Source organism: Sphingobium sp. RS1, from assembly GCF_056156825.1.
The window spans coordinates 2,783,825-2,839,043 of sequence record NZ_JBLZXE010000002.1 but is presented as its reverse complement, the minus strand read 5'-3'; the positions used below and the strand labels follow the sequence as shown (position 1 = coordinate 2,839,043).

Annotated in this window: 58 protein-coding genes (2 of these 58 cut by a window edge); 22 read left to right on the top strand and 36 right to left on the bottom strand. The window is 64.8% G+C overall.

Features of this window, described 5'->3' with window-relative positions; genetic code table 11:
- The 3 genes in view from ACNHGR_RS15695 to ACNHGR_RS15685 are tightly spaced (each overlapping or abutting the next) and all read left to right on the top strand, a layout consistent with a single transcriptional unit that may run on beyond the window.
- On the top strand, positions 1-21 hold the 3' end of the coding sequence (locus ACNHGR_RS15695; RefSeq protein WP_475287301.1) for a circularly permuted type 2 ATP-grasp protein. 2,451 nt of this gene lie to the left of the window's left edge; 21 of the gene's 2,472 nt are visible here — the last part of the coding sequence; the start codon falls outside the window, past its left edge; the stop codon is at positions 19-21.
- Positions 18-914, top strand: coding sequence for a transglutaminase family protein (locus ACNHGR_RS15690; RefSeq protein WP_475287300.1), 897 nt, complete (start codon positions 18-20; stop codon positions 912-914). The genes ACNHGR_RS15695 and ACNHGR_RS15690 overlap by 4 nt, the downstream gene beginning before the upstream one ends.
- Entirely contained in the window at positions 911-1,087 is a 177-nt protein-coding gene (locus tag ACNHGR_RS15685) for a hypothetical protein (RefSeq protein WP_475287298.1), read from the top strand. The genes ACNHGR_RS15690 and ACNHGR_RS15685 overlap by 4 nt, the downstream gene beginning before the upstream one ends.
- On the opposite strand, the gene ACNHGR_RS15680 is transcribed toward ACNHGR_RS15685, so the two are convergent.
- Together ACNHGR_RS15680 and ACNHGR_RS15675 are read right to left on the bottom strand one after the other, a co-directional pair.
- Positions 1,088-2,458, bottom strand: coding sequence for a cytochrome P450 (locus ACNHGR_RS15680; RefSeq protein WP_475287297.1), 1,371 nt, complete (start codon positions 2,456-2,458; stop codon positions 1,088-1,090). It abuts the gene before it with no gap.
- Positions 2,455-3,588: a hypothetical protein gene (locus ACNHGR_RS15675; RefSeq protein ID WP_184272305.1), complete on the bottom strand. Its 1,134-nt coding sequence runs from the start codon at positions 3,586-3,588 to the stop codon at positions 2,455-2,457. The genes ACNHGR_RS15680 and ACNHGR_RS15675 overlap by 4 nt, the downstream gene beginning before the upstream one ends.
- A gap of 22 nt (positions 3,589-3,610) precedes the next feature.
- Here ACNHGR_RS15675 and ACNHGR_RS15670 point away from each other — a divergent pair, with 22 nt between their 5' ends.
- Positions 3,611-3,904 carry a hypothetical protein gene (locus tag ACNHGR_RS15670; RefSeq protein ID WP_184269145.1) on the top strand — a complete coding sequence of 98 codons (294 nt, stop codon included), beginning with the start codon at positions 3,611-3,613 and terminating at the stop codon, positions 3,902-3,904.
- A 5-nt stretch (positions 3,905-3,909) separates the two neighbouring features.
- Positions 3,910-4,740, top strand: coding sequence for a 3-deoxy-8-phosphooctulonate synthase (kdsA, locus tag ACNHGR_RS15665; protein WP_184269143.1), 831 nt, complete (start codon positions 3,910-3,912; stop codon positions 4,738-4,740).
- Positions 4,741-4,891: 151 nt separating this feature from the next.
- Here the strand turns inward: kdsA and ACNHGR_RS15660 are convergent, their stop codons facing one another.
- The 4 genes from ACNHGR_RS15660 to ACNHGR_RS15645 form a co-directional block, all read right to left on the bottom strand.
- The gene (locus tag ACNHGR_RS15660) at positions 4,892-6,157 is read right to left on the bottom strand and encodes a glutamate-5-semialdehyde dehydrogenase (protein ID WP_475287295.1); all 1,266 of its coding nucleotides are present in this window, start codon (positions 6,155-6,157) and stop codon (positions 4,892-4,894) included.
- A 233-nt stretch (positions 6,158-6,390) separates the two neighbouring features.
- Positions 6,391-7,491, bottom strand: a complete 1,101-nt coding sequence (locus tag ACNHGR_RS15655; protein WP_475287293.1) for a helix-turn-helix transcriptional regulator — start codon at positions 7,489-7,491, stop codon at positions 6,391-6,393.
- Between the two features lie 112 nt (positions 7,492-7,603).
- Entirely contained in the window at positions 7,604-8,248 is a 645-nt protein-coding gene (locus ACNHGR_RS15650) for a methyltransferase domain-containing protein (protein WP_184269137.1), read from the bottom strand.
- A gap of 150 nt (positions 8,249-8,398) precedes the next feature.
- Positions 8,399-10,693, bottom strand: a complete 2,295-nt coding sequence (locus tag ACNHGR_RS15645) for a CDC48 family AAA ATPase (protein ID WP_475287290.1) — start codon at positions 10,691-10,693, stop codon at positions 8,399-8,401.
- 336 nt (positions 10,694-11,029) lie between these two features.
- Between ACNHGR_RS15645 and ACNHGR_RS15640 the strand changes: the two genes are divergently transcribed.
- Together ACNHGR_RS15640 and ACNHGR_RS15635 are read left to right on the top strand one after the other, a co-directional pair.
- Complete coding sequence (locus ACNHGR_RS15640) at positions 11,030-11,911, top strand: LysR substrate-binding domain-containing protein (RefSeq protein WP_184269133.1); 882 nt, start codon at positions 11,030-11,032, stop codon at positions 11,909-11,911.
- Between the two features lie 214 nt (positions 11,912-12,125).
- On the top strand, positions 12,126-13,289 hold the full coding sequence (locus ACNHGR_RS15635; protein WP_184269131.1) for a GGDEF domain-containing protein: 1,164 nt from the start codon (positions 12,126-12,128) through the stop codon (positions 13,287-13,289).
- 97 nt (positions 13,290-13,386) lie between these two features.
- Here the strand turns inward: ACNHGR_RS15635 and ACNHGR_RS15630 are convergent, their stop codons facing one another.
- Complete coding sequence (locus ACNHGR_RS15630) at positions 13,387-14,058, bottom strand: glutathione S-transferase family protein (protein WP_056692359.1); 672 nt, start codon at positions 14,056-14,058, stop codon at positions 13,387-13,389.
- A 184-nt stretch (positions 14,059-14,242) separates the two neighbouring features.
- Here ACNHGR_RS15630 and acs point away from each other — a divergent pair, with 184 nt between their 5' ends.
- Both acs and ACNHGR_RS15620 read left to right on the top strand, forming a co-directional pair.
- The gene (acs, locus tag ACNHGR_RS15625) at positions 14,243-16,186 is read left to right on the top strand and encodes an acetate--CoA ligase (RefSeq protein WP_475287288.1); all 1,944 of its coding nucleotides are present in this window, start codon (positions 14,243-14,245) and stop codon (positions 16,184-16,186) included.
- Positions 16,187-16,289: 103 nt separating this feature from the next.
- Positions 16,290-16,802, top strand: coding sequence for a cytochrome b (locus ACNHGR_RS15620; protein WP_475287286.1), 513 nt, complete (start codon positions 16,290-16,292; stop codon positions 16,800-16,802).
- Between the two features lie 355 nt (positions 16,803-17,157).
- Here ACNHGR_RS15620 and ACNHGR_RS15615 read toward each other — a convergent pair whose 3' ends face one another.
- Both ACNHGR_RS15615 and ACNHGR_RS15610 read right to left on the bottom strand, forming a co-directional pair.
- On the bottom strand, positions 17,158-18,366 hold the full coding sequence (locus tag ACNHGR_RS15615; protein WP_475287284.1) for a UbiH/UbiF/VisC/COQ6 family ubiquinone biosynthesis hydroxylase: 1,209 nt from the start codon (positions 18,364-18,366) through the stop codon (positions 17,158-17,160).
- A 150-nt stretch (positions 18,367-18,516) separates the two neighbouring features.
- Positions 18,517-19,608 carry a branched-chain amino acid aminotransferase gene (locus tag ACNHGR_RS15610; RefSeq protein ID WP_475287282.1) on the bottom strand — a complete coding sequence of 364 codons (1,092 nt, stop codon included), beginning with the start codon at positions 19,606-19,608 and terminating at the stop codon, positions 18,517-18,519.
- Positions 19,609-19,759: 151 nt separating this feature from the next.
- Between ACNHGR_RS15610 and ACNHGR_RS15605 the strand changes: the two genes are divergently transcribed.
- Positions 19,760-20,779: a threonine aldolase family protein gene (locus ACNHGR_RS15605; RefSeq protein WP_475287280.1), complete on the top strand. Its 1,020-nt coding sequence runs from the start codon at positions 19,760-19,762 to the stop codon at positions 20,777-20,779.
- Complete coding sequence (locus tag ACNHGR_RS15600; RefSeq protein ID WP_475287278.1) at positions 20,772-21,683, top strand: DMT family transporter; 912 nt, start codon at positions 20,772-20,774, stop codon at positions 21,681-21,683. The genes ACNHGR_RS15605 and ACNHGR_RS15600 overlap by 8 nt, the downstream gene beginning before the upstream one ends.
- On the opposite strand, the gene ACNHGR_RS15595 is transcribed toward ACNHGR_RS15600, so the two are convergent.
- The 12 genes from ACNHGR_RS15595 to ACNHGR_RS15540 form a co-directional block, all read right to left on the bottom strand.
- Positions 21,680-21,832 carry a hypothetical protein gene (locus ACNHGR_RS15595; protein WP_475287276.1) on the bottom strand — a complete coding sequence of 51 codons (153 nt, stop codon included), beginning with the start codon at positions 21,830-21,832 and terminating at the stop codon, positions 21,680-21,682. The genes ACNHGR_RS15600 and ACNHGR_RS15595 overlap by 4 nt on opposite strands.
- A gap of 77 nt (positions 21,833-21,909) precedes the next feature.
- Positions 21,910-22,704, bottom strand: coding sequence for a Rossmann-fold NAD(P)-binding domain-containing protein (locus ACNHGR_RS15590; protein ID WP_475287274.1), 795 nt, complete (start codon positions 22,702-22,704; stop codon positions 21,910-21,912).
- 81 nt (positions 22,705-22,785) lie between these two features.
- On the bottom strand, positions 22,786-23,148 hold the full coding sequence (locus tag ACNHGR_RS15585) for a HesB/IscA family protein (RefSeq protein WP_475287272.1): 363 nt from the start codon (positions 23,146-23,148) through the stop codon (positions 22,786-22,788).
- Positions 23,148-23,612: an SUF system Fe-S cluster assembly protein gene (locus ACNHGR_RS15580; protein WP_184269113.1), complete on the bottom strand. Its 465-nt coding sequence runs from the start codon at positions 23,610-23,612 to the stop codon at positions 23,148-23,150. Before ACNHGR_RS15580 ends, ACNHGR_RS15585 begins: the two co-directional genes overlap by 1 nt.
- Complete coding sequence (locus ACNHGR_RS15575; protein ID WP_475287270.1) at positions 23,609-24,814, bottom strand: cysteine desulfurase; 1,206 nt, start codon at positions 24,812-24,814, stop codon at positions 23,609-23,611. Before ACNHGR_RS15575 ends, ACNHGR_RS15580 begins: the two co-directional genes overlap by 4 nt.
- A complete protein-coding gene (locus tag ACNHGR_RS15570; protein ID WP_475287268.1) occupies positions 24,811-25,563 on the bottom strand; it encodes a SufD family Fe-S cluster assembly protein in 753 nt (250 codons plus the stop codon). The genes ACNHGR_RS15575 and ACNHGR_RS15570 overlap by 4 nt, the downstream gene beginning before the upstream one ends.
- Positions 25,560-26,306: a Fe-S cluster assembly ATPase SufC gene (gene sufC, locus ACNHGR_RS15565; RefSeq protein ID WP_475287266.1), complete on the bottom strand. Its 747-nt coding sequence runs from the start codon at positions 26,304-26,306 to the stop codon at positions 25,560-25,562. Before sufC ends, ACNHGR_RS15570 begins: the two co-directional genes overlap by 4 nt.
- Before the next feature lie 6 nt (positions 26,307-26,312).
- A complete protein-coding gene (locus tag ACNHGR_RS15560) occupies positions 26,313-26,768 on the bottom strand; it encodes a hypothetical protein (protein ID WP_475287264.1) in 456 nt (151 codons plus the stop codon).
- Complete coding sequence (locus ACNHGR_RS15555) at positions 26,765-27,151, bottom strand: endonuclease domain-containing protein (RefSeq protein WP_475287262.1); 387 nt, start codon at positions 27,149-27,151, stop codon at positions 26,765-26,767. Before ACNHGR_RS15555 ends, ACNHGR_RS15560 begins: the two co-directional genes overlap by 4 nt.
- Before the next feature lie 119 nt (positions 27,152-27,270).
- Positions 27,271-28,755, bottom strand: a complete 1,485-nt coding sequence (gene sufB, locus ACNHGR_RS15550) for a Fe-S cluster assembly protein SufB (RefSeq protein ID WP_475287260.1) — start codon at positions 28,753-28,755, stop codon at positions 27,271-27,273.
- Positions 28,752-29,162 carry an RrF2 family transcriptional regulator gene (locus ACNHGR_RS15545; RefSeq protein ID WP_184269103.1) on the bottom strand — a complete coding sequence of 137 codons (411 nt, stop codon included), beginning with the start codon at positions 29,160-29,162 and terminating at the stop codon, positions 28,752-28,754. The genes sufB and ACNHGR_RS15545 overlap by 4 nt, the downstream gene beginning before the upstream one ends.
- A 114-nt stretch (positions 29,163-29,276) precedes the next feature.
- Positions 29,277-30,218 (bottom strand): helix-turn-helix transcriptional regulator, encoded by a 942-nt coding sequence (locus ACNHGR_RS15540; protein WP_475287258.1) that lies wholly within the window; start codon positions 30,216-30,218, stop codon positions 29,277-29,279.
- Between the two features lie 349 nt (positions 30,219-30,567).
- On the opposite strand from ACNHGR_RS15540, the gene ACNHGR_RS15535 reads away from it, so the two are divergent.
- Positions 30,568-31,620 (top strand): quinone-dependent dihydroorotate dehydrogenase, encoded by a 1,053-nt coding sequence (locus tag ACNHGR_RS15535; protein ID WP_475287256.1) that lies wholly within the window; start codon positions 30,568-30,570, stop codon positions 31,618-31,620.
- Between the two features lie 38 nt (positions 31,621-31,658).
- On the opposite strand, the gene ACNHGR_RS15530 is transcribed toward ACNHGR_RS15535, so the two are convergent.
- Genes ACNHGR_RS15530 through ACNHGR_RS15520 form a run of 3 tightly spaced genes read right to left on the bottom strand, consistent with a single transcriptional unit; the run spans position 31,659 to position 33,499 of the window.
- A complete protein-coding gene (locus ACNHGR_RS15530) occupies positions 31,659-32,219 on the bottom strand; it encodes an LptA/OstA family protein (protein ID WP_184269096.1) in 561 nt (186 codons plus the stop codon).
- Positions 32,219-32,866 carry an LPS export ABC transporter periplasmic protein LptC gene (locus ACNHGR_RS15525; protein ID WP_184269094.1) on the bottom strand — a complete coding sequence of 216 codons (648 nt, stop codon included), beginning with the start codon at positions 32,864-32,866 and terminating at the stop codon, positions 32,219-32,221. Before ACNHGR_RS15525 ends, ACNHGR_RS15530 begins: the two co-directional genes overlap by 1 nt.
- A gap of 15 nt (positions 32,867-32,881) precedes the next feature.
- On the bottom strand, positions 32,882-33,499 hold the full coding sequence (locus ACNHGR_RS15520) for a ribonuclease D (protein WP_184269092.1): 618 nt from the start codon (positions 33,497-33,499) through the stop codon (positions 32,882-32,884).
- Positions 33,500-33,778: 279 nt separating this feature from the next.
- Here ACNHGR_RS15520 and ACNHGR_RS15515 point away from each other — a divergent pair, with 279 nt between their 5' ends.
- Both ACNHGR_RS15515 and ggt read left to right on the top strand, forming a co-directional pair.
- Entirely contained in the window at positions 33,779-34,594 is an 816-nt protein-coding gene (locus ACNHGR_RS15515; RefSeq protein ID WP_475287253.1) for a cold-shock protein, read from the top strand.
- Between the two features lie 164 nt (positions 34,595-34,758).
- A complete protein-coding gene (gene ggt, locus ACNHGR_RS15510; protein WP_475287252.1) occupies positions 34,759-36,471 on the top strand; it encodes a gamma-glutamyltransferase in 1,713 nt (570 codons plus the stop codon).
- A 30-nt stretch (positions 36,472-36,501) separates the two neighbouring features.
- Here the strand turns inward: ggt and ACNHGR_RS15505 are convergent, their stop codons facing one another.
- The 3 genes from ACNHGR_RS15505 to ACNHGR_RS15495 form a co-directional block, all read right to left on the bottom strand.
- Positions 36,502-36,999 carry a hypothetical protein gene (locus tag ACNHGR_RS15505; RefSeq protein WP_184269086.1) on the bottom strand — a complete coding sequence of 166 codons (498 nt, stop codon included), beginning with the start codon at positions 36,997-36,999 and terminating at the stop codon, positions 36,502-36,504.
- Positions 37,000-37,060: 61 nt separating this feature from the next.
- On the bottom strand, positions 37,061-37,486 hold the full coding sequence (locus ACNHGR_RS15500) for a SufE family protein (RefSeq protein ID WP_475287250.1): 426 nt from the start codon (positions 37,484-37,486) through the stop codon (positions 37,061-37,063).
- Between the two features lie 120 nt (positions 37,487-37,606).
- Complete coding sequence (locus ACNHGR_RS15495; RefSeq protein ID WP_475287248.1) at positions 37,607-38,131, bottom strand: hypothetical protein; 525 nt, start codon at positions 38,129-38,131, stop codon at positions 37,607-37,609.
- A 125-nt stretch (positions 38,132-38,256) separates the two neighbouring features.
- Here ACNHGR_RS15495 and ACNHGR_RS15490 point away from each other — a divergent pair, with 125 nt between their 5' ends.
- Complete coding sequence (locus ACNHGR_RS15490; RefSeq protein WP_475287246.1) at positions 38,257-39,147, top strand: aldose 1-epimerase family protein; 891 nt, start codon at positions 38,257-38,259, stop codon at positions 39,145-39,147.
- 108 nt (positions 39,148-39,255) lie between these two features.
- Positions 39,256-40,833, top strand: coding sequence for a peptide chain release factor 3 (locus ACNHGR_RS15485; RefSeq protein WP_184269078.1), 1,578 nt, complete (start codon positions 39,256-39,258; stop codon positions 40,831-40,833).
- A 99-nt stretch (positions 40,834-40,932) separates the two neighbouring features.
- Here the strand turns inward: ACNHGR_RS15485 and ACNHGR_RS15480 are convergent, their stop codons facing one another.
- Positions 40,933-42,195, bottom strand: coding sequence for a spinster family MFS transporter (locus ACNHGR_RS15480; protein ID WP_475287244.1), 1,263 nt, complete (start codon positions 42,193-42,195; stop codon positions 40,933-40,935).
- Positions 42,196-42,289: 94 nt separating this feature from the next.
- Positions 42,290-44,650 carry a TonB-dependent receptor gene (locus ACNHGR_RS15475; RefSeq protein WP_475287242.1) on the bottom strand — a complete coding sequence of 787 codons (2,361 nt, stop codon included), beginning with the start codon at positions 44,648-44,650 and terminating at the stop codon, positions 42,290-42,292.
- Between the two features lie 160 nt (positions 44,651-44,810).
- Here ACNHGR_RS15475 and ACNHGR_RS15470 point away from each other — a divergent pair, with 160 nt between their 5' ends.
- Both ACNHGR_RS15470 and ACNHGR_RS15465 read left to right on the top strand, forming a co-directional pair.
- Positions 44,811-45,425 (top strand): TetR/AcrR family transcriptional regulator, encoded by a 615-nt coding sequence (locus tag ACNHGR_RS15470; RefSeq protein WP_475287240.1) that lies wholly within the window; start codon positions 44,811-44,813, stop codon positions 45,423-45,425.
- A gap of 106 nt (positions 45,426-45,531) precedes the next feature.
- Positions 45,532-45,930, top strand: a complete 399-nt coding sequence (locus ACNHGR_RS15465) for a PilZ domain-containing protein (RefSeq protein ID WP_475287238.1) — start codon at positions 45,532-45,534, stop codon at positions 45,928-45,930.
- A 1-nt stretch (position 45,931) separates the two neighbouring features.
- Here the strand turns inward: ACNHGR_RS15465 and metW are convergent, their stop codons facing one another.
- Together metW and metX are read right to left on the bottom strand one after the other, a co-directional pair.
- Positions 45,932-46,525 carry a methionine biosynthesis protein MetW gene (gene metW, locus ACNHGR_RS15460; RefSeq protein WP_184269068.1) on the bottom strand — a complete coding sequence of 198 codons (594 nt, stop codon included), beginning with the start codon at positions 46,523-46,525 and terminating at the stop codon, positions 45,932-45,934.
- Complete coding sequence (gene metX, locus ACNHGR_RS15455) at positions 46,522-47,658, bottom strand: homoserine O-acetyltransferase MetX (protein WP_184269066.1); 1,137 nt, start codon at positions 47,656-47,658, stop codon at positions 46,522-46,524. The genes metW and metX overlap by 4 nt, the downstream gene beginning before the upstream one ends.
- A 67-nt stretch (positions 47,659-47,725) precedes the next feature.
- Here metX and ACNHGR_RS15450 point away from each other — a divergent pair, with 67 nt between their 5' ends.
- From ACNHGR_RS15450 to ACNHGR_RS15440, 3 genes are all read left to right on the top strand, one after another.
- A complete protein-coding gene (locus tag ACNHGR_RS15450; protein ID WP_475287235.1) occupies positions 47,726-48,685 on the top strand; it encodes a 2-hydroxyacid dehydrogenase in 960 nt (319 codons plus the stop codon).
- Positions 48,686-48,958: 273 nt separating this feature from the next.
- Positions 48,959-50,056 carry a histidinol-phosphate transaminase gene (gene hisC, locus ACNHGR_RS15445; protein WP_475287233.1) on the top strand — a complete coding sequence of 366 codons (1,098 nt, stop codon included), beginning with the start codon at positions 48,959-48,961 and terminating at the stop codon, positions 50,054-50,056.
- A gap of 4 nt (positions 50,057-50,060) precedes the next feature.
- Positions 50,061-50,966 (top strand): prephenate/arogenate dehydrogenase family protein, encoded by a 906-nt coding sequence (locus ACNHGR_RS15440; RefSeq protein WP_184269060.1) that lies wholly within the window; start codon positions 50,061-50,063, stop codon positions 50,964-50,966.
- Between the two features lie 27 nt (positions 50,967-50,993).
- Here the strand turns inward: ACNHGR_RS15440 and ACNHGR_RS15435 are convergent, their stop codons facing one another.
- From ACNHGR_RS15435 to ftsE, 4 genes are read right to left on the bottom strand one after another with little or no spacing between them, the layout of a single operon-like run.
- Complete coding sequence (locus ACNHGR_RS15435; protein ID WP_475287231.1) at positions 50,994-51,677, bottom strand: lysophospholipid acyltransferase family protein; 684 nt, start codon at positions 51,675-51,677, stop codon at positions 50,994-50,996.
- 13 nt (positions 51,678-51,690) lie between these two features.
- Positions 51,691-52,224 carry a YdcF family protein gene (locus ACNHGR_RS15430; protein ID WP_184269056.1) on the bottom strand — a complete coding sequence of 178 codons (534 nt, stop codon included), beginning with the start codon at positions 52,222-52,224 and terminating at the stop codon, positions 51,691-51,693.
- Positions 52,221-53,126: a cell division protein FtsX gene (locus ACNHGR_RS15425; protein ID WP_475287229.1), complete on the bottom strand. Its 906-nt coding sequence runs from the start codon at positions 53,124-53,126 to the stop codon at positions 52,221-52,223. The genes ACNHGR_RS15430 and ACNHGR_RS15425 overlap by 4 nt, the downstream gene beginning before the upstream one ends.
- Entirely contained in the window at positions 53,126-53,848 is a 723-nt protein-coding gene (gene ftsE / locus ACNHGR_RS15420) for a cell division ATP-binding protein FtsE (protein WP_184269052.1), read from the bottom strand. The genes ACNHGR_RS15425 and ftsE overlap by 1 nt, the downstream gene beginning before the upstream one ends.
- A gap of 170 nt (positions 53,849-54,018) precedes the next feature.
- On the opposite strand from ftsE, the gene ACNHGR_RS15415 reads away from it, so the two are divergent.
- On the top strand, positions 54,019-54,864 hold the full coding sequence (locus tag ACNHGR_RS15415; RefSeq protein WP_475287227.1) for a zinc-ribbon domain-containing protein: 846 nt from the start codon (positions 54,019-54,021) through the stop codon (positions 54,862-54,864).
- Positions 54,865-54,873: 9 nt separating this feature from the next.
- On the opposite strand, the gene ACNHGR_RS15410 is transcribed toward ACNHGR_RS15415, so the two are convergent.
- Positions 54,874-55,219, bottom strand: the 3' end of a protein-coding gene (locus tag ACNHGR_RS15410) for a pirin family protein (RefSeq protein ID WP_475287225.1). 560 nt of this gene lie beyond the right edge of the window; the window shows 346 of its 906 coding nt (coding positions 561-906); the start codon falls outside the window, past its right edge; its stop codon occupies positions 54,874-54,876.

Sequence of the window (55,219 nt, the reverse complement as noted above, 5' to 3'; positions counted from 1 at the left end):
GATATGGACATGCTGTCATGATCTACCATGTCCGCCACCGCACCCTATTGCGCTATACCAGCCCCGTGCGGGTCGCCCGTTTCAACCTGCGGCTGCGGCCCGCGCCCTGGATGGGCCAATGGACGTCCGACTATGCATTGAGCGTCGATCCCGCGCCCTCCGTCATCGAATCGCGCCCCGCCGCCTGGCCGGTCCATGTCGCCCGGCTGGTGATCGAAAGCCCGATCCGCCAGCTGACGATCGAAAGCAGCTTTCGCGCCGGGGTGCAGCATGGCGCGCCAATCCTGCCCGATGCGGGCGATCCGACCATTGCCGCCGTCGCGCAGGCCGCGATCCGGGATCGCGACATGGGACCGTCCGCGCCCGCCCATTATCTCTTCGCCTCGCCCCGCGCGCCGCTGCTGGCGGCGATCGGCGACTGGGTCGGCGACGCGCTGGCACCGGACCGACCGATCGTCGCCGCCGCGCTGGACTTGGCGCTACGCATCAAGGCGGAGTTCGCCTATCAGCCCGGCGCCACCACCGCCGCCACGCCCGTTGCCGACGCCTTTGCCGCGCGCCATGGCGTGTGCCAGGATTTCGCGCATGTCATGGTGGTGGCGCTGCGCCTCGCCGGCCTGCCCGCCGCCTATGTCAGCGGCTATCTGCGCACCCTGCCGCCGCCGGGCATGCCCCGGCTGGTCGGCGCGGACGCCATGCACGCCTGGGTCATGCTGTGGTGCGGGCCGACGCGCGGCTGGATCGGCTTCGATCCGACCAATGGCGTCATCACCGGCGATGATCATCTGTTCGTCGCCATGGGCCGCGACTATGCCGATGTCGCCCCGATGGACGGACTGTTCGTCGGCGGCGCGGGGCAGAGCCTGTCGGTGATGGTCGATGTCGCGCCGGAAGAGGAAAAGGCCATCGCATGACCGCCATCATCCTGGTCCTGGCTGGCATTTACTGTCTGGCGCGCGGCGTGCTGGACCTGCGTGCGAAGCGCTGGATGTGGGGCATGCTGGGTCTTGCCAGCGGCATCGCGATCATGGCCGCGCCGGTCCCGACGCAAGTGCAGGTGACCTTGCCTGCCAATGCAGTGCGCTGATCAGACCCGCTCGAACATCAGCATCATGCCCTTGCGCGGGCGCACGGTCAGGCGGCTGATCGGCTCAGCCTTGAAGCCCTTGGCCACCGTCAGCCGATAGCGGCGCAACGTCGCGGCGATCACCGTCATCACCTCCTGCTGGGCAAAGCCCGCGCCGACGCAGACGCGTGGCCCCCGGCTGAAGGGGAACCAGGCCTGTTTCGCCATTTCCGCATTGGCCGGATCGGCAAAGCGATCGGGGTCGAAGGCATGCGGGCAGGCCCAATTATCCTTGTTGCGCTGGGTCAGCCAGGGGGCGACCACCAGCATCGCACCCGGCTCCAGCTGCTTGTCGCGCATCTGCATCGGGCAGGGTACTTCGCGTGGGAAGAAGGCGAGCGGCGGATAGAGGCGCAGCGTTTCCTTGAAGACATTGCGCACCACCGGCATGTCCTTCAGCATCGCGGCAGTGAAGGGGTCTTCGCCCGCAACCTGCGCCACCTCGGCCCGCGCGCGATCCTGAATATGGGCGCATTCGGCGAGCAGATACAGCGCCCAGGTCATCGTGCTGGCCGACGTCTCATGCCCCGCCAGAAAGATGGTCGCGACCTGGTCCATCAATTCCTTCAGCGTGAAATGCGCGCCCGTCTCGGGATGCTTCGCCTCCACCAAAGATTGCAGGATATCCTTATATTGCGCCGGTTCGCCCGCATGAAAGGCGTCGAAACGCGCCGTCACGATCGGACGGAAGACATCGCGGATCGCTGTCGCCGGGCGCTCCGACCATTTTTCGAACCAGCGACTCGGCAAACCATAAAGGCCCAGCATGGACGCGCTGTGGGAATAGCGCTGGAAACGGCCGAACGCCTTGTGGATGATCGCCGACCGCTTGAGATCCAGCGTCTCGGAAAAGAGCGTGCGGAAGATGATGTCGGCCGCCACATGGGTCATCATCGGATCGACGTCGAACGGCTTGTCCGTCCCCGCCGCCTCGATCCGCGCGAGGAAGGCATCGGCTGCCCCGACCATCAGCGGCATCGACTTGGCCAGCGCGGTATGGGCGAAGGCCGGATTGACCATCGCCCGCTGATTTTCCCAATCTTCGCCATTGGCGGAAAAGACGCTGTTGCCGATCAGCGGCCACAGCCCCTTCACCAGTTCATGATGTTTGGGGAATTCGGTGCCGCCCTTCAGAATGCGGTCCACCAGCACCAGTTCGTTGGCGATATACATGGTCTGGCCGCGTCCGCGCACCTCACCCATCTTCATCGTGTAGCTTTTCTCGAACAGCACATGAATCCAGCTGTGCCAGCCGATGAAGAAACGCCGCATCATCGTGCGCTTGTTGCGAGTAGGCTGCGGAAAGGGCGGGGTGAAGAGCGGATCGGTCATGGGATCGTCCTGAAGGCGGCGATGGACTCGTCGAGGCGGCGGCGACCCGCTGTCAGACTGATGAAATCGACCGGCGACAGGCGGTCCCCGACGCGCAGATAATCGAAATGCGCCTCATATTTGTTGGACCAGCCGCCATGGTAATTTTCCGGTTCGTAGAAGAGGTGGAAGCGCGGCGATAGCATGTCGACCCGCGCCGCATGTTGATCGGCGACAAGCAGCAGTGGATTGACGTTGAAATAGGCCGCGCCATCGGGCGGAAAGGACAGGTCGACATAGCGGAAAACCTTGTCGGCCAGCGCACCGAGATCCGCATGATACCAGCGCGCATCGGTGCGCAGCGCCACCACCGGCACCACCTGGCCCAGCCCGACCATGGCGAAATGGGCCGGCAGTGTATTGCCGCGCCGGTCGAACAGGCGACGCATCACCGACATGCCCAGGATCGTGCCGGCGCTGTGGGTGACGAACAGGACTTCGTCCCATGGCTCGTCCAGCTCATCCGCGATCCGCTGTGCAAAGGCATCGAGCCGCTCGTCCAGCGCTTCGCCGGGGCCACCGGCCGCCAGCGTGTGATGATAATAGGTAAAGCGCAGCAGCCAGGGCACGACCAGCTTGTTGAGCCACTTGCCCGACAGCAGCGCGCTCACGCCCATGCCCACCAGCGCCGCCGCCCAGAAGGGCAGCACGATCCACAGCAGCAGCGCCGGGATCAGCGCGAACAGCAGCGGGATCATCACCGCCAGGAAGGGCGGATAGCATATGGTCAGCACCGGGCCGGGCCGCAGCTTCTTCATGCGGCCGAACTGCATGAAGCGGCCATGGCCGACATAGGTGGCGATGGAGCGCCAGGCGAGTTTCAGCGGATTGCGAATCCACACCTTCCCGACCAGATCCTCCCAGCGCAGATATTCATAGTCGGTCCGGGTGCCGGCTGCGTCATTGTCCACGCTCCAGGCCGCCGACACGGTCGATCCGGCCGCGCCGGCGCGCCGCCCGCTCACCACCAGACTATCGCCGGTCAGGGCCGCATGGCGCGCCGCCTGATCGCGATAGAGCTGATGATAGAAACGCACGCCGCGCGGGTCGAACCCGCCCAGATAAAAGACTTTACGCTTGAACTTTTCCACCGCCCCCGCCCTAATCGGATCCATGAGTATATCCGAACGCGACTATTGCTATTTCATCGACCACCGCAAATACAACCGCAATGTCGGTTGCCGCAAACATGACAATATGTACGGCATCAATGGCGGCGGCGGCGAACGGGACCGGTGGCGGGCCGACATGACCTTCTACCGCCATATGAAGGCCAATGGCGATCCGATGGCGCTGCCTGCGCTGCTCGCCTGCCTGACCTTCGGCTGGTTCTGCTGGAACTATCATCCGGGCAAGGGGCTGTGGCGCGGTCAGCTGTTGCGCCGCTTCGCCAAAGCGCCCAAGTGAGCGGCATGACAGACAGCAAGCATGTGAAGGTCGGCCCGATCAGTTTCGGCAACGACCTGCCCTTCGTCCTGATTTCCGGGCCCTGCCAGATCGAAAGTCGCGACCATGCGCTATTCATGGCGGAGGCTCTGGCGAAGGCGGCAGCGGCAGCGGGTGTGCCCTTCATTTTCAAGAGCAGCTTCGACAAGGCGAACCGGACTTCGGTATCGGGCCGGCGCGGCGTCGGCATCGATGCGGGGCTGGCGATCCTGGCCGAGGTAAAGGCGACACTGGGCTGCCCGGTGCTGACTGACATTCACGGCCCCGAACAGGTGGAAGCGGCGGCGCAGGCGGTCGATATCCTCCAGATTCCGGCCTTTCTCTGCCGCCAGACCGACCTGCTGATCGCAGCGGGGCGGACCGGCGCGGTCATCAACGTCAAGAAGGGCCAGTTCCTCGCCCCTTGGGATATGGCGGCGGTGGCGCAGAAGGTCGCCTCTACCGGAAACGAGCGCATATTGCTGACCGAGCGCGGCGCCAGCTTCGGCTATAACACGCTGGTCAGCGACATGCGGGCGCTGCCGACCATGGCGCAGACCGGCTATCCGGTCGTGTTCGATGCCACCCATTCGGTGCAGCAGCCCGGCGGCCTTGGCTCCGCCTCGGGCGGGCAGCGCGAATTTGCCCCCCTGCTCGCCCGCAGCGCGGTGGCGGCCGGGGTCGCGGCAATCTTTGCCGAAGCCCATGACGATCCCGACAATGCCCCGTCCGACGGCCCGGTGATGCTGCCGCTCGACTGGGTCGGGCCGATGCTGGAGAAGCTGGTCGCGATCGACGCGGTGGTGAAGGCCGGATAGGAAAATCCGGGCTTAACTTCGCACTTTTCCCGCACATTGCGACATATCGTTGCTTGGGTCTGATCCTATCGGAAAGTCAGGCCCGCGCATCACAGGTTCGAACATCGCAGAAAAGGCCCGTGTAGGACAGAGTTGTCAGGCCACATCCCTGTCAGGGCCGCGTCTGGCCCCGGCCGCGCACGATCCACTTGTAGGTGGTCAGCCCTTCCAACGCCACCGGGCCGCGCGCATGCAACCGGCCGGTCGAAATACCGATTTCCGCGCCCAGCCCGAACTCGCCGCCATCGGCGAACTGGGTGGAGGCGTTCCACATCACGATCGCGCTGTCGACGGCGTTCAGGAAATGCTCCGCCGTCGCTGCATCCTCGGTGATGATCGCATCGGTATGATGGCTGGCATGGGCGGCGATATGGGCGATCGCATCCGCCACGCCATCGACCAGCCGGACCGAGACGATCGCGTCGAGATATTCGGTATCCCAATCCTCTTCGCTCGCCGCCGTGACGCGCGCGTCCATCGCCTGCACCGCATCGTCGCCGCGCACGGCGCATCCGGCGTCCAGAAGCGCAGCGATCAGCGCCGGTGCCGCCCCATAGGCGCGGTCGATCAACACCGTTTCGGTCGAACCGCATACGCCGGTGCGGCGCATCTTGGCATTGACCACCAGCGCCTGCGCCATGGCAGGGTCCGCCGCGCCATCGACATAGCTGTGGTTGATGCCGTCCAGATGGGCGAGCACGGGCACCCGCGCTTCCTCCTGCACCCGCGCGACCAGGCTCTTGCCGCCGCGCGGCACGATCAGATCGACAAATTCCGACGCCTTGAGCAGCGCACCCACCGCCGCGCGATCGGTGGTGGGCACCAGTTGCACGACTTCGGCGGGCAGGCCGGCGGCGACGATGCCGTCCACGATGGCGGCATGAATCGCGCGATTGCTTTCCTTCGCCTCGCTGCCGCCGCGCAGGATCACGGCATTGCCCGCGCGCAGGCACAGGGCAGCGGCATCGGCCGTCACATTGGGGCGGCTTTCATAGATGATGCCGATCACGCCCAGAGGCACGCGCACCCGGCTGAGCTCCAGCCCGTTGGGCCGCACCGACGTGTCGATCACGCTGCCCAGCGGATTGGCGAGCGCCGCCACCTGATCGACCCCGTCGGCCGTGGCCGCGACGCGATCCTCGTTCAGCTTCAGCCGGTCGAGCATGGCGGGCGACAGGCCGTTAGCCATCGCATTGTCCATGTCGCGGGCATTGGCGGCGATGATCGCCGGCGCCTGATCCCGCAGCGCCTGCGCGGCGCGGCGCAGCGCGTCCGCCTTCTGCGCGTCGCTCGCCTGCGCGATGATCGCAGCGGCGCGGCGCGCACGAGCGCCCATCGTCGCGATCAGCATTTCGGGAGTCTGGGTCAGGTCGTTCATGGACACTCTCGGCCGAATTTGGCCGCGCCTTAGCATGAAAGCACGCCGTAACGAAAGGCGTGGACGCTCTGGAGCGTAACGGAAAGAGAGGAGAGTGCCGACGACCGAACCATGGGTCGCAATATGATCCGGTCGTCGGCAGGCAGAGCAAGTCCGCCCCGCCCCCCGTCTAGCGATTCGGTCGGTGCGCCACATACCCCAACCGGGGTAAGGACCAGAAAAATCCCATGCGATCAGTGGCTGATGAGGCCGACGATCCGGACAAGCTGCGATTCCCGGTTGCAGCCGGTCTTGTCATATATGCTGCGCAGCTGGACCTTGAGCGTTTCGACCGACACGCCCCGCGCCGTCGCGATATCCTTGCGAGACTGCCCCGCCGCCAGCCGGATGGCGATATCCGCCTCCGCCGGGGTCAGGCGGAAGGTGCAGGTCAGCAATTGCACATGGCGGTCGGTCGGCTCTCCCACCCGTGCGACGACGATCGCGCGCGGGGCGAAGGGCAGCGCCCAGGGCCGCACCGGCAGCGGGTGGAATTCCAGCATGATCGCCACGCCGCCGGCCTCGTCCGCCAGCGCCACCGGATCGGCAGTGCGGCCGGGCGGTTCGATGACGCTGCGCATCGCCCGAAGGATGGCGCGCGTCTCGTCCGCGCGGTCGCTCGCCAGCCAGCCGTCGCTGACATGGATGCGGCTGGTGGACAGCAATGTTTCGGCGCGCGGGGTCATCCCCCCGACCCGGCCAGTCGAATCGAGCAGCCAGCAGGCCCGGTCCATCGTCTCGAACGTGCCGGACAGAAGCGCAAAGCCCTGCTGTTCGATCGCCTGCTGCAACCGCACCGCGGACCGGGCATGGCCTGCTACCTGGGCGAAAATGTCGCGCTGTTCCTGGCTGGTCCGGCCATCCTTGCCGTTGCGCAGCAGCGCCAGCCCGACCATCTGGTCGGCATTGCCGATCAACCGGGTCTGGCAACCGTCGAAAATGTCGAAATCCGAACAGAGGTCGAGATAGTCATCCGATCGGAGCGTCGGGCGGGCCATGTCATAATGGGCCTCATGCACTACGGCCGGCCGATCCGGCAACCGGTCGGCGGCGATGCGAAAATTGAGATCGGGCTTGGCCTGGTCGATCGCCGCGCCCTTCGGCACGATGCTGGCGTCGATATCGCTGATCCAGTTGAAGCCCCAGGCGCCCGGCCCGAAGCCGATCATCTGGCCATGCCCCGATCCGGTCGCGCGGGCCATCGCCTGTATCGCCGCGTCCCATTTTTCCGGTTCCAGTGCGGCGGACAGGAACAGGTCCGCCCATTCCGCATCCGCCTTGGCGCGAGTCGCCATGCTTCATTCCCCCATGCCCTCAATTCGCCTGATCCAAAGGCGGGGGGAAGTCAAACGGGCACAGCAGCAGAGCCCTGAATCCAGCCCATATATTGATCTATATCAGGACAAATCAGGCCGCCTGGGCCAGTTCCTCCTCCCGCACCGCGCAAATCATGCGGCAGGGCGGGATGTTGCGCCATTCCAGCGCGTCGCTGACATTGTCGAAGAACGGCGCGAGGTGACGCAGGACATAGCGGGAATATTGGTAGATGAGGAAGGCGCCGCCGGGCCGCAGCGCCTTGCGCGTTTCGGCACAGATCATGTCGGCCACACCATCGGGCAGGGTCGAAAAAGGAATACCCGACAGCACATAGTCCGCCTGATAATAGCCCGCTTCCTTGATGAAGCGGCGCACATCGGCGGCCGAGCCATGGACGACGCGCAGACGCGGATCGTCAATCTCCGCCTCCAGATAGGCGACGAAATCGAGATTGAGGTCGATTGCCAGCAATGTGGCGTCGGCCGGCAACCGGTCGAGGATCGGCCGGGTAAAAGTACCGACGCCCGGCCCATATTCCACGAACAGCCGTGTCCCCTGCCAATCGACCTGATCCAGCATCCGATCCACCAGCGTCGCGGAGGACGGGATGACCGAACCGATCATGCCGGGATGCTTGACGAACTGGCGGAAGAACATGCCCCACTGGCTGAAAAAGCCGGGCTTCCCTGCGCCCGCCTTGGCCTTCTTGGTCTTCTTCAATGGAATGGAGGCCATCAACATCCGCCTGTGTGAATCATCCAGAACGCCTTGCAAATCCCGACCTTGCTGGCAAGCGGCTTTGCAACATGCCTGTCATGAACGCGGGCGGCGGCGGAAGGGTTCATTCTGTCCCCGGCCCACCACCGCCCGCTTCTCACACCGCAATCAATCCGCCCGATCGCGCGACCGCACCATGCCCGGCGCGATGAAGCCGATCGGATCGACCTGCATCGCCCGCTGTTTCAGCTGCGACTGGATCTGCTCATATTCGCGTTCCATCTCCGGCGTGACGGAGGCACGGGTGTCCTCCAGCGCAGCCTCGAAATGCGCCTGCCCGACCTTGTCGACCGACAGCGACTGGCGCAGCGCGAACAGGCCGGCGCGGCGGACCAGATCCTCCAGATCGGCGCCGGTGAACCGCTCGGTCTGCGCCGCCAGCCGGTCCAGATCGACATCGTCGGCCAGCGGCATCTTGCCGGTATGGATGCCCAATATGCGCCGCCGCCCCGCTTCGTCGGGGACCGGCACATAGATGAGCTCATCGAAGCGACCGGGCCGCAACAAGGCCGGGTCGATCAGCGTCGGCCGGTTGGTCGCGCCGATGACGACGACGGATTGCAATTCCTCCAGCCCGTCCATCTCGGCGAGGATGGTGTTCACCACCCGCTCCGTCACCGCCGGTTCGCCAAGGCCACCGCCGCGCGCGGGGACCAGACTGTCCAGTTCGTCGATGAAGATCACGGTCGGCGCCACCTGCCGCGCGCGGGCGAACAGGCGAGCAATCTGCTGCTCGCTCTCGCCATACCATTTGGACAGAAGGTCGCTCGACTTGGTGGCGATGAAATTGGCCTGCGCTTCCCGCGCGACCGCCTTTGCCAGCAGGGTCTTGCCGGTGCCGGGTGGGCCGTAGAGCAGAAAGCCCTTGGCCGGGCGAATGCCGATGCGGCGGAAGGCGTCGGGGTCTTTCAGCGGCAGTTCGACCCCTTCCTTCAGGCGCATCTGCGCATCGTCCAGCCCGCCAATATCGGCCCAGCCGATATTGGGCGCCTGCACCATCACTTCGCGCATGGCCGACGGCTGGACCCGCTTGATCGCGGACAGGAAATCCTCCCGCGTGACGGACAATTCCTCCAGCACGTCGGGCGGGATCGTCCCGTCCTCCAGGTTCAGGCGCGGCATGAAGCGGCGCACCGTCTCGATCGCCGCCTCGCGGGTCAGCGCGGCAAGGTCCGCGCCGACAAAGCCATAGGTCATGCGCGCCAGTTCGGCGAGGTCGACCTTGTCGCCCAGCGGCATGCCGCGGGTGTGGATGCCCAATATCTCGCGCCGCCCGCGCTCGTCGGGCACGCCGACGATAATCTCGCGGTCGAAGCGACCGGGCCGCCGCAGTGCCTCGTCAATCGCTTCGGGCCGGTTGGTGGCGGCGATCACCACCAGATTGGTGCGTGGCTCCAGCCCATCCATCAGCGTCAGCAGTTGCGCGACGAGCCGCTTTTCCGTCTCGCCGGTCACATTGCCGCGCTTGGGCGCGATCGAATCGATCTCGTCGATGAACAGGATCGACGGCGCGGACTTGGCCGCCGCCTCGAATATCTCACGCAGCTGCTTTTCGGACTCGCCATAGGCGGAGCCCATGATCTCCGGCCCGTTGATGAGGAAGAATTCGGCGTCCGATTCATTGGCGACCGCGCGGGCCAGCCTTGTCTTGCCGGTCCCCGGCGGGCCGTGCAGCAGCACGCCCTTGGGCGGATCGACGCCCAGCCGCGTGAACAATTCGGGATAGCGCAGCGGCAATTCCACCATCTCGCGCAACTGGTCGATCGCGTCCGCCATGCCGCCTACATCGTCATAGGTCACGTCGGCGCGGCGCGATTCGCGCGGCTCCTCATATTCGGCGCGCAGCTCGACTTCGGTTTCAGTGTCGATATGGACCATGCCCTTGGGCACGGTAGACACGACGACGAGGCGGATTTCCTGCAAGGCATAGGCCGGCGCTGCGAGCATCTGACGCAATTGCGGCGGCATGTCGTTCGGCGGCACCTGCTGCTGCCCGGCGGTGGCGACGACATCGCCGGCGGTCAGCGGCCGCTGGTAGAAGACCCGCTTCAGTGCATCGGGATTGCCCTGGAGCCGCAAATTATTTTGTGCGGGTGCGAACACGACCCGCTGGGCGGGGCGCGGTTCGACCTTCATGATCTGCACGAAGTCGCCCGATCCCACACCGGCATTGGCACGCTGCAACCCGTCGAGGCGGAGCACGTCGAGCCCTTCATCCTCCTTGTACGGGCGCACCACCCGCGCCGGCGTGGCGCGCTTGCCGACGATCTCTATGACGTCGCCCTCGGCCAGTTCCAATTGCGCCATCACGGTCAGCGGCAAGCGCGCCAGACCGCGCCCGGCATCTTCCGGCCGCGCATTGGCGACCTGAATGCGGCGCCCTTCCTGTTCCTGATCGGCCACGCATCATCCCCGTCTTTGTCGTTCCGTAACGATGTAGGAAACACCGGGGCGGGGAAAAAGGGGCAAGGCTTCGGACAGCGCGACCAAAAAAAAGGGCCGGTCGCAAGACCAGCCCTGAAAGTTTTTAGGAGAGGATGCCTGAAAGGCACTCCCTATGTGCAGTGCGGCATGATTTTTTGCAAGTGCGAAAAGAATCGCCGAGTTGCAAAAATTGCATCTTGCCATCCGGCCTATTTTCCTGCTCTGTAGGGAGAGGATGCTTGGACCCCGGTTCGCGCAGCGCACGACAATAATCAATGACGCGGCGCAGCGCACCGGCATAGACATTGACGAGATATGCGCAGATTGCCGCCCCTTACGGCCCTGGAGGCCTTTGTTCAGGTTGCCCGCCTGGGGTCCGTCAAGGCGGCTGCCGAGGAACTCGCGCTTTCGACTCCGGCGCTCAGCCGCCGCGTTCAGGCGCTGGAGCGCTTCATCGGCCGCCCCCTGTTCGACCGCAAGCATCAGGCGCTGGAGATCAATGCCGAAGGGCAGCGACTGCTAGACGACATCGCCCCCGCGCTCGATTCGCTCAGTCAGGCGCTGGAAAATATCCAGAGCGGGGGCAATCAGTTGCGCCTGCGACTGGCTGTCATGCCGCTGTTCGCGACCCAGCGGCTTTTCCCGCATCTGGGCAATCTGCGCAAACAGCATCCGCAGCTGCATATCGACATCGAAACCACGCCTCACGCCGTTGCGCGGCTGGGCGAAGGGCTGGATGCGGCGATCGTGCTGATGGCCAAGGATATCGATTCGGCCCTCTATGCGCATGAACTGGACCATGAGCAGGTCTATCTGATCGGTCGGCGCGAATTGCTGGAAGGGCCGCATGCCCTTACCTCGCCGGAGGAACTGGCGCAGCAGACCGTGCTGCTTCACCGCGACATGGCGCTGTCCTTCGACGCCTGGAAGGAAGCGGCGGGCCTGCCCGACCTGCAACCGCTGGCGGTGGACAATTATGATTCGGGCCAGCTGATGCTGGAGGCCGCCGCACAGGGGCTGGGCGTCGCGGTGATGCACGCCAGCCACTATGAACAATCGCATGATCCACGGCTGGTGCGGTTGTTCCCGATCCATGTCGATAGCCCCTATCGCTATTTCTTCGTCTGCCGCCCACGCGCGCTCCAGACCCGCGCCGTGCGCATTTTCCGCGACTGGCTGGTCAGCGCGGACATCTGAGAGACTGTTTGAGAATGCGCCATCCGGCGCATTCCGGCACCGGCCCTCTCCCCACCCGGCCACCCATAGAATATTGCCGTTGGGTGGCCGGGTGGGGGAGCGGGCTGGTGCCGTATCAGAAAGCGCTCTTTCGCGATTTCTCAAACAGTCTCTGACTCCGATTATTTCGCTGCCAGCCCCTTAACCTTGTTTCGCGCCGGCCGTTATGAAGGCCATGAACGGGGCACAACCATCTTCCGCGAGCCCACAACATGGGCTGACCGATCGTCTGGCACGTTGGGCCAGGGGGTTTTCCGGCAAATCCGAGGAGGGTGTCGTCGAAGACGAAGAAGAGCAGCGGCCGCGCAGCGGCACCGCCTCCAACCGCGAGATTAATCGCCGCAAACAGCTCTACAGCGACATTGGCGACTTTCTCTTCGCCCATGATCTCGATCTGACGCCGATCAACTTCAGCGTCGCGCTGGACTATCTGACCGGCGCAAATATCGGCGTCGAAAAGGCGATCAAAGCCGTGATGATGGAACGCGGCAAGATCACTAACAGCTGGATCGAAACGATCGCGGCAGAACAGCGCGCCGACGAAGTCACGCCCGAATCGCTGGCCTCCATGCTGGACAAGGTGGAGGAAAACCTCACCCAGTTTACGGGCCTGATGCATGAATCGCGCAACAGCGCCAAGGATTATGGCGCAGCATTGCAGGAACAGGCCAAGGATCTGGGCGAAGGCCGCGACAATGAGCCGGTACTGGCCCGTCTGGTCGGCCTGACCCGGTCGATGGTGGAAAAGACCCGCCAGGTCGAAAGCCAGCTGCGCGAGAACCAGAAACAGACGCAGGCGCTCAAGTCGAGCCTGGAAAATGCCCGCCGCGCCGCCGAACATGACCATCTGACCGGCCTGCCCAATCGCCGCGCCTTCGAAGGCGTGCTGCGCGAGGAAATGGAGCAGGCACAGGGCAATGGCGAAACGCTCTCGGTCGCCTTCTGCGACATCGACCATTTCAAGCATATCAACGACACCCATGGCCATGACACGGGCGACCGGGTACTGAAATTCGTCGCTGGCCTGCTGGCCAAGGCATCCAACGACCGCTGCCATGTGGCGCGGCATGGCGGCGAGGAATTCGTCATGCTGTTCCGCGGCAAGACGGCCGCCGAAGCCTGCGAAGTGGTGGACAGCGTGCGCGAGGATCTGGCCAATCGCAGCCTGGTCAACCGCACCAATGGCGAGCGGATGGACCGGGTCAGCTTTTCCGCCGGCGTCGCCAATGTACTGGCTTATGACGACCCGCGCGGCGCGCTCAAGGCCGCCGACCGCGCTCTCTACCTCGCCAAGGAACATGGCCGCAACCGCGTCTACCTCGCGGCCGAGGTAGATTGAACAACCCTAGTCCGTCATTGCGAGCGCAGCGAAGCAATCCATCTGACGCGACATGGATTGCTTCGCTGCGCTCGCAATGACGAAATTCCGATTTTACTCAGAAATCCGGCTTTTCATAATGGGCCGGCGGGGTGATGACCTCCATCCGCTCCGACAATAAGGGGCGGAAGGAGGGGCGCGATTTGAAGCCGGCATACCAGCGCCGGACCGGTTCATGCCCCTGCCAGTCGATCCCGCCCAGATAGTCGGCCACCGACAGATGCGCCGCCGCCGCGATGTCGGCCAGGCTCAGCGTCCCGCCCGCCATCCAACTGCGATGGTCGAGCAGATAGTCCATATAATCCATATGGACATTGGCGCGCTTCATCGCCTCGCGCAGGATGCGCGCATCGGGCGGCGCGCGCTCGATCAGCCTTTTCTTCATCCGCTCGTGCAGCAGCGGGCCGACCACATCGCCATAGAAATTCTGGTCGAAAAAGGCGGTAAGGCGTCGCACCTCGGCCCGCCCGGCGGCGGTGCCGGAGATCAGCGGCACTTTTTCCACCGTCTCCTCGAAATATTCGCAGATCGCCTGGCTGTCGATCAGCGTCACGCCCTTTTCCGCATCCGCCATCACCGGCGTGGTCCCGGCCGGGTTCAGATCCAGAAACTCGTCGCGCATCGCCCAGGGCGATTCACGCACCAGGTCGTAGCCGATCCCCTTCTCACCCAGGAGAAGCCGGACCTTGCGGGAAAAGGGGCAGAGCGGGAATTGATAGAGCAACCACATAGACGATCCCTGTTAGGCGCGGGCGCGCGCCGGGGAAAGCGGCAAAATGCGGTCAGCATAGCTTCGTGACGCGGTGATATTGTCCAAAGGGATGGCAAGATACGGCATGGTCCGGCCTTTCGGTCGCGTCGGGCGCGCGATAGAAGAGACAGCAATAATGGTTTCGTGATGGAAAGGATGCCCGATGTCTGACGATTTCTTCCCGGTACCGGAGGAATGGGCCAAGGGCGCACTGCTGGACCGGGCCGCCCGCGAAGCCGACTATGCACGGTCGATCGATGACGCCCATGGCTATTGGCTGGAGCGGGCGCAACGGCTGGACTGGATCACCCCGCCGACGAAAAGCAATGAAAGCAGCTTCCACGAAGCTGATTTCGGCGTGCGATGGTTCGCCGACGGCGTGCTGAACGTCAGCATCAATTGCATCGACCGCCATCTGGTCGAGCGGGCGGACCAGACCGCGATCCTGTGGGAACCCGATTCGCCCGAGGAAGAGCCGCGCCGCTACACCTACCGGCAGGTCCATGAGCAGGTCTGCCGCTTCGCCAATGTGCTGAAGGGCGCCGGCGCGAAAAAGGGCGACCGCATCACCGTCTATATGCCGATGATCCCGGAGGCGGCCTTTGCCCTGCTCGCCTGTGCGCGGATCGGCGCAATCCACAGCGTCGTGTTCGGGGGCTTTTCGCCCGAAGCGCTCGCCGGCCGTATCATCGACTGCGATTCGACCCTGGTCATCACCGCCGACGAAGGTCGCCGCGCGGGCAGGAAGGTACCGCTCAAGGCCAATGTCGATGCCGCGCTGAAGGAATGCCCCGGCGTCAGGTCGGTCGTGGTGGTGCAGGCGACAGGCGGCGCGATCGCCATGCAGGACGGGCGCGACATCTGGCTGCATGAAGCGGCCGCGCGCGTCGATGCCGATTGCCCGGCCGAACCGATGCAGGCCGAAGATCCGCTCTTCATCCTTTACACCTCCGGCTCCACCGGCAAGCCCAAGGGCGTGCTGCATACCACCGGCGGCTATCTGCTGTGGGCGGCGCTGACGCACGAACTCTGCTTCGATTATCGCCCCGGCGACATATACTGGTGCGCGGCCGATATCGGCTGGGTCACGGGGCACAGCTATATCGTCTATGGCCCGCTGGCCAACGGCGCGACCACCCTGATGTATGAAGGCGTGCCCAACTACCCGACAGCCAGCCGCATCTGGGAGGTGGTCGACCGGCATCAGGTGCAGACCCTCTTCACCGCCCCCACGGCGCTGCGCGCGCTGATGAAGGAAGGCGATGATTTCGTCACGCGGACCAGCCGCGCCTCGCTCCGCCTGCTCGGCACGGTGGGCGAGCCGATCAATCCGGAAGCCTGGCGCTGGTATCATGGCGTGGTCGGTGAAGGTCGCTGCCCGATCATCGACACCTGGTGGCAGACCGAAACCGGCGGCGCGATGATCGCCCCGACGCCGGGCGCCACCGACCTCAAGCCCGGCTCCGCCACCTTCCCCATGCCCGGCGTCGTGCCGCAGATCGTCGATGGCGAAGGCAAGGTGCTGGACGGCGCGACCGAGGGCAACCTGGTCGTCGCGCAAAGCTGGCCGGGGCAGATGCGCACCGTCTGGGGCGACCATGATCGCTTCTTCCAGACCTATTTCACCACCTTCCCCGGCAAATATACCACCGGCGACGGCGCACGGCGCGATGCCGACGGCTATTACTGGATCACAGGCCGGGTAGACGACGTCATCAACGTGTCGGGTCACCGCATGGGCACGGCCGAGGTCGAAAGCGCGCTGGTGCTGCATGAAAGTGTGGCGGAGGCGGCGGTCGTCGGCTTCCCTCACGACATCAAGGGGCAGGGCATCTATGCCTATGTGACGCTGAACAGCGGCGAGGAAGCTACCGACGAGTTGCGCAAGGCGCTGGTGGCATGGGTCCGCACCGAAATCGGACCGATCGCGACCCCGGACGTCATCCAGTTCGCGCCGGGCCTGCCCAAGACCCGGTCGGGCAAGATCATGCGCCGCATCCTGCGCAAGATTGCGGAGGGCGAAGTCTCCCCGCAGGCGCTCGGCGACACCAGCACGCTGGCCGACCCGTCGGTGGTGGAAAATCTGGTCGCCAATCGTCAGAAGTAGGCAGAGGGGATCGCATTACGGTGCGATCCGTTGGACATAGGGCCATCGCCGTCGGGTAGGACGGCCATGGCTGTTTCAGGGACATATCCGAAAAGGAGACCCCATGGTCCGTTACACGACCGTTGCCCGCGCCCTGCACTGGATCATCGCGATCCTGATCCTGGGGAATCTTGTCTTCGGCTTTGCCCATGATGCCCTGCCAAAGGATTGGGCGGTGATGCCGGTGCACAAATCGATCGGCCTCACTGTGCTGGCGCTGACGCTGCTGCGGATCGTCTGGCGGCTGACCCATCCGGCCCCACAACTGCCCGCCGCCATGCCGGCATGGGAAAAGGGCGCAGCCCATCTTACGCACATCGTCTTCTACGCGCTGATGCTGATCCTGCCGCTGTCGGGCTGGATCATGTCGTCGGCTGGCACACGGCCGCTGAACTGGTTCTTCCTGTTCGACGTGCCGAAATTTGGCGTGGCGAAGGGCGACGCGATCGTCGGCCTGTCGCGCGGCGCGCATGAGTTGCTCCCCTGGCTATGGGTCGCGCTGATCCTGCTGCATGTGGGCGCGGCGCTGCGCCATCATTTCATGCTGAAGGACGATGTGCTGCGGCGGATGCTGTGACCGGCATTGGTGGGAAGCGGACCTATTCTCGCCGCCTGATTGCTTTCCCAACCTGTCTCACTCGCTCGTTGAACTGTGAGATGGCGATCAACTCTTCATAGGCGCCATACTGGTCGCTGATATGCCATCCTAAGGTGTGGCAGGCTCGCTCGATGCCAGATGCAGATGCATCTGCTTGCAGTGACGCGATAAAGCGGCGGAAGTTATTAAACCCACACCAAGTAGCAGAGCTTGGCACTGGTTCTGGCTGGGCGGCAAGCCAGCGCTGAGCGTCGACCAAGATATCATTCAAATGACTCACTGGATAAGTGATACCATCAGCGCTGACTGTCCGCAAAGGGGGGTGTTTGCTGCCCTACACCATCTCACCCGTCAGCAGCCGGGGCAACGCGCCGGACTGACCGCGGGCTTCGGCCATGAAGCGCCCTTTCAGCATGCCGCTGCGCTGCACCGCCGCCAGCCCTGCGCGGCGCACCAGCGACGGGATCTTGCCCGGCACGTCGAACAGGCGCACCAGCCCGTCCATCGCCACGCTGGTCATCATCGAATCGAGGCCACGCCAGCGCTGGTAGCGCGCCAGCAACTGCGCATCGCCCGGATCGAGGCCAAGACGCATCCCTTCCACCAGCACTTCTACCAAAGCGGCGACATCGCGGAAGCCAAGATTCACCCCCTGCCCGGCAATCGGGTGGATGGCGTGCGCGCTGTCGCCCACCAGCGCGAGGCGCGTGTCGGTGATGCGCGCCGCATGATGGAAGCCCAGCGGGTAGGAGGAGCGCGGCCCGGCCAGCCTGATCTCGCCCAGGAACCCGCCGATCCGCTTCTGCGCCTCGGCCAGCCATGCGCGTTCCGACAATTTCATCATCGCTGGCGCCTGCTCGGTCGGCACCGTCCACACCACGGCAGACCGGGTGCCCGGCAGCATCGGCAGCAGCGCGAAGGGGCCGCCGACATAGAAAATCTCATAGGCCGTATTGGCGTGCGGCACCTCATGGTCGATCGCCGTGACCATCGCGGTATGCTTATACTGCCAGCGCGTCGTGTTGATCCCGGCGGCGTCGCGCGTGGGGCTGTTGCGCCCCTCCGCCGCGACCAGCAGCGCGCCATGAAGGCGCACGCCACTCGCCAGCGTCAGCGTGACGCCATCTTCATTGCGATCGACATGGGTGGCGCGATCGGGCTGATAGCGGGTGAGGTTGGCGGCCTCGTCCGCCGTCCTGGCCAGCGCGACGCGCAGGTCGCGATTGGGAACCATCGTCCCCATCACGCCATCATCGGCATCCGGCGCGAAATCCAGCGCGCCCGGCTCCAGCCCGTCGCTGACCCAGATGCGGTCGATCGGGCAGCCCTTGCCTTCCAGATGCTTGCCCACGCCAATGGCGGTCATCATCGCATAGCTGGTGGAGCTGATCGCCGACACCCGCCCGTCAAAGCCGGCGGCGGTCACGCCCGCTGGATCGGCCGGGTCGATCACGGCGGTCTTCACGCCATGACCCGAAAGAGCGATGCCAAGGGTCAGGCCGACAAGCCCGCCACCCAGAATAACGACGTCGAAGCGTTCCATGGGCCTGTGTCTAGGCGCTTGGGATGAGATTGGGAAGTATGGCTAAACCCTAATTCCGTTCGGGCTGAGCCTGTCGAAGCCCCTTTCTTCGACAGGAAGGAGAGGTTCTTCGACAAGCGCAGGACGAACGGATGATAGGAAGGAACTAACTTAAAGCGTGCGGACCCAGTTGGCCGGGTCGGCCACCACGCCGCGCTGGATGCCGGTCAGTTCGCCACGCAGGCTTTCCGTCACCAGACCGCCATCGCCATTGCCCACGGTGAAGTCGCCGTCGCGGCTCTTGACCGTGCCGATTGCGGTGACGACTGCCGCCGTGCCGCAGGCAAAGGCTTCGCGCAGCTTGCCGCTGGCGGCGTCTTCGCGCCACTGGGCGAAGCTGTAGGGCTCCTCGCGCACCTCATGCCCCTTGGCGCGGGCGAGGTCGATGATCGAATTGCGGGTGATGCCGGGCAGGATCGTACCGGTCAGCGGCGGGGTCACGATCGACCCGTCGTCCATCACGAAGAAGACGTTCATGCCGCCCAGTTCCTCGACCCACTTATTTTCGGCGGCGTCGAGGAAGACGACCTGGTCGCAGCCATGGCCGATCGCTTCCTTCTGCGCGACGAGGCTGGCAGCATAGTTGCCGCCGCACTTGGCCGCACCGGTGCCGCCGCGTGCGGCGCGAGTATAATGTTCCGACACCCACAGGGTCACGGCCTTCTTGCCGCCCTTGAAATAGGCGCCGGCGGGCGAGGCGATGACGCAGAAAATATATTCGTTCGACGGGCGCACGCCCAGAAACGCCTCGCTCGCGAACAGGAAGGGGCGCAGATAGAGGCTGCCTTCACCGGTCGGAATCCAGTCGGCATCAATCTTCACCAGTTCCTCGACCGCTTCCAGGAACAGATCCTGCGGGATTGCCGGCATCGCCATGCGCTCGGCCGATTCGGCGAAGCGGCGGGCATTTTCTTCCGGGCGAAACATGGCGACGCTGCCATCTTCCAGCCGATAGGCCTTCATCCCTTCGAAGATTTCCTGCGCATAATGTAGCACGGCGCAAGCCGGATCGAGCATGAAGGGCGCGCGCGGCTCGACCTTGTGGCTGTGCCAGCCCTGCCCTTCGGTATAGCGGATCGTCACCATATGGTCGGTAAAGAGCCGGCCGAAGCCCGGATCCTGGAGCAATACCGCGCGCTCGTCCGCCGACACAGCCTGGCTGTTGCGGGTAACGGTGAAACGCGACGTCTGCTCGGCGGCCATGGTGAGTCTCCTTTTCTGGCTCGGAAGGGCGCCTATGTCACAGAGCGACCGGGGAAACAATGGGTCACATATACTGACCCATTTTACAAAAGGGCCAGCGGACCCGCGCTGGCCTCTTCCCGCGTCGCGGCGGCCCGGCTATCGCTGGGCGATGCATTTCTTCTCCGACAACGCCACCCCGGTCGCCCCGCAGATCATGGCCGCCATCGCCGCTGCCGACCGGGCCGACCATGGCTATGATGGCGATGCGTGGAGCGCGCGGCTGGACGGCGCCTTTTCCGACCTGTTCGATACCCCGGTCAGTGTGCTGTGGGTGTCGACCGGCACGGCGGCCAACTGCATCGCGCTGGCGACGCTCTGCCCGCCCTATGGCGGCATCCTCTGTCATGAGGAGGCGCATATCGTCGCCGACGAATGCGGTGCGCCGGGCTTCTTCACCCATGGCGCGACGCTGATGCCGCTGCCGGGTGAGGGCGCGAAGCTGACGCCCGATCGCGTGACAGAGCGGCTGAAGGCGATCCGCCCCGACGTGCATCAGGTGCCGGCGCGCGCGATCAGCATCACCAACGCCACTGAATATGGGCTGGTCTACACGCCCGATGAAGTCGCCGCGCTGGGCGATCTCGCCAAAGCCAACGGCCTTAGCTTCCACATGGACGGCGCCCGCTTCGCCAATGCGGTCGCGCATCTGGGCTGCGCACCCGCCGACATCACATGGCGCGCGGGCGTGGATGCCCTGTCCTTCGGCTGCGTCAAAAATGGCGGCATGGTGGGGGAAGCGTTGCTCTTCTTCGGCGAGACTGCCCCCGCCCGCGCGGCCGAAGCAAAGCGCTGGCGCAAGCGGTCCGGCCATCTTTTCTCCAAGGGCCGCTATCTCGCCGCGCAGATATTGGCGATGATCTCCGACGGTCTGTGGCTGACCAACGCCCATGCCGCGAACGACGCGGCCAAGGCACTGGCGGAAGGCGCGGCCGGCCGGCTGATGCACCCGGTCGAGGCGAACGAACTGTTCGTGCGCCTGACCGCCGAAGACGCCGCCAGCCTGCGCGCGCAGGGCTTCGACTTCTACGATTGGGGCGAGGGCGCGGCGCGGCTCGTCACCAACTGGGCGCAGGATGCACAGAGCGTCGCTCCGCTGGCGGCGGCACTCAAGGCGCTTTCCCATGGCTGAGGACAGGAAGGGCGGCATCGCGATCCCCTTCATCCTCGTCACCCTGATCTGGAGTTCGACCTGGATCGTCATTCGCGACCAGATCGGGTCGGTGCCGGCCAGTTGGTCGGTCTGCTACCGTTTCGCGCTGGCCGGGGTCGCCATGGCGATCTTTGCGCGCTTCCGGGGCGTGTCGCTCAACATCGGGCGCAGCGGCCTGCTCTATGCCGCGCTGCTCGGCATCGCGCAGTTCGTGCTCAACTTCAATTTCGTCTACCGGGCGGAGCATTATCTGACCTCCGGGGTGGTCGCGGTCGTCTATGCGATGCTGCTGATCCCCAATTCGATCCTAGCCTTCCTCATCTTTCGCCAGCCCGTCAGCCGCGCCTTCATCGGCGGATCGGTGGTGGCGGTGACGGGGATCGTGTTGATGCTGCTGCATGAATATCATGGCGCGCCGTTGGAGTCCGGGGCCGTCCGCCCGGACATGGTGTTGCTGGGCGCGGCCTTTTCCTTCGCCGGGCTGATGAGCGCGTCGGCCGCCAATGTGATGCAGGGCATGGAGATTGCCCGCCGCCTGCCGATGGTGGCGGTGCTGGCCTGGGCGATGCTGATCGGCGCAGGAGTCGATGCGCTCTATGCCTGGGCGACGCTCGGGCCGCCGACCTTCGACACCCGCATCGGCTATATAATGGGCGTGGGCTGGCTGGGCATTGCCGGGTCGGTCGTGACCTTCCCCCTCTATTTCACCCTGATTCAGCGGATGGGCGCCGGCCGCGCAGCCTATACCAGCGTGCTCATCCCGGTGATTGCGATGCTGATCTCGACCATAGTGGAGGGCTATCGCTGGTCGGCGCTGGCCATCATCGGCGCATTGCTGGCGATAGCGGGCATGGCCATGGCCCTGCGATCGAAGGCGGGTTAACGCCCGCCTGGCTGGTAACGCAGCTTGGCGGCATTGACCTTATCCAGCAGGCTGGCGATCGAGGGCGCCGCCGCGACCGATCGACCGGGCACGACCAGATCATGCATCCGGTGGCTAAGTTCCGAAAATCTCTGGTCGATGCGGGTCATGGCGCGGTCCTTATGCGGCGATGTCCCGCTTGTCGACCGCCTCGGTTAACAAGGCGTAAACCACGCGACGGATTGCCCTACAGACAGGCACGCAACCCCTGCACATAGGTGGGATAGAGCGGCGACCAGCCCAGCAACCGCTTGGCCCGGCCATTGGCGACCCGCCGGTTTTCGGCATAAAAAGCCCGCGCCATCGGCGACAGGCCGGCTTCGTCCAGCGTCTGCAAGCACGGCCATGACAGCCCCAGCAGGTCGCAGGCCGCCTCTATCACGTCATTCTGCGCGCAAGGCAGGTCATCAGCCAGATTATAGGCGCCCGCCGGCCCATCGAACGACGCGATCACACCCGCGACGATATCGTCCACATGGATGCGGCTGAAAACCTGATCCGGCAGGGCGATGCGATGCGCCTTCCCCTCCCGCACTCGCTCCAGCGCCGACCGGCCGGGACCGTAGATGCCGGGCAGGCGAAAGCGGCGCATGTCGGGGCGCAGCGCCCCCCATGCCAGATCCGCCACCGCCCGCGCGGTACGGCGCCCCTGCCCGACCGGGCTGGCTTCATCCACCCAGGCCCCGGCCGCATCGCCATAGACGCCGGTGGAGGAGAGATAGCCGGCCCACAGTGCAGGCGCAGCGGCGATCGCATCGCCATAGCGAGCCAGCACCGGATCGGCATCGCCTTCGGGCGGGACGGAGGAGAGGATATGGGTTGCGCCCGCAATGGCGGCGCGGACGGCGCGCTCGTCGTCAAAGGCCAACACCTCGGCATCCGTGCTACGGCGGACGCCGGTGACCTGCCAGCCATCGGCGCGCAGGCGGGTGGCGAGGCGAGAGGCAGTATAGCCCATGCCGAGGATCAGCATGTGAGGCATTACGTCATCTCCGTTCGGTTCGAGCTTGTCGAGAACCCTGCGCGCCGTTCTCGACAAGCTCGAACCGAACGGAAGGAGCGATTAGACCGTAAAGCTCTCGCCGCAGCCGCAACTGCCCTTGGCATTGGGATTGTTGAAGACGAAACCGGCGGTGAAATCATCCTCCACCCAGTTCATCGTCGACCCGATCAGATAGAGCACCGACGCGCCGTCGATATAGAGGACGCCGCCGGGCGTCGCGATCTTCTCGTCGAACTTCGCCTCTTCCGTCACATAATCGACCGAATAGGCCAGGCCCGAACAGCCGCGCTTGGGCGTCGACAGCTTGACGCCGATCGTGCCTTCGGGCGCCTGGCGCATCAGATCGGCGATCCGCTGCTCCGCGCTTGGCGTCAGGAGGACGGCAGCGGGGCGGGCGCGGGCCTTGGTCGTGGTGTCGGTCATTACAACATTCCCAGTTCGAGCTTCGCCTCGTCGCTCATCTTCTGCGGGTCCCATGGCGGGTCCCAGACGAGGTTGACCTGCGCATCGCCCACGCCCGGCACCGCGCCGACGCGCAGTTCGACTTCACCCGGCATGGATTCGGCGACCGGGCAATGCGGCGTGGTCAGCGTCATGGTGACGACGACATGGCCGTCCGTGGTGACATCGACGCCGTAGATCAGGCCGAGGTCATAGATATTGACCGGGATTTCCGGGTCGAAAATCTCCTTCAGGGCCTCGATCACGCCATCATAAATGTCGCCACCCGGTTCGCCGGCCGTAACTTCGGCGGGCTTCTGCGACAGGAACCCGTCCAAATAGTCGCGCTGGCGCGGCGCAGCCTCGGCGGCATCGTCCACACGCACCTTCGGCGGCGCATCCACCGCGTCCACTTCTTCCACCATGATCTTGCGTTCCTCGGTCATCCGAAGATCTTCCTTACCCGTTCAAGTCCCTGGACCAGCGCATCCACATCGCTGTCATCGCTGTAGATGCCGAAGCTGGCCCGTGCTGTCGCCTCGACGCCCAGATGGCGCATCAGCGGCTGTGCGCAATGATGGCCGGCCCGGATCGCGACGCCCGTTTCGTCCAATATGGTGCCGACATCGTGCGGATGCACCCCCTCCACCTCGAAAGAGAGGATGCCGGCCGAATTATCGGGGCCAAAGACGCGCACGCTGTTGATCTGCTCCAGCGCCGCGCGCGCCTTGGCCACCAGCGCGCATTCATGCGCGTGGATCGCATCCAGCCCGATGCCCTGGACATAGTCGATCGCGGCGGACAGGCCGACCACGCCGACGATATGCGGCGTACCAGCCTCGAACCGGGTCGGCGCGGGGGCATAGGTCGTCTTTTCGAACGTCACCTTGTCGATCATCGATCCGCCGCCCTGATAGGGGGGCATGGCGTCCAGCAGTTCCTGGCGGGCCCACAACGCACCGATGCCGGTCGGACCATAGAGCTTATGCGCGGAAAAGACGTAGAAGTCGCAATCCAGCGCCTGAACATCCACCGCCAGACGCGGCACGGCCTGGCAGCCATCAATCAGGATCTTCGCGCCCACGCCATGCGCGATGTCCGCTGCCCGGCGCACGTCGAGCACGCTGCCCAGTACGTTCGACACATGGGCCAGCGCGACCATCCTGTGCGCGGGCGTAATCATCGCCGCCATCGCGTCGAGATCGATCTGGCCATCCGCCGTCAGCGGCACGACGTCGATCGATGCACCGACTTTCTCCGCCACCATCTGCCAGGGCACGATGTTGGAATGATGCTCCAGCATGGATAGCAGGATACGGTCGCCCGCCTTGAGCTGCGTCCCCGCCCAGCATTGCGCGACCAGATTGATGCCCTCGGTCGCACCGCGGACATAGACGATCTCGCTGTCGCTCGCCGCGCCGATGAAGCCAGCGACCTTCCGACGCGCCGCTTCATAGGCGAGGGTCATGTTCGCCGACCGCTCATAGACGCCGCGATGCACCGTCGCATAATCGGGGCCATAGGCGCGCGCGATCGCGTCGATCACGGCATGGGGCTTTTGCGCGGTGGCGGCGCTGTCCAGATAATGCCAGTCGCCGACTCCGGGAAAATCGTCCCGCAGACGCAGGCCCTGCGCGAGGTCGGTCATACCAAAGTCCCCAGCTTGGCGAGCGCGGCCGCTTCAAGGCTGTCCTTGACCGCCTCGTCCGCGACATCGTCGAACACGCCGGCGACAAAGGCTTTCAGCAGCAGCGTCTTGGCGGTTGCCGGGTCCATGCCGCGCGAGGCCATGTAAAACAGCGCTTGGCGGTCCAGTTCGCCGACGGTCGCGCCATGGGCGCATTTCACGTCGTCAGCGAAAATTTCCAGCTCCGGCTTGGCATTGGCCGTGGCCGTGCGATCCAGCAGCATCGCCTTGATCGACTGGAACGCATCGGTGCGCTGCGCATCGCGCGCGACATTGATGCTGCCCAGATAGCTGCCCGTCGCCCGCTGCCCCAGGATCGACCGGATCGTCTGGCCGCTGGTCGAATCCGGCTTTTCATGGGTAACGCTGGTGATGATCTCCAGCGTCTGATCGCCGCCGCCCAATATCGCGCCATTCAGTTCGAAATGGGCGTTGCTGCCGATCGTGACGGTGAAGGTCACGCGGCCCAGCTTGCCGCCGATATTGAGCACATGGAAATCGCACCGCGCCCCGTCCGCGATGGTGATGACATAGTCATGCACCGCCGCTGCGCCGTCGGCTGCATCCTGCAACAGATGATGGCGCACGCTTGTCCCCGCCGCCACGTCGATGCGGGTCGGCGCGGGCACGGGCCATACGGTCACCAGCGCCTCAAGGTCGCTATAGCGCCATTCTTCCGCCTTGCGGGTCGGCAGGGTAAGAGCGTTCACGCCGCCACCACCTCAGCATAGCCTTCGCGCTCCAGTTCCAGCGCCAGTTCGGGACCACCCGACTTGACGATCCGGCCAGCGGCCAGAACATGCACGAAGTCCGGCTTCACATAGTCGAGCAGGCGCTGATAATGGGTGATGAGCAGCACGGCCTTGTCGGGCTTGCGCATGATCGCGTTGATGCCAGCGCCCACGATCTTGAGCGCGTCGATGTCGAGGCCGGAGTCGGTTTCGTCGAGGATCGCCAGCTTGGGGTCGAGAATACCCATCTGCACCATTTCGGCGCGCTTCTTTTCGCCGCCCGAAAAGCCGACATTCACCGGACGCTTGAGCATTTCCATGTCGAGGCCCAGCAGCCCGGCCTTTTCCTTGGCCAGCTTGATGAACTCGCCGCCGTTCAGCTCCTTCTCGCCGCGCGCGCGGCGCTGGCTATTCAGGCTTTCGCGCAGGAATTGCAGGTTGGACACGCCGGGAATCTCGACCGGATACTGGAAACCGAGAAACAGGCCCGCTGCCGCGCGCTCATGCGGCTCCATCTCGAACAGGTCCGCGCCTTCGAAGGTCGCGCTGCCGCCCGTCACTTCATAGTTCGGGCGACCGCCCAGCGTATAGGCCAGCGTCGACTTGCCGGCGCCGTTCGGGCCCATGATCGCGTGGATTTCGCCCGCATTGATCTGGAGCGAGAGTCCTTTCAGGATCGCCTTGCCGTCGATTTCGTTGGTCAGATTGTCGATCGTCAGCATCTGTCTTTAGTCCTTATGCGCGCGCTGGAGCGTCCGCGCGGTCCAGAAGGCCATGTCGCGCACGTCGCCCGGCGCGGGGAACAGCGTGTCGATATGGCGCTTGATCGGCATATAGGGCCACCAGTCGGCCCCCGGCTCGGGCGCGCCCTTTTCCAGCAGCGCGACGACGAATTCGCTGACCGGGCCCATGCGGGCGAGGTTGGGCGCCTTCGCCTTGTGGAACGCCTTGTCGCTACGCAACTTCTCGGTAAAGGCGACGTCGCCCTTCTCCAGCGCGGCCCGGCTCTCCGCCTCATAGGCGTCGAGGTCGCCGAAATCCTTGGCGGCGCGGGCCTGCAACTCGCCCTCTTCCAGCTCATAATCCTCGGTCAGGATACGGATCGCGGCGGTCCATGACTGGCCATTGCCGACATCCTCCGCGAAATCGGCGAGGGCATCCTGGATATCGTCTTCGTCGCTCATTTATTGCTCGTCTTTTCATTGACCTGAAAAAGCCCCTCCCCTTCAGGGGAGGGGTTGGGGAGGGGGCTGGCCCAACGATCCGGCGCCTGATCAAGGGCGCCAAGAATCGCCGCACAAACCCCTTCCATATTCTGCATCACCTCATGATTGGCGATGCGGATGATCTGATACCCTTGCTGTTGCAGCACTTGATCGCGAGCCGCGTCGGAACCTGCAACATGGGTGTCACCATCGACTTCCACGATCAGCGCCTTTTGCGGACACAGAAAGTCGACGATGAAAGGCCCGACCACGGACTGGCGGCGGAATTTAAAGCCGCCGATCTGCGAGCGAGACAATTTCGTCCAAAGGCGCTTTTCCGGCTCGGTCGGTGCACCGCGCATTTCGCGTGCAAAGCCCTTCAACTGGCCAAGACGACCAGCCGATAGCCCCCACCCCCGGCCCCTCCCCTGAAGGGGAGGGGAGTTTAGGCGGCGTGCCTGATCCAGAGGTGTCTGATCGATCAACCGACCGAACCCTCCAGCGAAATGCCCAGCAGCTTCTGCGCTTCCACCGCAAATTCCATCGGCAGCTGTTGCAGCACTTCCTTGGCAAAGCCGTTCACGATCAGCGACACTGCGCTTTCCTGATCCAGCCCGCGCTGCATCGCGTAGAAGAGCTGATCGTCGCTGATCTTGCTGGTGGTCGCTTCATGCTCGATCTGCGCGCTGGGATTGCGCACTTCGATATAGGGCACGGTGTGCGCGCCGCACTGGTCGCCCAGCAACAGGCTGTCGCATTGGGTAAAGTTGCGCACACCCTCCGCGCCCGGCGCCACGCGCACCAGCCCGCGATAGGTGTTGTTCGAACGCCCCGCGCTGATCCCCTTGGACACGATGGTCGATCGCGACCCCTTGCCATTGTGGATCATCTTCGTGCCCGTATCAGCCTGTTGCAGATTGTTGGTCAGCGCCACCGAGTAGAACTCGCCGACGCTATTCTCGCCATTCAGCACGCAGGACGGATATTTCCAGGTAATCGCGGAGCCGGTTTCCACCTGCGTCCACGAAACCTTGCTGTTGCGCCCCTGACACAGCGCCCGCTTGGTCACGAAATTATAGATGCCGCCCTTGCCATTCTCGTCGCCCGGATACCAGTTCTGGACGGTGCTGTACTTGATCTCCGCATCGTCGAGCGCGACCAGTTCCACCACGGCGGCATGGAGCTGATTTTCGTCGCGCATCGGCGCGGTGCAGCCTTCGAGATAGGAGACATAGGCGCCCTCATCCGCGACGATCAGCGTGCGTTCGAACTGGCCGGTATTTTCCGCGTTGATGCGGAAATAGGTCGACAGCTCCATCGGGCAACGCACGCCCTTGGGAATGTAGACGAAGGTGCCGTCGGAGAAGACCGCGCAGTTGAGCGTCGCGAAGTAGTTGTCGTGCATCGGCACGACCTTGCCCAGCCACTTCTTTACGAGGTCGGGATATTCGCGCACCGCCTCGCTGATGGAACGGAAGATGACGCCCGCTTCCTCCAGCTCCTTGCGGAAGGTGGTGGCGACCGAGACGCTGTCGAACACCGCGTCCACCGCGATCTTGCGGCTGCCCTTCACCCCGGCGAGCATCTCCTGCTCGGCGATCGGGATGCCCAGCTTCTGATAGGTGGCGAGGATTTCGGGATCGACCTGATCCAGCGAATCCAGCTCCACCTTCTTCTTGGGCTCGGCGTAATAATAGGCGTCCTGATAGTCGATCGGCGGGACGTTCAGCTTCGCCCAGTCCGGTGCTTCCATCTTCTGCCACATGGCGAACGCCTTCAGCCGCCAGTCGAGCAGCCATTGCGGCTCGTTCTTCTTGGCCGAAATGAAGCGGACCGTATCCTCGTTCAGCCCCTTGGGCGCGAAATCCTGCTCGATGGCCGACGACCAGCCATGTTCATAGGTCGACGCGCGCTGGGCGGCGTCATACGCTTCCTGATTGCGAACTGCGGTCACTTCTTCGGTCATGCCATTTCTCGTGTCAGACTGGCGATCGTCACCCCCGCGAGTGCTTCGCGGATGGCATTGTTCGCCACATTCATATGCGGGCGGATGCGGCAATCGCTTTCCAGATTGCAGTCATGCGCGCCCATTTCCGTGCAGGCGGTCATGGCGATCGGTCCTTCGACCGCCTCTACTACATCGGCCAGCGTGATGGTCGCGGGCGGCCGCGACAGGCGCACGCCCCCACCGGTGCCCCGGCTCGATTCGAGCAGCCCGGCGGCCGACAGGCGGCTCACCAGCTTCTGCGCGGTGGGCAACGGAATGCCGGTTTCGCCCGACAGAGTCGTCGCGTTCATCTTCGCAGCGCCGCAATGGCGCGCGGCGGCGGACATCAGCACGACCGCATAGTCAGCGAAGCTCGACAGTTTCATCCCGCGTGACGCATCCCAAATTGCGAACCATTCTCAAATCAGACCGATTCCGTCCGATTGGGCGCATGTGGTCCGCCGGGCGCGGATAATCAAGGAAATTTTACTTTGGGCCGGTCAACTCAGCCGGTTCAGCACGGCCACATCGCCACCCAGCGAACGCCGCAACAAGGTGAGTTGCGCGACCGCCGATGGCTCGGTCTGCAACTGATGCGGGGTCAGGCCGATGAAATGCTTGATCTCGCGAATGAAGTGCGACTGGTCGTAAAAGCCGCCTTCCTCGCACAATTGTTGCCAGCTTGTGCCGTCCAGCGCGATCCGCGCCGAACAGCGCAGCGCCCGATATTTGCGCGCCAGCAATTTGGGCGGCGCGCCATAATATTTATTGGCCAGCCGGGCGAGCTGGCGCGGCGACAGCTCGGTCGCCTCCGCCAGCGTCTCGATCTTCGGCGACCCTTCATCCACCAGCCAGGCGTCGATCGCCGCCAGCAAGGCCCAGGTCGCCGGGCGCAGCGGCCGGACCAGCTTTCCCAGTTCCGCCCAGCACAGGGCCGCCATTGCATCGGCATCGTCGCCCAGTGCACGCACAGCTTCGAGCAGGCGGTGATAGACGGCGCCCCGCTCCGCCGCCAGATCGCACAGCCGGTCGGCCAAAGCGCTGGCGTCGCCGCCATGCAAGGACATCCAACCCGCCGGCAACAGCGAAATGCCGATCACGCGGGCCGGCCGATCGAGCGCGAAGCGCGTCGCGCCCATGGTCGGCCCCAGCAGGCAGACATCGGGCGTTGCCATGACGGTCCCGTCCTGAAAATGATAATGGCCCCCGCCGTCGAGCATCAGCCGCAATTGCGGGACGTCGGCCCGCGTGGCGTCGGCATAATGGTCGGCGGACACGGTGAAGAAATAGAGCGAGCCGAAATAGGACCGCAGATGCGCGGGCGGCGCGAAATAGCGCAAGCGCACCGGCCCCTGCGCCGCATCGACGGCATAGGATAGCGGCCCCCGGTCGTCCGGCAACGCGATGGCGCGCGCCGCATTTTCGCTACGATGCGACCCCATGTTTTCACCCCTGGCGATCACTATGCGCCAACGCGGCGACGGTGCAAGCATCCGAAAGGAAAAATCGTAAAGTTTTTCGACAGCTAGCAGTCATCGATAAAAAATGACCCGGCAGTTTTCACTGCCGGGTCAGTAAAAGGTCTCATAGGCCATAGGCCTGAGAGCCTTCGGGTCGCAAGCCGGCTTTACGCCCGAATCGCAGCAACTTTATTGGATGAAACGGACATTTTTCGGCTGCAAACGGTCTCAATCATGACGTTTCTTGTCATGAAATAACCAAGGGTCGCCGCTGTTGCTGCATAGCAACAGCCACTCGACGGATGCGCGGTCCGCTGGCATAGGCCGATCCATGTCCTACCGCCTGATCCGCCCGCTGCTCTTCGCTCTGGATGCCGAGCGCGCCCATCATCTCTCGATCGCTGCGCTGCGATGGATGCCGACGCCCGCGCCGCTCACGCCCGACCCGATGCTGGAGTCCGTGGTGGCCGGAATCCGTTTCCCCAATCCGGTCGGACTGGCCGCAGGCTATGACAAGGATGGCCGGGTCGCGCACAAGATGCACGGCCTCGGCTTCGGTTTCGCCGAACTGGGCACGCTGACCCCGCTGGCCCAGCCGGGCAATCCCCAGCCCCGGCTGTTCCGGCTGGTCGAGGATCGCGCCGTCATCAACCGCTTCGGCTTCAACAATGGCGGCCAGGGCGCAGCGGCGGACCGCATCGCCCGCTATCGCCGGCCAAAAGGTGAAGGCCCGGTCATCGGCATCAATATCGGCGCGAACAAGGAGGCTACGGCGACCGGGCGGGGCGTGGCCGATTATGCCACCGGCGTGCGCGTCATGGCGCCGCTGGCCGATTATCTGACCGTCAACATCTCCTCCCCCAACACGCCGGGCCTGCGCGCCTTGCAGGGCCGAGCCGCGCTGGACGACCTGCTCTCCGCCGTGATGGCCGCGCGTGGCGCCGACAGCACGCCCATTTTCCTAAAGGTCGCGCCCGATCTGGAACCCGCCGATGTCGAGGATATCGCCGCCGCCTGTATCGACCATCGCGTCGATGCGCTGATCGTGTCCAACACCACCATCACTCGCCCGGCGCTCAAATCGGCCCATGCGGGCGAGGCCGGCGGCCTGTCCGGCGCGCCGCTGACCGACCTGTCGCTGGAACGGCTGAAGGATTTCCGCCGCCTGCTGGGCACCCGCCTGCCGCTGATCGGCGTCGGCGGCATCGCCAATGCGGATCAGGCCTATGCTCGCATCCGTGCCGGCGCGTCACTGGTCCAGATCTACAGCGCGCTGGTCTATGAAGGCCCCTATCTCGCCCGGCGCATCAATGCCGGGCTGAAGGCGCTGATGCAGCGCGACGGGGTGAAGACGGTGGCGGAAATCGTCGGCGCCGACATCTGAACCGGCGCAAGGCCGCGCCCGGCGATCCGGGCGCGCGCTCAATTCTTGCGTTGCGGCACCGTGAAGGTGCCCGACACGCGGCCGCTCGGGCTGGTCGCGGTGCCGGCGGCGCTGCCGCCCGAGGAACGGCCGTCGACCGTCGATCGCCCGCTGTTGAGGTCCATCACCAGCCGCCCGCCGGTCAGCCGGTTCGATCCCTGCGTCAGCGTGACGTTGCCCAGCATGGTGATGAGCTTGCTGTTAAGGTCGTAGATGGCGACATTGCCGCGCGCGGTCTGATCCGCCTTGGTCACGACGACATTGCCCGATGCATCGATCCGGTTGATCTGGATGCCATCGGTGCCCGTGCCGCCGCCCGGCTGGTTGTTATAGGCCACGGTCATGCGTGCCGCGGTCAGCGTCATGCCAGCCTGCGTCACCACGACATTGCCCGACACGACGACGCGGTCGGCGCGATCCTGCACCTCGATCCGGTCGGCGTTGAAATTGACCGGGGCGTTACTGTCATGATTCTTGAACACCTGCGCATTCGCGCCGGCGATCATTACGCCGGCTGTGCCCAGGAAGCCGATCGACAGCAGGATCAGGGTGCGTTTCATCAGTTTCGCCCTTTGAGACCATTTTGCTCGATGCGCAAGCTTGCCCGGCCATTCAGCGTCACCGTACGCGCGCCCATATCCGCTTCCAGATGGTCGCCGCTGAAGGTGCCGATCGGAATGCGCCCGTCGACCCGGCCCGCACTCTTCATCCGCCGGGTCTTGAGGTCGACGCCCACGTCGCGCGTGGTCAGCCGGTATCCGCCCGACGCTTCGAACTGTACCGGCCCCTGAATGCCGACCCGCTCCGTTTCCATGTCATAGCGGCCTTTTTGCGCGGTCAGCACGGCCGGGCCGTCCGACAACAGGATGCGCGCGGACATGGTGTTGAGGTCGACGATCGGTTCGCGCGAACTCTTCTGCACGGCAGAGCCGGCGCGCAGGGAGAAGGGCTGACCCTTGCTGTCTTCCCCGCGATACAGCGCCTCGGTCAGCCGCATCCGGTCCTTCGCCACCTCGACCTTGTTCTTGTCGAGGACGAAGCTGACCTTGTCGCCGCCGGTGAAGGGCGCGGTCGCCAGCAGCGCGGCCAGCACCCCGACCGCGACCGGCAACCAGTTCTTGAGCAGCCCGACCAGCCGGTCATGGCTGCCACCCGGCCGCGCCCAATGGCGGCGTACGTCGCGTTGCTGATCGGCCTGGACGGACACGAAGCGGCGGCTCCCTTACATATGCGCGAAAATATCGATTTCCGGCCAGCCGGCCAGATCGAGTTCGGCGCGGTGCGGCAGGAAGTCGAAACAGGCCTGCGCCAGTTCCATCCGCCCTTCGCGGATCAGCCGCTTGTCCAGTTCGGCCTTGAGCGCATGAAGATAGCGCACGTCCGATGCGGCATAATCCTTCTGCGCGTCAGACAGGACCGGGCCGCCCCAGTCGCTCGACTGCTGCTGCTTGCTGATGTCCTGGCCCAGCAATTCGCGGACCAGTTCCTTCAGGCCATGGCGATCGGTATAGGTGCGGATCAGGCGCGAGGCGATCTTGGTGCAATAGGCGGGCGCGGCCACCACGCCCAGATAATGTTTGATCGCGGCGATATCGAACCGGCCGAAATGATAGAGTTTCAGCCGTTCGGGATCGGCCAGCACCGCTTTCAGGTTGGGCGCGGCATAATCGCTGCCGGGGTTGAAGCGGACGAGATGCTCGTCACCCTTGCCGTCGCTGATCTGGACCACGCACAGGCGGTCGCGCGGGGTGATAAGGCCCATCGTTTCGGTGTCGATGGCGATCGGGCCGGGGGCGAGCACGCCGGCGGGCAGATCTTCTTCATGGAAATGCACGGTCATGATTTCCCCTCTATGGCGAAACCGGTTCGACCGCAATCGGCCCTTTTGCCCGCGCAAGTCCTGCGGCGAAGCGCTGTGTTGATACGTCGAACCGTGGAATATCCTGACTTTTTACGTTATTGGAACGGAACAGGACCACAACAGTGAAAATCATTCGCGCTGCCCTGAAAAGTTGATATAGTGATTCCCAAACCCGCCTTTGCGGTGGATTCTGCATGTCATTCGCCCGACATGTTTGTCCGATTGTCTTTGGGGCGAAGCGAAAGTGACTAACAGGGCATGAGTTTTGATAGAGGTCGCCGCGGCGGGCGCGGCAAGGACAAGCGCGACGGTTTCGGCGACGACAACTTCTACGGCGGTGGTGATCGCGGCGGCTTCGGCGGCGGTGGTTTCGGCGGCGGCGATCGCTTCGGCGGTGGCGGCTTCGGCGGCGACCGTGGTGGTTTCGGCGGTGGTGATCGCGGCGGCTTCGGTGGCGGCGGCGGTGGTCGCGGCGGCTTCGGCGGCGGCGGCGGTGGTTTCGGCGGTGGCGGCGGCGGTGGTCGCGGCATGCCTGCCCAGGTCGTCGGCGAAGGCAAGGGCGTCGTAAAGTTCTTCAACGGCCAGAAGGGTTTCGGCTTCATCGTTCGTGATGACGGCGGCGAAGACGTGTTCGTGCACATCAGCGCGGTCGAGCAGGCCGGCCTGACCGGTCTGGCCGAAGGTCAGCCGCTCGGCTTCACGCTGGTCGATCGCGGTGGCAAGGTGTCGGCGACCGATCTGGTCATCGACGGCGAACCGCTCCCCGTCACCGATCGCGGCCCGGCTCGCGAACCGCGCGAACCGCGCGGTGGTGGTTTCGGTGGTGCCGACCGTGGTCCGCAGCGTCAGCTGACCGGTGAACGCTCCAGCGGCACCGTGAAGTTCTTCAACGCCATGAAGGGCTTCGGCTTCATCCAGCGCGACGATGGCCAGCCCGACGCCTTCGTCCATATCAGCGCCGTGGAACGCGCCGGCATGGCCGCCCTGAACGAGGGCGACCGCCTCGACTTCGAACTGGAAGTCGATCGTCGTGGCAAATATGCCGCGGTGAACCTCCAGTCGAAGGCCGAATAAGGCCAGACGGACCATCCCTGTTTAGGGAGAGGATAGAAAGGGGCTGCCTGAAAGGGCGGCCCCTTTTTCTTGGCCTTCGCATTTTACCGCGATCGCCCCCGCCTGATGCCATCGCCCGCGACAAAGGGTTGCGGCGCGCAACCTTATGGCTAGGGTGCGCTGTCATGACATCCCGCCTTTCCGGCCTGCTGGCCCCGCTCGCCCTCTATGCGCTCATCCCCGCTCCGCTGCTCGCCCGCGAGCCCGTAACCGCCCCAACATCCACCAATGCCACCGTCTCCGCCGCCGATCCGCGCGCGGCGCAGGCCGGGCAGGAAATATTGCGCAAGGGCGGCAGCGCCACCGACGCCGCGATCGCAATGATGCTGACGCTGAACGTCGTGGAGCCGCATAATAGCGGCATCGGCGGCGGCGGCTTCCTGATGCATCATGACGGCGCGACCGGCCTGCTGGAATCGATCGACGGTCGCGAAACCGCGCCGGCCGCCGCACGACCCGATCGCTTCATGGGGCCGGACGGCAAGCCCCTGCCCTTCATCCAGGCCTGGCCGGGCGGCTATTCCGCCGGTGTGCCCGGCAATCTGCGCATGGCATGGGACGCCCACAAAAAATGGGGCAAGCTGCCCTGGGCCGACCTGTTTGCGCCGGCCATCCGCTATGCCGAAGACGGCTTCGACCTTGGCGAACGCACCGCCACGGCGCTGCGCGCCACGCAGGGCATCTGGGCAGACTTCCCCGAAATCCAGAAAGCCTTCTGGGTCGACGACGCCCCGCCGCCGGTCGGCACGCACCTTAAAAACCTGCCGCTTGCCGCCCTGTTCAAACGGATCGCCGCCGAAGGCCCGGACGCCTTCTACAAGGGCGAAAATGCCCGCCTCATCAGCGAAGCCGTAACCGAAGCACCTAAGAATCCGGTGCCGATGACGGAAGCCGACCTCGCCGGCTATCAGGCCAAAGCGCGCAAACCGGTCTGCGGTCATTATCGCGCCTATACCGTCTGTGGCATGGGTCCGGCGTCGGCCGGCGGCGTCACCGTGCTGGAAATTCTGGGCATGGTCGAGCGCTTCCCGCTGGCGCAATGGGGCAAGGATGATCCGCGCAGCTGGCACGTCATCGGCGAAGCGATGCAACTGGCCTATGCCGATCGCGACACATGGCTGGGCGATCCCGATTTCGTGTCGGTGCCGGTCAGCGGCATGATCGATCCCGCCTATCTCAAGCAACGCTCATCGCTCATCCGCCTGAATAAGGCGCTGAACGTCTACAGGCCCGGCACGCCCCCCGGCGCCCAGCCGCGCACCGCGTCGCTGCCCCAGCCCGAAAGCGGCACCAGCCATTTCGTCGCGGTAGACCGCAATGGCGATATCGCCGCCTGGACCTCCACGATCGAGAGCTTCTTCGGCAGCCAGCTGATCGCCAACGGCGTGATCCTGAACAATGAACTGACCGATTTCAGCTTCACGCCCGAAAAGGACGGCAAGCCGGTCGCCAACCGGGTGGAAGCGGGCAAGCGCCCGCTCTCCTCCATGTCGCCGACCATCGTCTATGACGACAAGGGCACACCGATCTTCACCGTCGGCGCGGCGGGCGGCAAGACCATCATCATGCAGGTCGCCAAGGCGCTGATCGCCCATTTCGACTGGGGCCTGTCCGCGCAGGAGTCGATCGCGCACGGCCTGATCTTCTTCAATGGCGAAGGGCTGGTGCTGGAACAGGGCACGTCGCTGGAGACGATGAAGGCGCCGCTGGAGAAACTGGGCCACCGGGTCAGCGTCAACCGCATGGGCCTCAAAGCCAATGCCGCCGAACGCCTGCCCGACGGCCACTGGCAGGGCGCCGCCGATCCGCGCAGCCCCGGCGTATCCTTGCAGGAATAAAAGCTACAACTTCCGTTCGGGCTTTAGCGTCTACCCCTTCAGATCCAACCCCGCGACGTTGAACTCGAACGGTGCGGTCTGGGTCTTGCCGTCCACGATCAGGTCGACCTTCAGGCGCTTGGCGTCCTTGATGATGGCATAGGCACCCTGCGACGGCGCGATGGCGATGCCATCGTCATTGGTCGCCATTCGCCCCTGCCACTCATGTTTCTTGCCATCATCGGTGGTCGCCGTAACGCGGCAATCCGACAGGTCGCAGGTGAAGGGCGCGCCGACCAGCTTGACCGTGACGTCAGCGCCGCCCTCCTTCAACGGCTGGATCAGCAGGACGGAAAATGTGTCGGGGGCGGTCATCGTCTGCACGCTGTTGGCGCTGCCGATATAGGCAACCTTGGGCCGGCCGCCGCCTTCCGCGCCCTCATATTTCCACATCTGGCCGATCTGCTCGCGCTGGGTCGGCTCCTTGGGTTTCTTGTCGCCGCAGGCCGCCAGCGTGGCAACGGCTGCGATCATCATGATGGCGCGCATGGCGTCATGTCCTTCCGATATAGTTACGGAAGGATAATGTCTGAACCGGCCTGCGGTTTCCTCAGGCGGTGTAGCGGCCCGCCGTCTCGCGGATCAGCGCGATCATGTTGGGAATGCCCTGGGTCCGGTTGGAGCTGAGCTGGTTCTTGAGGTCGAACGGCGCCAGTGCGCCCTCGATATCGGCCGCGGCGATCTCCGCCGGCGCACGATCCTGCACGGTCAGGAGCACCAGAGCGATGATCCCCTTGGTGATCGCCGCATTGCTGTCCGCCAGGAAATGCAGCCGCCCGTCATCCAGTACCGTGGGATAGACCCACACCGCCGCCGAACAGCCCCGCACCAATGTCGCGTCGGTCTTGAGTGCGTCGGGCATATCCTCCAGCCCGCGCCCCAGGTCGATCAGCAGGCGATAACGATCGTCCGCATCCAGAAATTCATATTCTTCCTGAAGATCGGCGAGAGTGGGCAGGTCGGTCATGCCAGCCATATAGGGGTAAATGGGCCGAGCGGAAGCGCGATTTAAAGCAATGTGTCATTGCAAGCGCAGCGAAGCAATCCATGGGCGCACCAGTGGATTGCTTCGCTGCGCTCGCAACGACGAAGGTCCCTAACTCGCGACCTTGCATCCCTTGGCAGCCGCCATCCCGCGCAGATAGCCGCGCCGCGCGATGCCCGCCGTCACCGCCGCCTGCAAGCGCCGCTCGGCCGGGGCCGCGCCGCTGATCTCGCGCACAAGCCCCCGGAAGGGGATCAGCGAATTGACCACCGTCTTGCCCACCGCCTCGGCGATCTTGCCGGTGCGATTCTCGTTCGCCTTTGCGCCCACGGTGAAATCGTCGCCCAGCACGGCATTCAGTTCGCCCAGCGACGCCTTCAACCCCTTGCAGGTGCGCGATGGCGGCGCGGCATAGGGATTTTCCACCGCCTTCACCAGCACCGGCGGAATCTCTTCCTTGTCCAGCCCGACGTCGCGGGCCGGCTGGGTGGCGATCTTGCCCGCCTTGTCCAGATTGCCTTCCTTCTTCTTCGCCTCTTCCTGATTGGCCTTGTCCGCAGACTGGTCCTGATTCTGAGCCAGCGCGGCACAGGGCGTCAGCAGCGCCAGCGCGGTGATGATTGCGATTGATTTCATGATGATCCTCCGCTCCGCAAAACCAGCGATCGACGCCGTCGGTTCCCTTCCGAAACGAACAGCGAAGGAGACAGCTACGCGCAGCCCCGCTATGCGAAACCGATCCCCAAGCCGGAGGCCATGACTTGTCCGAATCCGATCCGCGTTTCACCATCGCTTCGCCGGCCCTGTCCGCCACCATCGACCCGCTCGGCGCGGAACTCTGGTCGCTGACGGACGGCGAGGGCCGCGCGCTGATGACCGATGCCGATCCGCGCTGGTGGACCGGCCACGCCCCTCTGCTCTTCCCCTTCGTCGGCCGGTCGCGTGGCGACGTCTATCGGCTCCACGGGCAGGAACATTCCATGCCGCAGCATGGCTTCGCCCGCCGCCGCCCCTTCGCTCCGGTGGCGCAGGACGATGCCAGTATCACCCTGCGGCTGGAGGCGGACGAGGACAGCCGCGCCATCTATCCCTTCGACTTTCGCCTCGACATGCGCTTCGCGTGTCAAGGCGCCACGCTGCACATGACCGCCACCGTCAGCAACCGGGGGGAGGCGCCCATGCCCTTCTCCTTCGGCTATCATCCCGCCTTCGCCTGGCCGCTCCCCTATGGCGGCGCGGTGGAGGATCACCGCATCCTGTTCGAAAAACCCGAACCCGCCCCGATCCGCAAGGTCGGCGACGAACCCGGCCTCATCGCCCGCGAAAGCGCGCCCTCCCCGGTGGACGGCGACATGCTCGCGCCCACTTATGCGATGTTCGAGGGTGACGCGCTGATCTGGGACGATCTTGCCAGCCGCTCATTGACATGGGGCGTCCCCGGCCGGCCGCAGCTTCGCATCGACTTTCCCGACACGCCGTGGCTCGGCCTTTGGCAGAAACCCGGCGCCCATTATCTGTGCATCGAACCCTGGGCCGGCATGGCCGATCTCGTCGGCTTTACCGGCGACGTCTGGGACAAGCAGGGGATCATGACGCTGCTGCCGGGCGACTCCCGCAGCTTCCGCATGGACGTGACGCTGGCAGGCGTGTAACGGGCCCCCATAACCAAAATCCGTTCGGGCTGAGCCTGTCGAAGCCCGCTCGCGCCCTTCGACAGGCTCAGGGCGAACGGATGTTTTGCCCAGATAGTGACGCATAACATGACCATCCCATCCCGCCGCACCTTCGCGATCATTTCCCACCCGGACGCCGGCAAGACCACGCTCACCGAAAAGCTGCTGCTGGAAGGCGGCGCCATCCACCTTGCAGGCGAAGTCAAGGCGCGCGGCGCCAATCGCCGCGCCCGGTCCGACTGGATGAAGATCGAGCAGCAGCGCGGCATTTCCGTCACTTCCTCGGTCATGACGTTCGAGCGGACCCGCGATGGCGAAACCATCACCTTCAACCTGCTCGACACGCCTGGCCACGAAGATTTCAGCGAAGATACCTATCGCACCCTGACCGCCGTGGACTCGGCCGTCATGGTGATCGATGCGGCCAAGGGCATCGAACCGCAGACCCGCAAGCTGTTCGAGGTCTGCCGCCTGCGCAACCTGCCGATCATCACCTTCGTCAACAAGGTGGACCGGGAAGGCCGCGAGGTGTTCGGCCTGCTCGATGAGGTCGCCGACCAGCTGCAACTCGACGTCTGCCCGATGAGCTGGCCCGCCGGCATGGGCGGCGAATTCGAGGGCATCTACGACTTCGCCACCAACCGGCTGATGCAGCCGACCGGTCCCAGCCGTGAATTCGACGGCACCCGTCACCAGTTTAACGGCCTCGATGATCCGACGCTGGCCGATCATCTGTCCGACCGCGCGCTCGACAAGCTGCGCGAAGAGGCCGAGCTGGCGCAGGGCGGCTATGCCGAATTCGACCATGACCGCTATCGCGCGGGCGACCTGACCCCGGTCTATTTCGGATCGGCACTCAAGCTGTTCGGCGTTACCGAACTGATCGACGCCCTGTCTGCCCATGCCCCCGCGCCGCGCCCGCAGCCGGCCGAACCGGCCGCCGTCGAGCCGGAACAGAGCGAAGTCACCGGCTTCATCTTCAAGGTGCAGGCCAATATGGACCCGATGCACCGCGACCGCATCGCCTTCATGCGCCTCGTCTCCGGCAAGTTCCGCCGCGGCATGAAGCTGACGCCCTCGGGATCGGGCAAGCCGCTCGCCGTCCACTCGCCGATCCTCTTCTTCGCGCAGGACCGCGAACTGGCGGACGAGGCGTTTCCGGGCGATATCATCGGCATCCCCAATCATGGCGCGTTGCGCGTAGGCGATACGCTCTCCGAAAAGCCCGGCCTGCGCTTCACCGGCCTGCCCAATTTTGCGCCGGAAATCCTGCGCCGCGTCCAGTTGAAAGACCCGACCAAGACCAAGCAGTTGCGCAAGGCGCTGGACGACCTCAGCGAAGAGGGCGTGATTCAGGTCTTCTACCCGGAAATCGGCAGCAACTGGATCGTCGGCGTCGTCGGCCAGCTTCAGCTTGAAGTGCTGATCTCACGCCTTGAGGCCGAATATAAGGTCGCGGCGGGCCTGGAGCCCTCGCCCTTCGACACCGCCCGCTGGATCAGCGGCGATGAGGCCGCGATGAAAGACCTGGTCAGCTATAATGGCGCCAACATGGCCAAGGATCGCGACGGCAATCTCGTCTTCATGGCGCGCAGTGCCTGGGACATCGGCTATCAGCAGGAACGCCACCCTAAGGTGAAGTTCAGCGCGACGAAGGAACGCTAATCCGTGATTGAAAATCATGAATGGGCGGATTGCTTCCGTCCATTCATGAAAAACCTCCTATCGTTTCAGCTGTCCAACTCGCTGTCTCACTTATGCGGCTCAGGCCGTCACCCAATCCTTGCGCAACGCCTTGCCCGCTAGCGCCATGAACAACCCCGCAAGCAGATAAAAGCCCAGCGCCGCGACGATCGCATAGCGCAGCGCTTCATGGCCATAGGTCGGTGTCAGCGCGTCGGACAGCGCGCCGACGCTCCATGACCCAAGGCCCAGCCCGACAAGGTTGTTGATGAGCAGGAAGGTCGCCGACGCGCTGGCCCGCATATGCGGCGGCACCAGATGCTGCACCGCGGTCAGCACCGGCCCCAGCCAGACATAGACCAGCGCCTGCGGGATCAGGAACAGGGCGAAGGCGAAGGTCACGCTGCTCGACAGCACGCCGATCACGAACAAGGGCATGCCGACCACATAGCTGATCGCCGGCACCCAGGCGAACCAGGCCTTGTCCTTGCCGCCCATCGCATCGCCCAGAAAGCCGCCCAGCAACACCCCGGCGACCCCGCCGATCAGCAGCAACCCGCCCAGAAACTGCCCCGCGCCCATCAGGTCCAGCCCGAAACTGCGCATCAGCAGGCTCGGCAGCCAGAAGGCGACGCCATAGCCGCACATCGAACTGCATGCCGCGCCCAGAGCCAGCATCCAGAAGCTGCGCTTGGCCGCAAGGATGCCGAACACAGCGCTGACCGGCACCGCCTCGCCCGTCTGCACCGGCCGCGCCGGCTCCCGCACGACAAGGCGGAAGATCGGCGCGATCAATATGCCCAGCACGCCGACCGCGATGAAGGCCGTGCGCCATTCCACCGTCTGCGCAATATAGCCGCCCAGCAGCACGCCGCCCGCCGATCCCAACGGAATCCCCAGCGAATAGATGGACAGCGCCCGCGCCCGTTGATGCGCCGGAAAATAGTCGGCAATCACGGCATAGGATGGCGCGACGCCGCCGGCCTCCCCCACGCCCACGCCGATGCGGAACAGGAACATCTGCATGAAATTGCCCGCCATCCCGCACAAAGCGGTAAAGCCGCTCCAGATGGCGAGGCTGACGGTGATGACCCATGTCCGGCTGGTCCGGTCGGCCAGCAGCGCCAGCGGAATCGCCAGCGTCGAATAGAGCAGGGCAAAGGCGATGCCGCCCAGCGCGCCCAGTTGCGTATCGCTCAGCCCCAGTTCCGCCTTGATCGGCCCGGCGAGGATGCCGAGAATCTGCCGGTCGAGGAAGTTGAACGTATAGACCAGCAGCAGCATCGCCAGCACGAGCCTGGAGTAGCCGGGGCGATAGGCGGGGGAGGTGGTTCGGTCGGTCATAAGGCTTCACCCTCTCCGTTCAGTTCGAGCTTGTCGAGAACCGTTGTGCGCGGGTTCTCGACAAGCTCGAACCGAACGGATGGGAGTGAGCAAATCAGAATTTCAACGTACCCGTCACGAACACCTGTCGGGGGTTGCCGTAGAAGGCGGTCAGCGTGCCTTCCTTGCCCAGCGACGGGGTCGGGAAACCGGCGGCATTGTTGATGATGGCGCCGGTCACCGGGTTGGCCGCGACGAAGGTATAGCCCGACGTCTTATATTCCTTGTCCAAGATATTCTTGCCATGGACCCCCAGCGACCAGCGATCGTCGGGTGCTGTATAGACGATGCTGGCGTCCCACAGCGCATAGCCCTTCTGGTCGATATAGGGGTTGGGGATTTCGAACTGATAGGTCTTCGACCGCCAGGAAAGCGTGCTACCGACATAGAGGCTGCCATCGCCCACGGGGCTATTGTAGCTCAGCGTCCCGCTCGCCGTCCATTTCGGCGTATTCTGCACCCGGCGATATTGCGCCACATCGGTCGGTACGCTGGCAATATTGGCGATATATTCGCGATATTCCGCGTCGATATAGCCGATCGCGGTGGACAGGTTCAGCCGGTCGCCGCTCGACAGCAGGTCGCGGCCAAGGCGGGCGTTGCTCTCAAACTCCAGCCCCTTGAACCGCGCCTTGCCTGCATTGGACACGATGCCGCAGAAGGACGGTGTCGCCACGCCGCCGACATTGACGGTGCAGGCGACCGATCCCGGAATCTGCACATCCTTGTAATCGGCATAGAAGCCGGCGACCGCGACATAGAGCGCGCCGTCCATGAAATTGCCCTTGTAGCCGACCTCATAGCTATCGACCTGTTCCGGGCGGAAGCTGAGGAAGGAGGCGACTTCGCTGTCCTGCCTTATGCCGTCGCCATTCAGGTCCGGCGCATTGGTGCCCACGCCGCGCGGGTCGAAGCCGCCGCCCTTGAAGCCCTTGGAATAGCTGGCATAGATATTGTGATCCTGCGTCGGCTTGTAGCTGACGGAGAAGCGCGGGGTGAATTTCTTATACTTCGCATTCCCGCGGAAATCGGTGCTGGGCGCGCCGAAGGGAAGGCCCGCGCCGCCGAACACCGGCGACCCGCCACCCAGATAATTCTGACGAAGAATGTCCGCGCGCCGCTCGTCCCAGGTATAGCGGCCACCGGCCGACACGCTGAACTGCGGGCTGAAATCATAGGTGAAGTCGCCAAAGATCGCATAGGTTTCGGTATCGACATCCGCCTGCGTGAACGCCGTCAGGCCCGCCAGCGTGGTGAAGATGCGCGTGTCGAACTGGGTGTCGGCGCTGGCGTCCAGATAATAGAGGCCGATCATGCCCTTCAGCGGCCCGGCATCGACCTGCAACTGCACTTCCTGACTGAGTTGCTCATTGCGGTAGAAGGCCGGCACGTCGACATCGACGGCGGGCAGCGCGTCGAAATCGATCGGCGATGCGCTGTCATCCTTGCGCCAGGCGCTGATTGATTTCAGCGTGAACATATCGTTCAATTCGGCCGATATGTTCATCGACAGGCCGTAGCTTTTCACCTGCTGCCGGGGATCGACCAACCCGCCGCGCGTATCGAACACATTGTCCAGCACCGGCGCGCCGGATGCCTGTCCGGGGATCAGGCGATGGCCGCCGCGCGGATTGCTCTTGTCCTTGGTATAGTCGCCGGTGATCCGCACCAGCACCGGCTCTCCATATCCGCCCATTTCGAAGGTGGCGCGCCCGGCCCAGATATCCTTGTTGTAATTTTCCTGACCGGTGGTGAGGTTCTTGCCGAACCCGCCGCGCGACAGGCGGGCAAAGGCGCCGCCGACGCGAATCAGGTCGCTGATCGGGGCGGAGACGCTGATCAGGCCGTCCGCCTGATCGTAACTGCCGTAAGTGCCCTTCACCTTCAGCGAAAAATCCTGCGGCAGCAGCTTGGTCACATATTTGACCGCCCCACCAATCGTGTTGCGGCCATAAAGCGTGCCCTGCGGCCCGCGCAGCACCTCGATCCGCTCCACGTCATAGATGTCGAGCAGCGCCCCCTGCGGCCGGTTCAGATAGACATCGTCCAGATAGATGCCGACGCCCTGTTCGAAGCCCGATACCGGGTCCTGCTGGCCCACGCCGCGAATGAAGGCAGTCAGCGTCGAATTGGTGCCGCGCGACGCCTCCAGCGTGGTGTTGGGGGTGACATTGGCGAGGTCGGTAATGTCGATCGCGCCGCCCTTCTCCAATGCCTCGCCGGAAAAGGCGCTGACCGCGATCGGCACGCTGACCAGAGTCTCTTCACGCCGGCGGGCGGTGACGACGATCGCCGCGCCATCATCGTCGGCGGCAGCCTGCGGCGCGCCCTCCTGCGCCAGCACGGGCAGGGCAATGATACCGCCCCAGGCGGCGGAAGCGAGCGCAAGGGCGCGAATGGTCTTATGGGCCTTCATCGGGTCGGTCCTCTCCTGAAAAATGGCGCGCCCGGTCTGCCGGGTCGCTCTGCCTTGCTCCAATCGATAATGAAAGTTGAACCGGCTTTCAACTTGAAATAAGAGGCTGGAGATGAGAATGCGCCGGTGCGGCCAAAAACACACAGGATCAGGAGTGGACATGACCGAGCAAGGCGCCGCCAGGGACGACAAGACGCCCCGTACCGCGCGCGGCGAACGCACCCGTCGCGCCTTGTTGTCGGCCGCTGCGGAGGAGTTCGGCGAAAAGGGATTTCATGACGGCTCGATCAGCGGCATCACTCGCCGCGCCGGCTGCGCACTGGGCAGCTTCTACACCTATTTCGATACCAAGGACGATATTTTCCGAGCGCTGGTGAACGACATGTCGGGGCAGGTGCGGGACTATGTCTCCCCCCGCATCGCACAGGCACGCGACGGTATCGACGCGGAACGGATCGGGTTGCTGAGCTTTCTGGAGTTCGCCCGCGCCCACAAGGAAATCTACCGCATCATCGACGAGGCGGAGTTTGTCGACGCCGCCGCCTATCGCGCCCATTATGACAATACCGCCAGCCGCATGGCCGCCCGCCTGACCGCCGCCGCCGCGCGCGGCGATGTCCGCCCGGACGTCGAAGAAGTCCATGCCTGGGCGATCATGGGCATGAACGTCTTTCTGGGCCTGCGCTATGGCGTGTGGGACGACAGCCGCCCGGTTGAGGAGATCGCCGCCATCGCCAACGCCCTCATCGAAAAGGGCATCGGCCCGCAGCGCTGATTGTCTACACAACTCGCCGCAGGGCAGCCCCGGTCTGGCGAGGCGCCTGCAACCAGCAGCCCCGCTCGGGACTCCTTCCCATGACCAACATCATGCGAGAAGGATCATGGACCTCCCCCCGCGCGCCAAGCGCTCCAATGTCTTCATGGACGCCCACCTCAATCTGGGCGAGCCGCTATCGGCCAAGCAAGTCGTGCGCATCCGCGACATTTCCCCAGGCGGCGCCCGCATCCAGGGTAAGTCGCCGGGTGTGGGCGCCCGCATTGTCGTGACGCGGGGCGAAACGGAGATGCCGGGGCGGGTCGTCTGGACGGCCGACCGCCATTTCGGCATGGAATTTGACGAGCCAGTCGATGTCGACGCGGTGCTGAAGGCCGCCCCGCCCAAGTCGCCCGACCGCCCGGTCTATGCGGCCGCCCTGACCTCTGGCCTCACGCATTTCCGTAGCCAGCCCCAGCGTGGGCGAACGGGCTTTGGCCTGCGGATGGCAGGCGCAACGCGCTAGGCTATTTGCGCAGGAGGAATACCGCATGCTCGGCGAACAGGTTCGCGTTCGCATGGGTGGTTTCCTTGTCCCCTTTGAGGAACCACTGGCCGTCGATGGTCCAGCCCCGTTCTTTCACCAGCGCGCGGAAATCGTCCACCGTCACATGATGGATGTTGAGCGTGTCATACCAGGTGTCGGGCAATAGCCGCGTCACTGGCATCCGCCCGCCCCACAGCAGCGAGATGCGCCCGCGCCAATGCGCAAAATTAGGGAAGGACACGAACGCCTGCCGCCCGATGCGCAGTAATTCCTCCACCACCAGATCGGGCCGGCGCGTCGTCTGCAAGGTCTGGCTCAATATCGCATAGTCGAAACTGGCGTCGGGATAATAGCGCAGGTCCGTGTCGGCATCACCCTGCACCACCGACAGGCCACGCCCCACTGCGGCGGCGACATTCGATCCGTCAATCTCCAGCCCGCGCGCATCCACCTGTGCATTGTCGCGCATCGCCGCCATCAGCGCGCCGTCGCCGCAGCCGACGTCCAGCACGCGTGCACCCTGTCGCACCGTTCGCGCAATCAGGGCGAGGTCGGGGCGCAACGTCTCACTCATGCCCGGCCGCCCTTCAGGAAGCCATCCACCACCCGGTTGAGTTCGGGACATTCCAGCAGGAAGGCGTCATGGCCGAACGGGCTGGACAGTTCCACGAAACTGGCCTGCGCGCCGGACGCATTGAGCGCATGGACGATGATCCGGGATTCCGTCGTGGGATAGAGCCAGTCGGTATCGAAGCTGACAAGGCAGAAGCGCGCCTTGCTCGCCGTGAACGCCTTGGCCAGCGACCCGCCATGATCTTCGGCAATGTCATAATAGTCCATCGCGCGGGTGATGTAGAGGTAGCTGTTCGCGTCGAACCGGTCGACGAAGCTTAGCCCCTGATGGCGCAGATAGCTCTCCACCTGGAAGTCCGCGTCGAACCCGAAGGTTTTGGCGTCGCGCCCCTGCAGACGCCGCCCGAATTTCTCGGTCAGCCCCGCTTCGGACAAATAAGTGATGTGCGCTGCCATGCGCGCGACGGCGAGGCCCGCGCTCGGCACCTGCCCGTCGGCATAATAATCGCCGCCGCGCCAGTTGGGATCGGCCATGATCGCCTGCCGCCCGACCTCGTGAAAGGCAATATTCTGTGCGCTGTGCCGCGCGGTGGAGGCGATGACGACGCAGCTTTCCACCCGGTCGGGGAACAGGGTCGGCCAGGTCAGCGCCTGCATGCCCCCCATCGATCCGCCGATGACCGCGGACAGGCGATCGACGCCCAGATGATCGAGCAAAGCCGCCTGCGCCCGAACCATGTCGGCGACGGTCAGCACCGGAAAGCGCATCGCGTGCGGCTCACCCGTCGTGGAATCGATGCTGGCCGGGCCGGACGATCCCATGCAACTGCCGATGACGTTGGAACAGACGATGAAATGGCGCGCCGGATCGACCGGCTTGCCTTCGCCCACCAGCCGCCACCACCAGCCCGGCTTGCCGGTGACGGGGTGGTCGGACGCGACATATTGGTCGCCGGTCAGCGCATGGCAGATCAGGATGACGTTGGATTTGTCCGCGTTCATCCGCCCATAGGTTTCATAGGCGATGTCGACCGGGCCGAGCAGCGCGCCGCTCGACAGATGCAGGGGGCCGGTCAGGCGGGCCTGCCGACGCAGGCCGAAACGGCTGTCTTCGCTGATGGGAACGCTGGCCATGATGCAGGCGGGGCTAGGACCGCCGTCCCACTCTGTCAATCTGGCGCATCGGTGGCACAGTCCCTAGATGGTCGGCATGACCGATAGCCCCCTCCCCCCGATCATCGCCTATGGCCCCCTCTACCCTTATCTGACCGAAGCCCTGCACCGCCGCTTCACCGTCCATGCCGTAGCGGCCGATGCCGATCCCGCCACCCTGTCGCCGCTGGTGCGGGAAGCGCGCGCACTGGTCAGCTTCGGATCGGTCGGCGCCTCGGCCGCGATCATGGACGCGCTGCCCAGGCTCGAAATGATCGGCCTCTTTTCGGTCGGTTATGACAAGGTCGACGTCGATCATGCCCGTGCGAAGGGCATCCGCCTGACCAATACGCCCGACGTGCTGACCGACGATGTCGCCGACCTTGCCGTCGGTCTGCTCTACGCCACGGTGCGCAACATGGTCGCCAACGACCGGCTGGTTCGCGCGGGCGACTGGGCGCGCGGCATCAGGCCCGCCTTGTCCGGCCGTGTCACGGGCCAGCGTATCGGCATATTGGGCCTTGGCCGCATCGGCCGCGCCATCGCACATCGGCTGGAGCCGGTGGCCGGTGAGATCCTGTACCATAACCGGCGCGAGGCGGCGGACGCCCCCTATCGCTATGTCGCCGACCCGATCGATTTCGCCCGGCAAAGCGACGTCATCATCGTCGCCACATCGGGCGGCCCGGAAGCGGCGAAGCTGGTCGATGCCGCCATGCTTGACGCGCTGGGGCCGGACGGGGTGATCGTCAATATCAGCCGGGGCAGCGTGATCGACGAGGATGCGCTGGTCGCCGCGCTGGCGGACAAGCGCATTGCCGGCGCCGGGCTGGACGTCTTCGCCCATGAACCGCATGTGCCGGAAACGCTGTTCGCCATGGACCATGTCGTGCTGCAACCACATCAGGGCAGCGCCACCATTCCCACGCGCAAGGCGATGGCCGACCTCGTCCTTGCCAATCTGGACGCCTGGTTCGCAGGCAAGCCGCTGCTTACGCCGGTCGTGTAAGCCTTTCCTATTTCGCGCTTTTCTGGTCCACCCTGCCCAATGCAACCTGCCTCGGCACCTCTTTGCGCGCCGCCGCGCCCGTCGCCTTCCTGTCGCGCCAGCGTCGCGGTGCTGACGCGCAGGTGGCGCGTCGGTAGCGCGTTGCAGGCGCGTCGCGAGAGCCTTGCGAGCGCTTGCGCCCCTTTTACCCCGACGACAGTGTGAACTTTGCCTGTCGCGTCACCTCTTTCCGCCACTTTGCCTTTCGCCAGGAAGCCGCTAAAGCCCGCAGCCATGACAAAACCAGCTCCCAAGGATTGGATTCTCGGCATTCACGCCTATGTGCCGGGCAAGTCGGCGGCCGATGACGGCCGCCCCCTCATCAAATTGAGCGCGAACGAAAATCCGCTCGGTACCGGTCAGGCGGCGCGCGACGCCTTCCTGGCGGCGACCGGCGACATGGCGACCTACCCCGATCCCTCCGCCGCGAAACTGCGCGAAGCGATCGGCGCGGCCCACGGCCTTGATTCCGACCGGATCATCTATGGCACCGGGTCCGACGAACTGCTGCATATCGCCGCTTCCGCCTATGCCGGGCCGGGCGACGAAATCCTCTATGTCCGCTATGGATTTGCCGTCTACGACATCGCTGCCCGCCGCGTCGGCGCGACGCCGGTGATCGCTCCGGACAAGGATTATGCGACGGATGTCGACGCCCTGCTCGCAGCGGTGACGGATAAGACCAAGCTGGTCTTCCTCGCCAATCCCAACAACCCGACCGGCACCATGACCAGCCGGGAGGAAATTGCCCGTCTGCATGCCGGGCTGCGTCCCGACATTCTCTTCGTTCTCGATCAGGCCTATGCCGAATATCTGGACGATGGCGAAGATGATGGCGGCCTCGAACTGGCGAAAAATGCCGCCAACGTCTTCGTCACCCGTACCTTCTCGAAGATTTACGGTCTTGCCGCCGAACGGATCGGCTGGGGCTATGGCTCGCCCGAGGTGATCGACATTCTCCACCGCATCCGTGCCCCGTTCAACGTGACGACAGCGGGGCAGGCGGCGGCGATCGCCGCGATCGGCGACACCGCATGGGTCGAACAGAGCCGGTCGCATAATGCGCAATGGCGCGAATGGCTGACGGCTGAGGTCAGCGCCCTGTCCAACCACGGCCTGCGCGCGGTGCCCAGCAAGACCAACTTCCTGCTGATTCTGTTCGACGGCAGGCTGACCGCCGAAGCCGCAATGAAGGGGCTGTGGGACGAAGGCTATGCGACCCGCTGGCTGCCCGGACAGGGGCTGCCCAATGGCCTGCGCATCACCATCGGCACCGAAGACCAGACACGCGCCGTCGCGGCGAAGCTGCGCGCCCTGGCGGAGGCGGCCTGAACCCATGCTGCCCTTTGCCCGCGTCACCATCATCGGCCTGGGGCTGATCGGCTCCTCGCTGGCTCGCGCGATCCGGGCGAACATGCCCACCGTGCGCGTGACCGGCTATGATGCCGATCCCGCCGTGCGCGAAACAGCGCGGCGGATCGACCTGACCGACGATGTCACCGATACGGCGGGCGCATCGGTCACCGACGCCGATCTGGTGATCCTGTGCGTGCCGGTGCGGGCGATGGGCGCGGCGGCGGCGGAAATTGCCGAAGACCTGCCGGCCGATGCGATCGTCAGCGATGTGGGGTCCTGCAAGGCGGATGTGCTGGCGCAGTTGAGCGTCGCGCTGCCGGGGCGGACCATCATCCCGGCGCATCCGGTGGCCGGCACGGAAAATAGCGGGCCGGAAGCCGGCTTTGCGACCCTGTTCAAGGGCCGCTGGTCGATCGTCACCCCGCCCGCCGATGCCGATCCCGCCGCCGTGGAGCGCGTCGCGGAGTTGTGGCGGCGCGTCGGCGCCGACGTGGAGATGATGGACCCGGCGCATCATGATCTGGTGCTGGCGGTGACCAGCCATCTGCCGCATCTGATCGCCTATACCATCGTCGGCACGGCCAGCGATCTGGAGAATGTGACTCAGTCGGAAGTGATAAAATATTCCGCCGGCGGTTTCCGCGACTTCACCCGCATCGCGGCGTCCGATCCGACCATGTGGCGCGACGTGTTCCTTGCGAACAAGGACGCTGTGCTGGAAATGCTCCAGCGCTTTTCGGAGGATTTGTCGGCGCTCCAGCGGGCGATCCGCTGGAATGACGGCGACGCCCTGTTCAACCTGTTCACCCGCACACGCGCGATCCGCCGGTCGATCATCGAACAGGGCCAGGACGACGCCAAGCCGGATTTCGGCCGGTCACATTAAGGGCTGTCCTACTGCACGGCGCTCTGTCTAATTGAGCGCGTTGATCGCCGCATGGACCCGTGCCTCGGCTTCCTTGCGGTCGAGGCCGACCGGAACGATCTCTCCCACCTTGTAGGTGATGGTACCGGGGCGCTTGAGGAATTTGCCGCGCGGCGACACCCGGCCGCTGTCGATGGCAATCGGTACGACGGGCAGGCCGAGCAGGCTGTATAGCCCGGCAAAACCGGACTTGAGCGGCGGCGACTCCCCGTGGGGCACACGCGTCCCTTCGGGGAAGAGGCAGATGGCGCGGCCCTGCGCGATCCGGTCCTTCGCCGCAGCGCGCAGGGCACGCAGGGCACTTGCGCCGGCGGCGCGCTCGATCGGGATAAGGCCATAACGGCGGGCGATGCCGCCCCAGAGCGGGATATCGAACAATTCCCTCTTGGCGCCGATCGCCGGCCGATCGAACAGACAGAGCATGTCGATCGTCTCGAACATCGATTCATGCTTCGCAATGTAGAGATAGGGGCCGATCGGCAGCTCGCCCTCCACCACGATCCGCTGCCCCAGCAACCGCTGGACGCACCAGCGATGAAAGCGACTCCAGTTGGTCGCGGTCCGCTGCACCATCAGTGGCGTGGTCCAGCCGAAAGCCATGGCCCACAGCACAAAGATCAGGCTGCCGGTGTAGAAGGCCAGCGCGAAGAGAAGCGAACGGATGACGGTCAAGGTTAAGGTCCGATCAGATACCGATGAGCGCGGCGATGCGCCGCAGCAGATATTTATTATATTCCCGCGCCAATATGGTGAGGCTGGGGCGGCTGGGCACGGCGTCATAGACGATCGTCACCTTGCCATCGGGCATCGACTGCCGCAGTTCCAGCGCGGCGCGACGCATATGCCAGTCCGTAGTGATAAGGCGCACCGTCTTATAGTCGCGCCGTTCCAGCCAGCGCGCCGTTTCCAGCCCGTTGGAACGGGTATCGATCGCTTCGCGACCCAGCGTGATGCAGCAGCTGAACAGGCTTTCGGGCGCCTTATATTGCACCGCCAGCTCAACCGGGCGGACCGATCGGTCGACGCCGGAAATCAGCATCCGCTTGGCCGCGCCGTCCTGCAACAGGGCGATGCCCCGGTCGATACGCCCCGCCCCGCCGGTGAGCACGACGATCGCATCGGTCTGCCGTCCGTCCAGCGGCTGCGGCAGGAAAATCGCGAACCAGACAAAGCCCAGCATCCAGGCCAGCAAGGTGACGGCGACGAAGCGGACGATCACAGCGCCCGCCCCAATGCCCGCAGCACCGTCCAGCGCGCCGTCAGGGTCGCCAGCAACACGCCGAAGATCGGCAAAGCCGCAAGGATCAACCAGCCGCGCATGTCCAGTTCGACCGCGCCGATCAGGTCCGACCCGGTGGCGGCAAGGCGCAGGCCGATCAGCAGGATGACGAACGTGGCGAAGGAAAAGCCGAGCGCACTGCCCATCAACGCATCGAGACCGATACGGCGCTGGAACAGCCGGGCGATCTGCACATCGGTCGATCCCATCAGGTGCAGCACGTCGATCGTCCCGCGATGGCTGTCATGCGCGCCGCGCGCGGCCAGCACCACGACCGCGCCGGTCGCCAGGATCATAAGCAGCACGACGCCCGCAGACAGCCAGCCCAGCGCCGTCAGCAATCCCGCCAGCGGCAGCAGGAAGGCGGCATGCGGTTCGATCCGCAGCTTGGGCGACAGGTCGGCGAGCAGGCGACGCAGGCCACCAATCTTCACCTCCGCATCGCCGGGCGTCAGCATGACGTCGATCAGGGCCGGTACGGGCAGGTCGCCGCTGGTCGCAGCCTCCCCAAGCCAGGGGCGCAACTGGTCCGCCAGCACGGCCGGATCGACCGGTTCGGCAGCACGCACGCTATGGGCGGAGCGCAAAGCCGTCAGAGTCCGGGCGGCCAATTCCGCACGGACCTGCGCATCGGCCTCCACCACTTGCACGCTGGCGCGCCCGGCAAGGTCCGCGCTCATGGATCGGACCGCCGCGCCGAGGCCAAGGCCAGCGGCCGCCGCCAGCACGGTCAGAAACATCATGATCGCGATGATCCACGGCATCGGCCCCGCCAGACGACCGCCGGGCAGCAGGCGATGGCGCGCGGCAGCGGCAGCCTTGCGGTCGGCACGGCTGGCCATCAGGCGTTGCCCTGCGGCTTCGACTGGGATTGGGGCGGATAGCGCAGCGTACCGGTGGGGTCGGCCAGCCGCCCCTTGTCCAGCCGCATCATCTGCGCGCCGGATACCTGCGCGATGAGGGGCAGGTCATGGGTAGCGACGACGATAGTGGTGCCGAGGCGATTGAGCGCTTCGAACAGGGTCATCAGGCGACGAGCCATGTCGGCGTCGACGTTGCCGGTCGGTTCGTCCGCAACCAATATCTCCGGGCGGCCGATCACCGCGCGGGCGATGGCGACGCGCTGCTGTTCCCCGCCCGAAAGCGTGGCAGGCCGCGCCTGCCCCCGGTCACCCAGGCCTACCCAGTTCAGCATCTCCACCACCGGGGCGTCGATCTCGCCCTCCTCCATACCCGATACGCGCAGCGGCAGCGCGATATTGTCATAGGCGGACAGATGGGGCACGAGCCGGAAATCCTGAAACACCACGCCGATGCGGCGGCGAAAGCCGGGCAGCCGCTTGCGGGGCAGGGTCACTACATCCTCGCCGAACAGGCGGATCACGCCACGGCTGGGCCGCTGGGCAAGGTAGAGCAATTTCAGCAGCGACGTCTTGCCCGCGCCCGACGCGCCGGTCAGGAAATAGAAGCCGCCGCTGGCCAGCGAGAAGCTGACATCGGACAGTGTTTCGCTGTCCAGACCATAGCGCAGGCCGACATTTTCGAACTGGACGATGGCCGACATGGCTGAATGTTATCGCGCCGTCGCGCTCCCTGCTTCCCGGAGCATCAGCCATGGCACAGCGGGCGCCCTGCCGTAAAGCCCGCGCCGCACGATGCCACGAGTCGCGGCAGAATGACTCGGGTCGTCGTTGGCATCTTGCGCCCGAGTCCCTGCCATGCCTATGAAGCGAAATGATCCTGGTGTGCCCCAATTGCGCGACGCGCTATGTCGTGCCCGACACTGCCGTCGGCACCAACGGCCGCCAGGTCCGCTGCGCCGCCTGCAAACATAGCTGGTTCCAGGCTCCGCCGGTCCTGCCGGAACGCGAAATGCCTGTCGCTGCCGCATCGGTCGAAGCGCCAGTGGCCCAGCCCGAACCCGTGGCGCCGCCTCCCCCGGCTCCTGTGCCGACACCGGTAATCGCGCCTGAGCCAGTCGTCACCGACCCTGTCGTGGAGGAAGACGCTGCGGTGGCCGTCGAACCGTCGGCCCCTCCTCCCGTCGAAGCGCCGGTTGCGCCTCCGACGGATCATCGTTTCGATGATATCTATGCCGGCGCGCCTTCCGATCCGGTTGAACAAAGCCGCTTCGTCCCCGCCCCACCGGCCAAGGCGCGGCGCAATCCGATCAAGCTGTGGACCTATGCCGCGATCGGATTCTGCCTGATCGTCGCCGCATTGGGCGGCGCCTTCACCTATTTCGGCCCGCCGGCCTGGATGGTGTCGATGGGCCTGGTTGCCGAAGAGGGCGACCCCGATCTGCTCTTCTACCTCTCCAAGCCGGCGGAGCGGCGCAAGCTGCCGACGGGCGAGGAATATTTCGCCTTTGGCGCGCGGATCGTCAACAGCGGGACGCAGGCGCTGCCGGTGCCACCGGTGCTGGTGCAGTTGCGCGACCGGCAGAACCGGCTGGTGTTCAGCTGGACCACCAAGGCGGACAAGACGCGGCTGAAGCCCGGCGAGGAAGCGTCGATCAACGAGAGCCGGATCGACATTCCGAAAAATGCCGAGAATCTCTCGCTGACCTTCGTGCAGTAAGGCAGTCGGTCAGGGATAACTGACCGTCTTTGGGCGCCCCTGCGGAATCGGGATAAATTCCTGATCGTCACCGGGGATCAGCGGGAAGCGCATCGCGTCCCAATCCTCGCGCGCCTGCATTAGCCGGTCCTGGGTCGAGGCAACGAAATTCCACCAGACATGGCGCGGGCTGGTGAACGCCTCCCCACCGCACAGCACGACACGGCCACCATCGACGCTCATCAATGTGGCGGATGTGCCGGGGCGCAGCACATAGAGAGTCTGCGGTGCCAACATCATGCCGTCGAGCGCGGCGTCGCCACCCGACACATAGATGGCGCGTTCGTCGGCGGACGGGTCGATGGCGATCCGGCCA

Bases quoted from the DNA above. Each gene is read 5' to 3' on its own strand.
- ACNHGR_RS15610 (WP_475287282.1), bottom strand. From the start codon at position 19,608: ATGGCCGCCGAGCAGACGTCGCGTTTCACCGTTACCCGCAACAGCCAG.
- ACNHGR_RS15470 (WP_475287240.1), top strand. From the start codon at position 44,811: ATGACCGAGCAAGGCGCCGCCAGGGACGACAAGACGCCCCGTACCGCG.
- ACNHGR_RS15495 (WP_475287248.1), bottom strand. From the start codon at position 38,131: ATGAAATCAATCGCAATCATCACCGCGCTGGCGCTGCTGACGCCCTGT.
- ACNHGR_RS15425 (WP_475287229.1), bottom strand. From the start codon at position 53,126: ATGGCCAGCCGTGCCGACCGCAAGGCTGCCGCTGCCGCGCGCCATCGC.
- ACNHGR_RS15590 (WP_475287274.1), bottom strand. From the start codon at position 22,704: ATGCCTCACATGCTGATCCTCGGCATGGGCTATACTGCCTCTCGCCTC.
- ACNHGR_RS15620 (WP_475287286.1), top strand. From the start codon at position 16,290: ATGGTCCGTTACACGACCGTTGCCCGCGCCCTGCACTGGATCATCGCG.
- ACNHGR_RS15545 (WP_184269103.1), bottom strand. From the start codon at position 29,162: ATGAAACTGTCGAGCTTCGCTGACTATGCGGTCGTGCTGATGTCCGCC.
- ACNHGR_RS15450 (WP_475287235.1), top strand. From the start codon at position 47,726: ATGGTCGGCATGACCGATAGCCCCCTCCCCCCGATCATCGCCTATGGC.
- ACNHGR_RS15580 (WP_184269113.1), bottom strand. From the start codon at position 23,612: ATGACCGAGGAACGCAAGATCATGGTGGAAGAAGTGGACGCGGTGGAT.
- ACNHGR_RS15680 (WP_475287297.1), bottom strand. From the start codon at position 2,458: ATGACCGATCCGCTCTTCACCCCGCCCTTTCCGCAGCCTACTCGCAAC.
- ACNHGR_RS15555 (WP_475287262.1), bottom strand. From the start codon at position 27,151: ATGCGCGGTGCACCGACCGAGCCGGAAAAGCGCCTTTGGACGAAATTG.
- ACNHGR_RS15465 (WP_475287238.1), top strand. From the start codon at position 45,532: ATGGACCTCCCCCCGCGCGCCAAGCGCTCCAATGTCTTCATGGACGCC.
- metW (WP_184269068.1), bottom strand. From the start codon at position 46,525: ATGAGTGAGACGTTGCGCCCCGACCTCGCCCTGATTGCGCGAACGGTG.
- ACNHGR_RS15500 (WP_475287250.1), bottom strand. From the start codon at position 37,486: ATGGCTGGCATGACCGACCTGCCCACTCTCGCCGATCTTCAGGAAGAA.
- ggt (WP_475287252.1), top strand. From the start codon at position 34,759: ATGACATCCCGCCTTTCCGGCCTGCTGGCCCCGCTCGCCCTCTATGCG.
- ACNHGR_RS15585 (WP_475287272.1), bottom strand. From the start codon at position 23,148: ATGACCGACACCACGACCAAGGCCCGCGCCCGCCCCGCTGCCGTCCTC.
- ACNHGR_RS15505 (WP_184269086.1), bottom strand. From the start codon at position 36,999: ATGCGCGCCATCATGATGATCGCAGCCGTTGCCACGCTGGCGGCCTGC.
- ACNHGR_RS15560 (WP_475287264.1), bottom strand. From the start codon at position 26,768: ATGAGCGACGAAGACGATATCCAGGATGCCCTCGCCGATTTCGCGGAG.
- acs (WP_475287288.1), top strand. From the start codon at position 14,243: ATGTCTGACGATTTCTTCCCGGTACCGGAGGAATGGGCCAAGGGCGCA.
- ACNHGR_RS15540 (WP_475287258.1), bottom strand. From the start codon at position 30,218: ATGGGGTCGCATCGTAGCGAAAATGCGGCGCGCGCCATCGCGTTGCCG.
- metX (WP_184269066.1), bottom strand. From the start codon at position 47,658: ATGGCCAGCGTTCCCATCAGCGAAGACAGCCGTTTCGGCCTGCGTCGG.
- ACNHGR_RS15575 (WP_475287270.1), bottom strand. From the start codon at position 24,814: ATGACCGACCTCGCGCAGGGCCTGCGTCTGCGGGACGATTTTCCCGGA.
- ACNHGR_RS15530 (WP_184269096.1), bottom strand. From the start codon at position 32,219: ATGAAACGCACCCTGATCCTGCTGTCGATCGGCTTCCTGGGCACAGCC.
- ACNHGR_RS15415 (WP_475287227.1), top strand. From the start codon at position 54,019: ATGATCCTGGTGTGCCCCAATTGCGCGACGCGCTATGTCGTGCCCGAC.
- ACNHGR_RS15615 (WP_475287284.1), bottom strand. From the start codon at position 18,366: ATGGAACGCTTCGACGTCGTTATTCTGGGTGGCGGGCTTGTCGGCCTG.
- ACNHGR_RS15535 (WP_475287256.1), top strand. From the start codon at position 30,568: ATGTCCTACCGCCTGATCCGCCCGCTGCTCTTCGCTCTGGATGCCGAG.
- ACNHGR_RS15670 (WP_184269145.1), top strand. From the start codon at position 3,611: ATGAGTATATCCGAACGCGACTATTGCTATTTCATCGACCACCGCAAA.
- ACNHGR_RS15640 (WP_184269133.1), top strand. From the start codon at position 11,030: ATGCGCAGATTGCCGCCCCTTACGGCCCTGGAGGCCTTTGTTCAGGTT.
- ACNHGR_RS15440 (WP_184269060.1), top strand. From the start codon at position 50,061: ATGCTGCCCTTTGCCCGCGTCACCATCATCGGCCTGGGGCTGATCGGC.
- ACNHGR_RS15515 (WP_475287253.1), top strand. From the start codon at position 33,779: ATGAGTTTTGATAGAGGTCGCCGCGGCGGGCGCGGCAAGGACAAGCGC.
- sufC (WP_475287266.1), bottom strand. From the start codon at position 26,306: ATGCTGACGATCGACAATCTGACCAACGAAATCGACGGCAAGGCGATC.
- ACNHGR_RS15600 (WP_475287278.1), top strand. From the start codon at position 20,772: ATGGCTGAGGACAGGAAGGGCGGCATCGCGATCCCCTTCATCCTCGTC.
- sufB (WP_475287260.1), bottom strand. From the start codon at position 28,755: ATGACCGAAGAAGTGACCGCAGTTCGCAATCAGGAAGCGTATGACGCC.
- ACNHGR_RS15660 (WP_475287295.1), bottom strand. From the start codon at position 6,157: ATGAACGACCTGACCCAGACTCCCGAAATGCTGATCGCGACGATGGGC.
- ACNHGR_RS15630 (WP_056692359.1), bottom strand. From the start codon at position 14,058: ATGTGGTTGCTCTATCAATTCCCGCTCTGCCCCTTTTCCCGCAAGGTC.
- ACNHGR_RS15605 (WP_475287280.1), top strand. From the start codon at position 19,760: ATGCATTTCTTCTCCGACAACGCCACCCCGGTCGCCCCGCAGATCATG.
- ACNHGR_RS15650 (WP_184269137.1), bottom strand. From the start codon at position 8,248: ATGGCCTCCATTCCATTGAAGAAGACCAAGAAGGCCAAGGCGGGCGCA.
- ftsE (WP_184269052.1), bottom strand. From the start codon at position 53,848: ATGTCGGCCATCGTCCAGTTCGAAAATGTCGGCCTGCGCTATGGTCTG.
- ACNHGR_RS15480 (WP_475287244.1), bottom strand. From the start codon at position 42,195: ATGACCGACCGAACCACCTCCCCCGCCTATCGCCCCGGCTACTCCAGG.
- ACNHGR_RS15635 (WP_184269131.1), top strand. From the start codon at position 12,126: ATGAACGGGGCACAACCATCTTCCGCGAGCCCACAACATGGGCTGACC.
- ACNHGR_RS15595 (WP_475287276.1), bottom strand. From the start codon at position 21,832: ATGACCCGCATCGACCAGAGATTTTCGGAACTTAGCCACCGGATGCAT.
- kdsA (WP_184269143.1), top strand. From the start codon at position 3,910: ATGACAGACAGCAAGCATGTGAAGGTCGGCCCGATCAGTTTCGGCAAC.
- ACNHGR_RS15655 (WP_475287293.1), bottom strand. From the start codon at position 7,491: ATGGCGACTCGCGCCAAGGCGGATGCGGAATGGGCGGACCTGTTCCTG.
- ACNHGR_RS15485 (WP_184269078.1), top strand. From the start codon at position 39,256: ATGACCATCCCATCCCGCCGCACCTTCGCGATCATTTCCCACCCGGAC.
- ACNHGR_RS15475 (WP_475287242.1), bottom strand. From the start codon at position 44,650: ATGAAGGCCCATAAGACCATTCGCGCCCTTGCGCTCGCTTCCGCCGCC.
- hisC (WP_475287233.1), top strand. From the start codon at position 48,959: ATGACAAAACCAGCTCCCAAGGATTGGATTCTCGGCATTCACGCCTAT.
- ACNHGR_RS15685 (WP_475287298.1), top strand. From the start codon at position 911: ATGACCGCCATCATCCTGGTCCTGGCTGGCATTTACTGTCTGGCGCGC.
- ACNHGR_RS15520 (WP_184269092.1), bottom strand. From the start codon at position 33,499: ATGACCGTGCATTTCCATGAAGAAGATCTGCCCGCCGGCGTGCTCGCC.
- ACNHGR_RS15690 (WP_475287300.1), top strand. From the start codon at position 18: ATGATCTACCATGTCCGCCACCGCACCCTATTGCGCTATACCAGCCCC.